At 68.7% G+C, this 57,542-nt stretch carries 45 protein-coding genes and 1 other RNA gene; 31 read left to right on the forward strand and 15 right to left on the reverse strand.

Features of this window, described 5'->3' with window-relative positions:
• Positions 1–601: 601 nt before the first annotated feature.
• Positions 602–1,099 carry a hypothetical protein gene (locus ABE488_RS14815; RefSeq protein WP_346444919.1) on the reverse strand — a complete coding sequence of 166 codons (498 nt, stop codon included), beginning with the start codon at positions 1,097–1,099 and terminating at the stop codon, positions 602–604.
• Positions 1,100–1,208: 109 nt separating this feature from the next.
• Positions 1,209–1,799, reverse strand: a complete 591-nt coding sequence (gene mntP, locus ABE488_RS14820; protein WP_346449193.1) for a manganese efflux pump MntP — start codon at positions 1,797–1,799, stop codon at positions 1,209–1,211.
• A 375-nt stretch (positions 1,800–2,174) separates the two neighbouring features.
• On the opposite strand from mntP, the gene ssrA reads away from it, so the two are divergent.
• Positions 2,175–2,527, forward strand: a transfer-messenger RNA (tmRNA) gene (gene ssrA / locus ABE488_RS14825).
• Positions 2,528–2,964: 437 nt separating this feature from the next.
• On the opposite strand, the gene ABE488_RS14830 is transcribed toward ssrA, so the two are convergent.
• A complete protein-coding gene (locus ABE488_RS14830; RefSeq protein ID WP_346444917.1) occupies positions 2,965–3,240 on the reverse strand; it encodes a hypothetical protein in 276 nt (91 codons plus the stop codon).
• A 245-nt stretch (positions 3,241–3,485) separates the two neighbouring features.
• On the opposite strand from ABE488_RS14830, the gene ABE488_RS14835 reads away from it, so the two are divergent.
• Entirely contained in the window at positions 3,486–5,681 is a 2,196-nt protein-coding gene (locus ABE488_RS14835; RefSeq protein WP_346449147.1) for a CHASE domain-containing protein, read from the forward strand.
• A 12-nt stretch (positions 5,682–5,693) separates the two neighbouring features.
• On the opposite strand, the gene smpB is transcribed toward ABE488_RS14835, so the two are convergent.
• The gene (gene smpB / locus ABE488_RS14840; protein WP_047135116.1) at positions 5,694–6,194 is read right to left on the reverse strand and encodes an SsrA-binding protein SmpB; all 501 of its coding nucleotides are present in this window, start codon (positions 6,192–6,194) and stop codon (positions 5,694–5,696) included.
• Between the two features lie 38 nt (positions 6,195–6,232).
• Here smpB and ABE488_RS14845 point away from each other — a divergent pair, with 38 nt between their 5' ends.
• Entirely contained in the window at positions 6,233–6,667 is a 435-nt protein-coding gene (locus tag ABE488_RS14845; RefSeq protein ID WP_346444914.1) for an SRPBCC family protein, read from the forward strand.
• Positions 6,664–6,942: an RnfH family protein gene (locus ABE488_RS14850; RefSeq protein ID WP_346444927.1), complete on the forward strand. Its 279-nt coding sequence runs from the start codon at positions 6,664–6,666 to the stop codon at positions 6,940–6,942. The genes ABE488_RS14845 and ABE488_RS14850 overlap by 4 nt, the downstream gene beginning before the upstream one ends.
• Before the next feature lie 8 nt (positions 6,943–6,950).
• On the opposite strand, the gene bamE is transcribed toward ABE488_RS14850, so the two are convergent.
• Positions 6,951–7,334: an outer membrane protein assembly factor BamE gene (gene bamE, locus ABE488_RS14855; RefSeq protein WP_346444912.1), complete on the reverse strand. Its 384-nt coding sequence runs from the start codon at positions 7,332–7,334 to the stop codon at positions 6,951–6,953.
• Positions 7,335–7,460: 126 nt separating this feature from the next.
• Between bamE and fur the strand changes: the two genes are divergently transcribed.
• A complete protein-coding gene (gene fur, locus ABE488_RS14860) occupies positions 7,461–7,865 on the forward strand; it encodes a ferric iron uptake transcriptional regulator (RefSeq protein WP_241946076.1) in 405 nt (134 codons plus the stop codon).
• Between the two features lie 124 nt (positions 7,866–7,989).
• Here fur and recN read toward each other — a convergent pair whose 3' ends face one another.
• A complete protein-coding gene (gene recN / locus ABE488_RS14865) occupies positions 7,990–9,657 on the reverse strand; it encodes a DNA repair protein RecN (RefSeq protein WP_346444910.1) in 1,668 nt (555 codons plus the stop codon).
• Positions 9,658–9,774: 117 nt separating this feature from the next.
• Between recN and hrcA the strand changes: the two genes are divergently transcribed.
• The 4 genes from hrcA (at position 9,775) to dnaJ (ending at position 14,787) form a co-directional block, all read left to right on the forward strand.
• A complete protein-coding gene (gene hrcA / locus ABE488_RS14870; RefSeq protein WP_346444908.1) occupies positions 9,775–10,860 on the forward strand; it encodes a heat-inducible transcriptional repressor HrcA in 1,086 nt (361 codons plus the stop codon).
• Positions 10,861–10,966: 106 nt separating this feature from the next.
• Entirely contained in the window at positions 10,967–11,497 is a 531-nt protein-coding gene (gene grpE, locus ABE488_RS14875) for a nucleotide exchange factor GrpE (RefSeq protein WP_346444906.1), read from the forward strand.
• A 122-nt stretch (positions 11,498–11,619) separates the two neighbouring features.
• A complete protein-coding gene (dnaK, locus tag ABE488_RS14880; RefSeq protein ID WP_346444904.1) occupies positions 11,620–13,545 on the forward strand; it encodes a molecular chaperone DnaK in 1,926 nt (641 codons plus the stop codon).
• A 114-nt stretch (positions 13,546–13,659) separates the two neighbouring features.
• Entirely contained in the window at positions 13,660–14,787 is a 1,128-nt protein-coding gene (gene dnaJ, locus ABE488_RS14885; protein WP_346449149.1) for a molecular chaperone DnaJ, read from the forward strand.
• A gap of 389 nt (positions 14,788–15,176) precedes the next feature.
• Here the strand turns inward: dnaJ and ABE488_RS14890 are convergent, their stop codons facing one another.
• A complete protein-coding gene (locus ABE488_RS14890; protein WP_346449150.1) occupies positions 15,177–15,587 on the reverse strand; it encodes an NmrA family NAD(P)-binding protein in 411 nt (136 codons plus the stop codon).
• Positions 15,588–16,694: 1,107 nt separating this feature from the next.
• Here ABE488_RS14890 and dapB point away from each other — a divergent pair.
• The 11 genes from dapB to ABE488_RS14945 all read left to right on the forward strand — a co-directional run bounded on the left by dapB (position 16,695) and on the right by ABE488_RS14945 (position 33,071).
• The gene (gene dapB / locus ABE488_RS14895) at positions 16,695–17,429 is read left to right on the forward strand and encodes a 4-hydroxy-tetrahydrodipicolinate reductase (protein WP_346444899.1); all 735 of its coding nucleotides are present in this window, start codon (positions 16,695–16,697) and stop codon (positions 17,427–17,429) included.
• Positions 17,430–17,560: 131 nt separating this feature from the next.
• Complete coding sequence (gene carA / locus ABE488_RS14900; protein WP_346449152.1) at positions 17,561–18,682, forward strand: glutamine-hydrolyzing carbamoyl-phosphate synthase small subunit; 1,122 nt, start codon at positions 17,561–17,563, stop codon at positions 18,680–18,682.
• Position 18,683: 1 nt separating this feature from the next.
• On the forward strand, positions 18,684–21,968 hold the full coding sequence (gene carB, locus ABE488_RS14905) for a carbamoyl-phosphate synthase large subunit (RefSeq protein ID WP_346449153.1): 3,285 nt from the start codon (positions 18,684–18,686) through the stop codon (positions 21,966–21,968).
• Positions 21,965–22,441 (forward strand): transcription elongation factor GreA, encoded by a 477-nt coding sequence (gene greA, locus ABE488_RS14910; protein WP_183426838.1) that lies wholly within the window; start codon positions 21,965–21,967, stop codon positions 22,439–22,441. Before carB ends, greA begins: the two co-directional genes overlap by 4 nt.
• A 4-nt stretch (positions 22,442–22,445) precedes the next feature.
• Positions 22,446–23,405 (forward strand): phosphoglycerate mutase, encoded by a 960-nt coding sequence (locus ABE488_RS14915; RefSeq protein ID WP_346449154.1) that lies wholly within the window; start codon positions 22,446–22,448, stop codon positions 23,403–23,405.
• Positions 23,402–25,129 carry a single-stranded-DNA-specific exonuclease RecJ gene (recJ, locus tag ABE488_RS14920; protein WP_346449156.1) on the forward strand — a complete coding sequence of 576 codons (1,728 nt, stop codon included), beginning with the start codon at positions 23,402–23,404 and terminating at the stop codon, positions 25,127–25,129. The genes ABE488_RS14915 and recJ overlap by 4 nt, the downstream gene beginning before the upstream one ends.
• Positions 25,130–25,441: 312 nt before the next feature.
• Positions 25,442–26,776, forward strand: coding sequence for a hypothetical protein (locus ABE488_RS14925; protein ID WP_346449158.1), 1,335 nt, complete (start codon positions 25,442–25,444; stop codon positions 26,774–26,776).
• A 93-nt stretch (positions 26,777–26,869) separates the two neighbouring features.
• A protein-coding gene (prfB, locus tag ABE488_RS14930; protein ID WP_346449160.1) for a peptide chain release factor 2 occupies positions 26,870–27,998 on the forward strand; the annotation gives its coding sequence in 2 pieces (ribosomal slippage) (positions 26,870–26,944 and positions 26,946–27,998; 1,128 coding nt in all).
• 230 nt (positions 27,999–28,228) lie between these two features.
• Positions 28,229–29,749: a lysine--tRNA ligase gene (gene lysS, locus ABE488_RS14935; RefSeq protein ID WP_346449162.1), complete on the forward strand. Its 1,521-nt coding sequence runs from the start codon at positions 28,229–28,231 to the stop codon at positions 29,747–29,749.
• 96 nt (positions 29,750–29,845) lie between these two features.
• Positions 29,846–30,937 carry a two-component system response regulator gene (locus ABE488_RS14940; protein WP_346444884.1) on the forward strand — a complete coding sequence of 364 codons (1,092 nt, stop codon included), beginning with the start codon at positions 29,846–29,848 and terminating at the stop codon, positions 30,935–30,937.
• A gap of 1 nt (position 30,938) precedes the next feature.
• The gene (locus ABE488_RS14945) at positions 30,939–33,071 is read left to right on the forward strand and encodes an ATP-binding protein (RefSeq protein WP_346449164.1); all 2,133 of its coding nucleotides are present in this window, start codon (positions 30,939–30,941) and stop codon (positions 33,069–33,071) included.
• 18 nt (positions 33,072–33,089) lie between these two features.
• Here the strand turns inward: ABE488_RS14945 and ABE488_RS14950 are convergent, their stop codons facing one another.
• The 4 genes from ABE488_RS14950 to ABE488_RS14965 all read right to left on the reverse strand — a co-directional run bounded on the left by ABE488_RS14950 (position 33,090) and on the right by ABE488_RS14965 (position 39,854).
• Positions 33,090–34,007 carry a crotonase/enoyl-CoA hydratase family protein gene (locus tag ABE488_RS14950; protein ID WP_346449166.1) on the reverse strand — a complete coding sequence of 306 codons (918 nt, stop codon included), beginning with the start codon at positions 34,005–34,007 and terminating at the stop codon, positions 33,090–33,092.
• A gap of 168 nt (positions 34,008–34,175) precedes the next feature.
• Positions 34,176–35,855, reverse strand: coding sequence for a long-chain fatty acid--CoA ligase (locus ABE488_RS14955; RefSeq protein ID WP_346449168.1), 1,680 nt, complete (start codon positions 35,853–35,855; stop codon positions 34,176–34,178).
• Between the two features lie 172 nt (positions 35,856–36,027).
• Positions 36,028–38,787, reverse strand: a complete 2,760-nt coding sequence (gene acnA, locus ABE488_RS14960; protein WP_346449170.1) for an aconitate hydratase AcnA — start codon at positions 38,785–38,787, stop codon at positions 36,028–36,030.
• A gap of 149 nt (positions 38,788–38,936) precedes the next feature.
• Positions 38,937–39,854 carry a LysR family transcriptional regulator gene (locus tag ABE488_RS14965; protein WP_346449172.1) on the reverse strand — a complete coding sequence of 306 codons (918 nt, stop codon included), beginning with the start codon at positions 39,852–39,854 and terminating at the stop codon, positions 38,937–38,939.
• 108 nt (positions 39,855–39,962) lie between these two features.
• On the opposite strand from ABE488_RS14965, the gene ABE488_RS14970 reads away from it, so the two are divergent.
• The 11 genes from ABE488_RS14970 to ABE488_RS15020 all read left to right on the forward strand — a co-directional run bounded on the left by ABE488_RS14970 (position 39,963) and on the right by ABE488_RS15020 (position 54,337).
• A complete protein-coding gene (locus ABE488_RS14970; RefSeq protein WP_346449174.1) occupies positions 39,963–41,072 on the forward strand; it encodes a 4-oxalomesaconate tautomerase in 1,110 nt (369 codons plus the stop codon).
• Between the two features lie 55 nt (positions 41,073–41,127).
• Positions 41,128–42,153, forward strand: coding sequence for an ABC transporter substrate-binding protein (locus ABE488_RS14975; protein ID WP_346449176.1), 1,026 nt, complete (start codon positions 41,128–41,130; stop codon positions 42,151–42,153).
• 56 nt (positions 42,154–42,209) lie between these two features.
• Positions 42,210–43,001: an ABC transporter ATP-binding protein gene (locus ABE488_RS14980; RefSeq protein ID WP_346444925.1), complete on the forward strand. Its 792-nt coding sequence runs from the start codon at positions 42,210–42,212 to the stop codon at positions 42,999–43,001.
• The gene (locus tag ABE488_RS14985) at positions 42,985–43,761 is read left to right on the forward strand and encodes an ABC transporter permease (RefSeq protein WP_346444869.1); all 777 of its coding nucleotides are present in this window, start codon (positions 42,985–42,987) and stop codon (positions 43,759–43,761) included. The genes ABE488_RS14980 and ABE488_RS14985 overlap by 17 nt, the downstream gene beginning before the upstream one ends.
• Before the next feature lie 216 nt (positions 43,762–43,977).
• Positions 43,978–45,414, forward strand: coding sequence for a porin (locus ABE488_RS14990; protein ID WP_346449178.1), 1,437 nt, complete (start codon positions 43,978–43,980; stop codon positions 45,412–45,414).
• A gap of 147 nt (positions 45,415–45,561) precedes the next feature.
• Positions 45,562–45,816: an AbrB/MazE/SpoVT family DNA-binding domain-containing protein gene (locus tag ABE488_RS14995; protein WP_346449180.1), complete on the forward strand. Its 255-nt coding sequence runs from the start codon at positions 45,562–45,564 to the stop codon at positions 45,814–45,816.
• Positions 45,813–46,214 carry a type II toxin-antitoxin system VapC family toxin gene (locus tag ABE488_RS15000; RefSeq protein ID WP_346444863.1) on the forward strand — a complete coding sequence of 134 codons (402 nt, stop codon included), beginning with the start codon at positions 45,813–45,815 and terminating at the stop codon, positions 46,212–46,214. Before ABE488_RS14995 ends, ABE488_RS15000 begins: the two co-directional genes overlap by 4 nt.
• 41 nt (positions 46,215–46,255) lie before the next feature.
• Positions 46,256–48,847 carry a bifunctional aconitate hydratase 2/2-methylisocitrate dehydratase gene (locus tag ABE488_RS15005; RefSeq protein ID WP_346449181.1) on the forward strand — a complete coding sequence of 864 codons (2,592 nt, stop codon included), beginning with the start codon at positions 46,256–46,258 and terminating at the stop codon, positions 48,845–48,847.
• A gap of 210 nt (positions 48,848–49,057) precedes the next feature.
• On the forward strand, positions 49,058–50,239 hold the full coding sequence (locus ABE488_RS15010; protein ID WP_346449183.1) for an OsmC family protein: 1,182 nt from the start codon (positions 49,058–49,060) through the stop codon (positions 50,237–50,239).
• A 130-nt stretch (positions 50,240–50,369) separates the two neighbouring features.
• On the forward strand, positions 50,370–53,363 hold the full coding sequence (locus ABE488_RS15015; protein ID WP_346449185.1) for a TonB-dependent receptor plug domain-containing protein: 2,994 nt from the start codon (positions 50,370–50,372) through the stop codon (positions 53,361–53,363).
• A gap of 5 nt (positions 53,364–53,368) precedes the next feature.
• A complete protein-coding gene (locus ABE488_RS15020; protein WP_346449187.1) occupies positions 53,369–54,337 on the forward strand; it encodes a DUF1684 domain-containing protein in 969 nt (322 codons plus the stop codon).
• Positions 54,338–54,442: 105 nt separating this feature from the next.
• Here ABE488_RS15020 and ABE488_RS15025 read toward each other — a convergent pair whose 3' ends face one another.
• From ABE488_RS15025 to ABE488_RS15040, 4 genes are all read right to left on the reverse strand, one after another.
• Positions 54,443–55,522: a chemotaxis response regulator protein-glutamate methylesterase gene (locus tag ABE488_RS15025; protein ID WP_346449189.1), complete on the reverse strand. Its 1,080-nt coding sequence runs from the start codon at positions 55,520–55,522 to the stop codon at positions 54,443–54,445.
• A complete protein-coding gene (gene cheD, locus ABE488_RS15030; protein WP_346444921.1) occupies positions 55,519–56,106 on the reverse strand; it encodes a chemoreceptor glutamine deamidase CheD in 588 nt (195 codons plus the stop codon). The genes ABE488_RS15025 and cheD overlap by 4 nt, the downstream gene beginning before the upstream one ends.
• A 2-nt stretch (positions 56,107–56,108) precedes the next feature.
• Positions 56,109–56,978 (reverse strand): CheR family methyltransferase, encoded by an 870-nt coding sequence (locus ABE488_RS15035; protein ID WP_346444853.1) that lies wholly within the window; start codon positions 56,976–56,978, stop codon positions 56,109–56,111.
• Positions 56,979–57,112: 134 nt separating this feature from the next.
• On the reverse strand, positions 57,113–57,542 hold a 430-nt coding region (locus ABE488_RS15040; RefSeq protein WP_346449191.1), incomplete at its 5' end, for a methyl-accepting chemotaxis protein.

Raw genomic sequence — 57,542 nt, forward strand, 5'->3', positions numbered from 1 at the left:
GATGAACGGGCGACCGCGCAAGACGCTCGGCTGGGCAACACCAGCCCAGGTGATGGAGAGGGAAATCATCGACTTCAAATCACGTGTTGCACTTGATTCTTGAGACCGCCCTGCCTTCTGGTGGCGAGTGGTCTAGCCAGGGCGACTGAGCGGCGCGGTGTTGGAGCAGCTCACCCGCAAGCTCCCACGCCAGCTTGATGTCAGCGGAGCGTTCTGAGGCCGGGAGGCGGCGAGCATTTTCGATGTGGCCAGCGAGAATCCGACTGGCGATTTGGGTTTGTGGGTCATGAGGCATGGGGAATCCGGAAATTAGAAGGAGTGACCCTTGCAGCGAAGCATCTCTGGAAGCTTTCGCAATGCCTGAAAACGAGCCCCAATTCACATTTGTGAGAATTAGTCAAAAACGCTCGACGTTTTGACACTTGGGCCGCCACATGACTGCATGCCAACCATCAAAACAGTCGCAACAGCCATGCAGCACGAGGCTCGCTATCATCACGGGACACAAAACAGGACACATCCTGATTTGAGTTCTGCATTGAGATCAGTGGGTTAGGTCAGAGTTGATCCGATCCCACTCTCTCCGCCAATCTTCCCGCCCTCAACTCAACGCCGACGCGTCCTCATACGGCAGATGCCGTGCACCCGCGGCCTGCAGCGCAGCCTCGGCACGCGCGAGCGCATCGCCTTCACCATCGATGACGATCAGGATGCGGCCTGCCTCGATCTCGTCCTCGAACGTGCGCCGCACCGGATCGGGCAGGGAGGCGCCGACCAGCGACGACGCCCAGGTGCCCACAGCCGCACCGCCCAGCGTGGTCAAGGCGACGCCAGCAAGCGTGAGACCCAGCGGGGGCACGGCGACCGCCACCAAGCCTGCGATCAGGCCCGTCGCGCCGCCCAGGCCGGCCCCGCGCATCGCGGCGTGCTTGAAGTCGGTGGGCGCCTCTTTCTGATGCTCGGGCACGCTTTCGAGTTCGATGTCCGACCGGGCAATCACCGAAATGGCATCGTCTTCGATGCCTGCGTCGCGCACCTCGCGGATGGCGGTCTGCGCGGCGGGCAGGGAATCGGTGCTGTAGACGCGGCGGACTTTCATCGAGGACGCTCCGGCTGGCGATCATTCGAGCTTCGGAGAGCCGTCGTGTGGCTGCCGTGAACCGGACGCCCCGGGCTCGCTGCCCGCGCGCAGGGATGACGCGGCGGGCCTATAACGCAGGCAGGCCGCCGCCACCGCCGAGGTGCTCATAGAGGATGGCCGCACCGATGCCGATCAGGATCAATCCGCCGATGATCTCGGCGCGCTTGCCGGCAAGCGCGCCCAGGACGCGTCCGAGCATGATGCCGGTGGTCACCATGACCAGCGTACAGATGCCGATGACGGTGGCCACCACGGCGATGTTGACGTCGAGGAAGGCCAGGCCCACGCCGACAGCCATCGCGTCGATGCTGGTGGCGAAGCCCGTTGCGGCAAGATTCCAGAAGCCGTGGCGCGCAGGTGGGTCGACGGCCTCGGTCTCGGCGTCCTTGCGCAGGCCGGCGCGGATCATGCGCGCGCCGAGCAGGCCCAGCAGCGCGAAGGCGATCCAGTGGTCCCAGGCGGTGACATAGGCGGCCGCAGCCAGGCCCAGAGCCCAGCCGATCACGGGCGTAAGCGCCTCGATCGTGCCGAAGATCACACCGGCGCGCAGCGCCTCGAGGAAGCGGGGGCGTCGCATCGCCGCCCCCTTGCCGACAGCGGCGGCGAAGGCGTCGGTCGACATGGCGAAACCGATCAGAAGGATAGAACTCAAGGACATCGTGAGCATCGATCGGGGCCGGGCAAGCGCGACGACGGCATGCCGGCACGCCCAACCCGCGTGATGCCGGTACACCGCTGGTCTCGCCAACCTGGACTGGTTGCACGCGCCACGATCGCAATGGACCGAGTGTGTTGACGCGGGCGCTTCCGCAGTGCGGAAGCCGGCTACTCCCCAAGGGGACGCGCATGCTAACAGCACAGATCGAACGATGCGACGTTATAGCCGATGACAATTCTCATAGTTGGAACGATTGCGTTGTGCGCGAGGCGGTCGGATTGGCCGATGAACTTGCCGTCGCGTATCGGCGCAGTGCGCTTGCATCGCAACACGGCGCCCCTATACTGCGTGCATCAGCGTAAGTTCTGATTTCCCGGGGGTGCCATGGCTTCGACGGGGGTCGCGAAATTACCTGGTGCATGCCGAGGGGGCAGCTTTCCTCGTAAATCCAGCGGCAAACTTTTAGTTGCCAACGACGACAACTACGCTCTCGCCGCTTAAGGCGTAAGCCCCGAACCCACTTGTGCCTGTGCTCGTGGATGTAGGGTCATCATCACAGGAACCAGCCGCGGCGGCCGCCTGTCTGCCGTGGTTGAACTGACAGGCTGGTCCCGGGATGCGCTTCGCGCACCGTGCTGTTCCGGGGCGAGATCCAACGGTGTGCTAAGCATGTAGTACCGGGGATGGAGTGCCTTCGGACGCGGGTTCGACTCCCGCCACCTCCACCAAAAATCGGTCTCCACAAGACCACAGAAGGCCGGGAAAACGCGTTGCGACGCGCTTCCCGGCCTTTTTTATCCGTATCGTTATCGATACTGGCTAGGCGATCCGTTCAGTAGCACTCTGCGAGCCCGTAAGTGATGGACCCGCCGCCAGAGTCGTATGTCTGTACCTCCTCGAATGTCGCGCCCGAGTAGCCTTCACTGACGCACAGTTGGACACCCTTTGCACGGGCATCGTTGCGGGCCTGCTCCCAAGTCGCCCCATGTCCCCAAACCTCATAGACCGCACTTGCTGAGACGGCGCCAACTGAAAACAACAGCGCGAATGCAGCTATTGTGCGGACAGACGATTTCTTCATTCCATTGCTCCTTCTCGGCCGACATGGCAAGCCCAATCCTAGTTCATTCGGCATGCATTGGGTTGCGCGTCGTGGCATGTCGGTCTAGGAGCCGCGCCGCCCACGCGCATCGAGCACGCCACGGGCTGCGCGGTCGGAGGAGACCCGCAGGTGGAGCGATTTGCAGCGATCGATGCCGGCCAGTGTCAACGCCAATTGGCCATTGGGCGCCCGATCGACCAGGCCGCTGTCGATGAGTCGGTCGACGAGCGATGAGGCGTCGGGATCCAATGGCTGCTGCAGGTCGATCCGGGTCAGGCATTCGAGCAGATCCGACTCCTGATCGCCGATGGCATCGATTTCGATGGAGAAGCGGTGCATTGAGGGCTCTTGAAGCCAGGGGCCGCGTCCAGCGCCCCTTGGGGCTGCCAGGCTAGCAGCCGGCGTGCGCCCGGTCGGTGCGGTTCCGCGCTCAGCGCGGTTGGGATCGGGGGGCCATGCAGCTGGCGTGTTCGGCCGGTCGGACAGTCCCGGGACCCCGGCCCTCCCCGGCAGTTTCCTGTCTACGCCGGGTTGTCTGGCCTAGGGGCGCTGCCTTCGCCTCGCCAGGCCGTTATCCTGTCGCGATGGCTGGATCTTCGCCTTTTCAACGCTTTAGCCCCGCGTCCCTGCGGGCGCGTCTGCGCCGTGGGTATGGGCTCGCGGGGTTGGTGCTGCTCGGCGCGCTGCTGATGGTGGCGCTGTATGCACGCAATGCGAGCGAGCGCGAGCGGCGCTTGGCCGAGGGCAGCTTCGTGGCCGAGGCCGAACGCCTGGCCGATGCGGTCCGCCAGCGCCTGCTGCAGTACGAACTGAGTATCCGGGGCGGGGTGGCGCTGCACAGTGCGGCGGCGGACATGCCGACCACGCGGCAGTGGCGCGGCTATGTCGAGGGCCTGGACATCGCCCGGCAGTTGCCGGGCATGGTGGGGCTGGGCTACGTCGCCTATGTGGACCCGCGTGGACTGGCCGAGCTGCAGCTGCGTCGCCGGGCGCAGGGCGAGGGCCTGTTCCTGGTCACGCCGCGCGGCGCACGCGATAAGTACGGCGCGATCGTCTATTTCGAACCCGAGAATCCGGGGTCGCGCACGATGATCGGCTATGACCAGTACAGTGAGCCGTTGCGTCGGGCGGCGATGGAGGCCGCCCGCGACAGCGGACAGGTCCGCCTGAGCGCGCCGATGCTGCTGCGTCCGATGGCCGCCGACGGCGGGCCGGGCGTGTTGATGTTCGGGCCGGTGTACCGGACTGCGCGGTTCCCGGAGACGCCGGCCGCGCGCGAGAACGCGCTGATCGGCTGGGTGTTCGCCTCCTTCCGGTCTGCGGATTTCATCGACCGGTCCGGCGTGAGCAGTGGTCTCCATACGGCGTTCCGCATCGTGGATGTGACCGATGGCGCAGAGGCGCCCGTGCTGCAGACGCGCAACTTCGACGCCGACCCCTCGGGGCGGGTGCTCCATTCACTGACCCAGACGGTGTATGGCCGTACCTGGCGTTACGACTTCCAGCACCTCGGGCCGTTGACGTCGGGCGGCATGCGCGAGCTCCAGACCACGCTGGTGACCGGGGTGCTGGCCTCGTTGCTGCTGTTCGCGGTGGTGCTGACGCTGGCCAGGACGCAGTCGCGTGCGGAATTCCTGGCACGTCGGCTCAGCGATTCCTACCGTCGCAGCGAGCAGCGATTCCGCAATGCGATGCGCTATTCGGCGACCGGCATGGTGTTGCTGGACCGCAATGGCACCATTGTCGAGACGAATCCGGCGATGGCGCAGATCGCGGGTCTGGAGCAGGCGGCGATGACCGGAACGCGGCTGAGTGAGTACTTTGTCGACGCGCAGGACCAGGTCACGCGGACCCAGGAGATGCAGGCGCTGCGCGAGGGGGTGCATCGCAGTACCCGGCGCCTGCGCCGGTGCGATGGCGATATCCGCCAGGTGCACCTGGCCTCGACATTGGTGCTGGGCGAGTCCGACAGCGAGGTCACGCGGTTGGTGCAGGTCGACGACGTGACCGAGCGTTTGCGCGCCGAGGCGCAGGTGCACGCGCTCAACCGCACGCTCGAATCGCGCGTGGAGCAGCGGACCCGGGAACTCACCCAGGCCAACCACGAACTCGAGTCGTTCGCCTATATCGTCTCGCACGACCTGCGTGCGCCGCTGCGCAGCATTGACGGCTTCGGGCGGATCCTGGCCGAGCGCTACGGCGGTGCGATCGATGCGCAGGGGCAGGACTACCTGGCGCGGGTGCGCAATGCGGCCGCGCGGATGGATGCGCTGATCGATGCGTTGCTGAAGATGTCGCGCATCAGCCGCGGCGAGTTCAAGCGCAGCCCGCTGGACTTGAGCCGTCTGGCGGAGGAGGTGGTGGCCGAATTGCGCCATGCCGAGCCGTCGCGCCAGGTCGAGGTCGTCATCGCGCCGGGGCTGACCGCCGAGGGCGATGTGGCATTGGTACGCAACCTCTTGCAGAACCTGCTCGGCAACGCGTGGAAGTTCACCGCCGATACCGCCGATGCCAGGATCGAGTTCGGCCGCGGCGCCGACGGGGCGTTCTTCGTGCGCGACAACGGCGCGGGGTTCAACGCGGACTACGCCGGCAAGCTATTCCGCCCGTTCCAGCGGCTGCACCGCGAGGACGAATATAAGGGGCACGGCGTGGGCTTGGCGTCGGTCAAGCGCATCGTCGAGCGCCATGGCGGCACGATCTCGGCCGAAGGTGCGCCGGGGCAGGGCGCGACGTTCCGTTTCACGCTGGCGCGCGCGACCGAGCCGTCACCGCGCTGAGGCATCGGCTGGTCAGGCGTCCTTGTTGTGCCGGCGCAGCAGCCGCTGCTTGTCGCGGGCCCAGTCACGCTCGCGCTCGGTCTCGCGCTTGTCGTGCTTCTGCTTGCCCTTGGCCAGCGCGATCTCGGCCTTGATCTTGTTGCCCTTCCAGTACAGCGCGGTCGGCACGACGGTGTAGCCGTCGCGTTGCACGCGGCCGACGAGCACATCGATCTCGCGCCGGTGCAACAGCAGCTTGCGCGTGCGATGGGCGTCGGCGACGACGTGCGTGGACGCCTGGATCAGTGGGGTGATCTGGGCGCCGAACAGGAACAGTTCGCCGTGGCGGATGACGGCGTAGCTCTCGCCGATGTTGGCGCGCCCGGCGCGGATGGCCTTGAGCTCCCAGCCCTGCAGCGCCAGGCCGGCCTCGTAGCGGTCCTCGAGATGGTATTCGTGGCGCGCGCGCTTGTTCAGCGCGATGGTGCCGGTGCTGTTTGCTTTATCCTTGGCCTTGCCGCTTTTCTTGCTCATTCCCGCATTGTCCTCGAAGCACGTCCTCCAGGCGAGTCATGCCCAAGATCGAACGTAGCGCCCTTGTCGGGCAACCGGCCGAGCGCATGTTCGCGCTGGTCAACGATATTGCCGCCTATCCGCGCCGCTTCGCCTGGTGCGATTCGGCGCAGGTCATTGAATCGGGTGAGGACCGCATCGTCGCCCGGCTGGATCTGGGCCTGGGTGCGTTGCGGACCTGGTTCACGACCGAGAACACGCTCTCGCCGCCCGATGCCATCGACATGCAGTTGCGGGACGGCCCGTTCAAGTCGCTGCACGGGCGCTGGACGTTCCGGGCGCTGGATTCCAGCTCGTGCAAGGTGTCGCTGTCGCTGGAGTTCGAGCCGAGCAGCCGCTTGATGCTGCCGGCGCTCACGCTGGGTTTCCGCGGGCTCGCCGATCGCATGGTCAACGACTTCATCCGGGTCGCCGAGCGCGAGCCGGCCGGCTGAGCGCGACGATGCGGATCGAGGTCGTCGACGCGCAGCCCCGTGCGCACCGCAGTTGGACGCTCACGCTACCCGACGGCGCCGATGTCGCGATGGCGCTGTCCGCGCTGCCAGATCCCGCGGTGCTGGACGGCATTGCCGGCTATGCGGTGTACGGCGTGCGCGTGGACACCCGTGCGCGTCTGGCGGACGGCGATCGGCTGGAGCTGCTGCGTGCATTGCAAGTGGATCCGAAAGAGGCACGCAGGCGCCGCGCGGCGAAGCGCGACGCAGACTGAGGCGTCCGTCAGCGGCGCTTGCCGCGCTCCTTGGGCAGGTTGCCGAACTTGCGCATCTCCGCGGCCAGCTCCTGGTCGCGGTTGGGGAAGTAGTCGCCTTCCCAGCGCGCGAGCTGGTCGTTCTCGAAGTAGACCGTGAAGTTCTTCACCTCGGTCTGACCACTGCGGCCGACCCGCTGGGTGGCGGTGTAGTCCCAGCGTTGGTGGTGGAACGGGTCTGCGATCGCGGGCGAGCCCAACAGCGCCTCGACCTGTGGCTTGCCCATGCCCACCTGCAACTGTTCGACCGCGGACTGCTCGATCAGGCTGCCCTGGTAAATCGGCTGCTTGTAGACCAGGGCGCAGCCGCTGGTGGCCAGGACGAGGGCCGAGACGAGAATGACTTTCTGCATGGCGGAGGGCACGGGCCGGGGCTGCGGAGACCGGGCCGATGATACACTGCGCCCACGCCGCCACCGCGATTCAGGCAGCCGGCGTTCAACCGCCAGTGAATGCCGGCCTGTACTCGGAGACACTTCATGGAATCGCTCGACCTGCGCAAGGCAGGACTGAAAGTCACTCACCCGCGCATGCGGATCCTGGACCTGCTGGAGCAGCGCACGCCGCGCCAGCACCTGACCGCCGAGGACATCTACCGGCAGTTGCTCGAGCAGGGCGACGAGATCGGACTGGCGACGGTGTATCGGGTGCTCACCCAGTTCGAGGCCGCCGGCCTGGTGCTCAAGCACAATTTCGAGGGCGGGCACGCGGTGTATGAACTCGACCGCGGCGGCCACCACGACCACATGGTGGACGTGGACACCGGCAAGATCATCGAGTTCGAAAGCGCCGAGATCGAGAAGCTGCAGCACGAGATCGCCGAGCGCTACGGCTACCATCTCGAGGACCACTCGCTGGTGCTGTACGTCCGCAAGAAGCGCTGAGACGTCCGAACCCGATTACCGCGCCACCGGCGATGGTCGGTGTTGGTGCCGCATGTCGCCGGTCGATGGCATGCCAGGTGTGCATGCGTTCTTGGGGCGGAACTTGGGGCGCAGGTCCGTCCCGTCAGACCATGCCCTGCAGCAGCTTGCGGGCGGCGGCGCGGGCTTCGCTGCTGACCTCGACGCCGCCGAGCATGCGCGCCAGTTCCTCGGTCCGGGCGTCGGCCTCGAGCAGGCTGACGCGGCTTTCGGTCGCGCCGCCGCTGGTGACCTTGTGGACCCGATAGTGCGCATGCCCCTTGGAGGCGACCTGGGGCAGGTGGGTCACGCACAGCACCTGGCGGCTCGCGCCCAGGGCGCGCAGCTTGTGGCCGACGATGTCGGCGACTGCGCCGCCGATGCCCGAGTCGACCTCGTCGAAGACCATCGTCGGCACCGCGTCGTGGCCCAGCGCCGCGACCTCGATCGCCAGCGAGATCCGCGACAGCTCGCCGCCCGAGGCCACCCGGCGCAGCGGCCGTGGTGGCTGGCCCGCGTTGGCCGAGACCATGAATTCGATGCGCTCGGCGCCCTGGGGGTCGGGCCGGTCGTGCTCGACCGGCTCGAATGCAATGTCGAACGTCCCGCCGCCCATGCCGAGCTCGTGGATCAGGGCGGTCGTCGCCTTCGATAGCGCCTTGCCGGCCTTGCGGCGGGCTGCGCCCAGGCGGTCGGCGGCGGTGCGCCAGCGCGCGAGTGCGGCGTCGATCTCGTCGTCCAGGCGCGCCAGACGTTCGCCGGCGCCGTCGAGCTGCTCGAGTTCGCTGGCCAGCCGCTGCCGGACCTCGCCCAGCTCCTCGGGTGTGACCCGGTGCTTGCGCGCCAGGTCGTGCAGCCGGCCCAGACGTTGCTCGAGCAACTCGAGCTCGGCCGGGTCGATATCGAGGTCGTCGCGGACCTGCCCGAGCAGGCGGGTGGCCTCGTCGAGCTGGATCGAGGCGGCGTCGAGCATCGCATCGACCTCGCCCAGACGGGGCTCATGGGCGCGCATGCGGCCCAGGTCGTGGCGCAGCGCGTGCAGGGCCTGCGGCAGGCCGACCGCATCCTCGCCGCTCATCCGCGCCAGCGCCGCGTCGCAGGTCTGGATCAGGCCCGCCGCGTTCGCATGGCGGCGGTGGGCAGCGTGCAGGTCGGCGATCGCCTCGGGCTCGAGCCGCTCGCCTTCCAGTTCGTCGAGCTGATGGCGCAGCCAGTCGCGGCGCTCGCCGACATCGCCGATACCGATCAGCGCCTCGCGCTCGCCCTGCAACGCGCGCCAGTCTTGGGCGGCGCCGCGGACCGCGGCCAGCAGGGTGCCATTGCCGGCCTGGGCATCGAGCAGCGCCAACTGGCTGCCGCGCGCCAGCAGCGCCTGGTGTTCATGTTGGCCGTGGATCTCGACCAGACGTCCGGCGAGCTCGGAGAGCTGGGCGATCGTCGCCGGGCGGCCGTTGATCCAGGCCCGCGAGCCGCCGTCGGCGCGCAGCGTGCGGCGCAACTGGCAGGTGGCGCCTTCGTCGAACTCGTTGTCGCGCAGCCAGCGCAGCGCCGGGGCGGCATCGTCCAGCGCGAACTCGGCGTGCAGCTCGGCGCGCTCGGCGCCGTGGCGGACGATGCCGCTGTCGGCGCGCTGGCCGGACAGGAAGCCCAGCGCATCGACCAGCAGCGACTTGCCGGCACCGGTCTCGCCGGAGATGACGGTCAACCCCGGTCCGAACTCAAGGTCGGTGGCGGTGGCGACGGCGAAGTTGCGGATGGCAAGGTGGGTGAGCATCGGTGGAATTGTGCCTTGGCAGCCTGCGGTCGTGTAGCGGCGGCTTGATAGCCCCTGCGCGTCTCATCGGCTAAGACCGCGCTTGCATCGGTGGCGGCGGCGCCGTATACCGCCCGCATGTCGTCCGATGTCCGCCATCCGCTGGATCCGCGCGCCCGCCAGCTGCTGCGCACGCTGATCGGGCGGCATATCCGCGACGGCGAGCCGGTCGGTTCGCAGACGCTCGCCCGGCATGCCGGGCTGGACGTGAGCCCGGCGACGATCCGCAACATCCTGGCCGACCTGGAGGAGGCCGGGCTGCTCAGCTCCCCGCACACCTCGGCCGGGCGCGTGCCCACCGCGCAGGGCTACCGGGTGTTCGTCGATTCGCTGCTCCAGGTCAAGCCGCTGCGCGAGCAGGAGCTGCTGCGCTTGCGCGGGGAGCTGACCGGGGCCGGCGGGCACCAGTCGCTGCTGGGCAGCGCCTCGGAACTGGTCTCGGCGATGACGCGCTTCGTCGGGGTGGTCTCGGTGCCGCGGCGCGAGCAACTGGCGTTCCGGCACATCGATTTCGTGCCGCTCGACGGTCAGCGGGTCATGGCGATCATCGTCTTCGCCGACCACGAAGTGCAGAACCGGATCTTCCAGACCCGGCGCAGCTTCGACGCCGCTGAGCTCGAGCGCGTGGCCAACTACCTCAACCAGCATTGCGCCGGCCGGCCGATGGCCGCGGTGCGGGCGACGCTGGTCGAAGAGCTGCGCCATGCCCGCGACGAGATGGAAGCGTTGCTCGCGCAGACGATGGAGCTGGCCGAGCAGGCCTTGGTGCCGGCCGACGAGGATATGGTGCTGGCCGGGCAGAACCGGCTGATCGGGGTGCAGGACCTCTCGGACCTGGACCGGCTACGCGAATTGTTCGAGGCGTTTTCCCGCAAGCGCGAGATCCTGCAGTTGCTCGAGCGCACCCTGCACGCGCCGGGCGTGCGCATCTTCATTGGCGAGGAAACCGGCCTGGCGCCGCTGGAGGGCGTGTCGCTGGTCACCGCGCCGTACGCGGCGGGCGGACGGACACTCGGCGTATTGGGGGTGATCGGCCCGACCCGCATGGCCTACGACCGGGTGATTCCGGTGGTGCAGGCGACCGCGGACTTGCTGGGCGCCGCGCTCGGTGCTCACCCGTCGGCGGGCGAGGGCGCCGCGGGCCGTACGCCCGACGCGGCCTGAGCCGCCAGGCGCGACGCGCCAAATTCCCCGGCCGTGGCTTGAAACCGCGGCGGCCAGCCCCATAGCTGGGCGGGTCGGCGGCCAGACGCCCGCCCCGGAACCGGACATGACCCAGGAACAGCACGAGACGCAGCACCCCGAAATCCACGAGTCCGACGACCAGGCCACGCCGGTCGAGGCCCAGCTGACCGAACAGGTCGAGCTGCTGAAGGCCGAACTCGAGCAGGTGCGCGCACAGAGCCTGCTCGAGCGCGCCGACCTGGAAAACCAGCGCAAGCGCCTGGCGCGCGAGATCGAGACCGCACGCCGGTTCGCCAATGAGCGCTTGCTCTCGTCGCTGGTGCCGGTGTTCGATGCGCTCGAGGCCGGCTTGGCGAGTGCGCCGGAGAATGATCCGCTGCGCGCCGGCGTCGAACTCACCCTGCGCGAACTGGTCAAGGCGACCGAGAGCAATGGCCTGCGCGTGGTCGCCCCGGCGGCCGGCGACGCCTTCGACCCCGAGCAGCACCAGGCGATGAGCATCGTCGAGGTGCCGGGCGTGCCGCCGGGCGCGGTCGCCCAGGTCTTCCAGAAGGGCTACCTGCTCAACGAGCGCCTGCTGCGCCCGGCGATGGTGGTGGTCGCCAAGGCCGACTGAGCGCGCGCCGCGCCATCGCGCGTCACACCGCTTGAACGCTGTGTTGCGCGCCCCCAGATACCCCGCATCGACGGCCACGCCGCCGTCCCCGCACAACGACATTTCCTAGAGGAAGCATTGCAATGGCAAAGATCATCGGCATCGATCTCGGCACGACCAACTCGTGCGTGGCGATCATGGACGGCGGCAAGGCCAAGGTCATCGAAAACAGCGAAGGCGACCGCACCACGCCGTCGATCGTCGCCTATACCAAGGACGGCGAGGTGCTGGTCGGCGCCTCCGCCAAGCGCCAGGCCGTCACCAACCCCCACAACACGTTCTTCGCGGTCAAGCGCCTGATCGGCCGCAAGTTCAAGGACGCCGAGGTCCAGAAGGACATCGGCCTGGTCCCCTACAAGATCCTCGAGCACGACAACGGCGATGCCTGGGTCGCGACCAGCGACGACAGGAAGCTGTCGGCGCAGGAAGTCTCGGCGCGCATCCTCGAGAAGATGAAGAAGACCGCCGAGGACTACCTGGGCGAGAAGGTCACCGAGGCGGTGATCACGGTGCCGGCGTACTTCAACGACAGCCAGCGCCAGGCGACCAAGGACGCCGGCCGTATCGCCGGCCTCGACGTCAAGCGCATCATCAACGAGCCGACCGCGGCCGCGCTGGCCTATGGCCTGGACAAGAGCGGCGGCGACCGCAAGGTCGCGGTCTACGACCTGGGCGGCGGCACGTTCGACGTGTCGATCATCGAGATCGCGGAAGTCGACGGCGAGAAGCAGTTCGAGGTGCTGGCCACCAACGGCGACACGTTCCTCGGCGGCGAGGACTTCGATGCCCGCGTCATCGATTATCTGGTCGAGGAGTTCCAGAAGGATCAGGGGATCGATCTGCGCAAGGATCCGCTGGCGCTGCAGCGCCTGAAGGATGCGGCCGAGCGCGCCAAGATCGAGCTGTCGTCGTCGCAGCAGACCGAGGTCAACCTGCCCTACGTCACCGCCGACGCCTCGGGTCCGAAGCACCTGAACATCAAGCTGACCCGCGCCAAGCTCGAAGCGCTGGTCGAGGACCTGATCAAGCGTTCGATCGAGCCCTGCCGCATCGCGCTCAACGATGCCGGCCTGCGCGCGTCCGACGTCAACGAGGTCATCCTCGTCGGCGGCCAGACCCGCATGCCCAAGGTGCAGCAGGCCGTTGCCGACTTCTTCGGCAAGGAGCCGCGCAAGGACGTGAACCCCGACGAGGCGGTCGCGATCGGTGCGGCGGTGCAGGGTGGCGTGCTGGCCGGCGACGTCAAGGACGTGCTGCTGCTCGACGTGACCCCGCTGAGCCTGGGCATCGAGACCCTGGGCGGCGTGTTCACCAAGATCATCGAAAAGAACACCACGATCCCGACCAAGGCTTCGCAGACCTTCTCCACCGCCGACGACAACCAGTCGGCCGTGACCGTGCACGTGCTGCAGGGCGAGCGCGAGCAGGCCCGCTTCAACAAGTCGCTGGCGCGCTTCGACCTGACCGGCATCGACCCGGCGCCGCGCGGCATGCCGCAGGTGGAGGTGTCGTTCGACATCGATGCCAACGGCATCCTGCACGTGTCGGCCAAGGACAAGAAGACCGGCAAGGAGCAGAAGGTCGAGATCAAAGCCGGTTCGGGCCTGTCGGATGACGAGATCCAGCGGATGGTCGCCGATGCCGAGGCGCACCGCGAGGACGACCGCAAGTTCCAGGAGTTGGTCGCCGCGCGCAACCAGGCCGATGCGCTGGTGCACGCGACCCGCAGCGCGATCAAGGACAACGGCGACAAGGTCCCCGGCGATGTGATCGGCAATGCCGAGGCTGCGATCGCCGAGGTCGAGACCGCGATGAAGGGCGACGACAAGGCGCAGATCGAGGCCAAGTCCAAGAAGCTCGAGGAAGTCTCTCAGCAGCTGTTCGCCGCCGCTGCCGCGGCCGGCCAGCAGGGCGGTGGCGATGTCGGCGGGCAGGGCGATGCGCCCAAGTCCGACGACGTGGTCGATGCCGAGTTCACCGAGGTCAAGGACGACGAGAAGAAGGCGTAATCGCTGGCGTCGTGATGCGTGATCGAAAGAAGCGGAGCTCGGCTCCGCTTCTTTCTCACGCGCTCACGCGCTGACGCTTCGCATCACCCATCACGCATTACGAATCACGGCCTCATGAGCAAACGCGACTACTACGACGTCCTTGGCGTCTCCCGCACCGCCAGCGAAGACGAGCTGAAGAAGGCGTATCGCCGCTGCGCGATGAAGCACCATCCCGACCGCAACCCGGGAGATGCCGCCGCCGAGGCTGCGTTCAAGGAGTGCAAGGAGGCCTACGAGGTGCTCTCGGATGGCGGCAAGCGCCGGATGTACGATCAGCACGGACATGCGGCGTTCGAGCACGGCATGGGCGGCGGCAATGCCGGGCCGGGGTTCGGGCCGGACATGGGCGATATTTTCGGCGACATCTTCGGCAACATCTTCGGCGGCGGCGGACGCAGCGGCCCGCGTCGCGGTGCCGACGTGGGCTATGTGATGGAGCTCGATCTCGAGGAGGCGGTCGCCGGTGTCGAGAAGCGCATCGAGCTGCCGACGTTGACCGGGTGCGACGACTGCAACGGGAGCGGCTCGGAGGACGGCAAGCGCGAGACCTGCTCGACCTGCGCCGGTCGCGGTCAGGTGCGCATGCAGCGCGGGCCCTTCACGATGCAGCAGGCCTGCCCGCATTGCGGCGGGCACGGCCAGGTCATCGCCAATCCCTGCAAGACGTGTCGCGGTGCCGGTCGGGTCGAAGACGAGAAGGTGCTGTCGGTGAAGATCCCTGCCGGCGTCGATTCGGGCGATCGCATTCGGCTGTCGGGCGAAGGCGAGGCCGGTCCGGCCGGTGCGCCGCCCGGCGACCTGTATGTGGAAGTGCGGGTGCGGCCGCACGACATCTTCGTGCGCGACGGCGACGACCTGCACTGCGAGGTGCCGATCCGCATCTCGCAGGCCGCGCTCGGCGACACGGTCCGCGTGCCCACGCTCGGGGGCGAGGCCGAGATCCGCATTCCGGCCGAGACCCAGACCGGCAAGGTGTTCCGCCTGCGCGACAAAGGGGTCAAGTCGGTGCGCAGCCGCTCGGTCGGCGATCTGTATTGCAAGATCTTCGTCGAAACGCCGGTCAATCTCACCGCCGACCAGCGCGATCTGCTGCAACGCTTCGAGGCGACGTTCACCACGGAGAACGCACGCCGGCATTCGCCCAAGTCGAGCACCTTCATGGACGGCGTCAAGGGGTTCTGGGAGCGCATGACGTCCTGATCGCGTCGCGCGCGCAGGACCGCCGCGCAGGACGTTGTCGAGTTGCGCGCGCCCCGCGCCTGATGGCCAGGCACGCAGCGAGACGCGTTCGGGATTGAGGGCGCGCATCAGATCGAGATCGACGCGGTCTGCGAGCGGGCCGTTCTCCAGACTCGCGGCCATGTGTGCCAGGTCGGCATTGGCCGCCAGGACCTCGTCCGGGAATCGCGCATAGGCGATGGGTCTGCCGGCAGCGTGCGAGAACGCCGCCTCCAACGCCCGACCTGTCGCCCGATCGCTGGCGATCTTCAACGTCTTGCCGGCGAATCTTGTCCTGTCGCCGAACAGGGCGGCGACGATCTTGCCGAGGTCCTGCATCGCGATGAGCTGGATCGGATGCGCGCGGTGGATCAGCGACACCCTCGCCCCTGGTCGAGCCCAGCGCCGGGGCGCACCAGCATGTCCAAGAGGATCGTCGGCCGCACGATGGTGGCCGCAAGGGGCAATGCGCGGATGTGGGCCTCGATCCGCGGTTTGGCGTCGAAGCGCGCCACCCCGGTCGGTACGTCGCCGACGCTCGCACCCGACGAGTAGACGAAGTGAGCGACCTCGTGCGCTGCCGCCAGATCGGCAACCTGCGGCCCATGCCGCACCTCGTTCTCGGCCGACAGATCGGCCGGCATCACACTGAAGACGCCATGCGCGCCCGCCATCGCCGATGCCAGGACATCGGCATCGTCCAGTGATCCGGGCACGAGATCGGCGCCAGCGTCCCGCAGCGCGATGGCGGCGGGACGGGAGGGAGCGCGCGAACGGGCCATGGCGTCTTCAGCAAGGCGCGGGCCGCCGACCCGCCTTGCCGTCCGGTTGCCGAGACGCCGACCGCCGCTGACGGCGTATCGCTCGGCGGGTCCTGCCGGCCCCAGTCTTTGCTGGCAACAGGCCATCGGGTCGCCGCATGATGCGCTGGTCTCAAGCGGGAGGCCGCTTGACGGTTGGGTGCGCGCTGACTAGCCCGATCGGTATCCACAGCCGATGTGGATGGCATGACGACAAACATGTGGATAAGCCGCGCCGACCCGCTTGCGATCGCGTGTGTTGTTGGCTGGTCATTTAATCGCCACATGCTGATCCACGGCCCAACGCAGGGCTTGCTTCGCGCAATCGGATCTGTCTGCACACCACGCGCATCGCCTGCGCGCCGGACGGCGTGTCCGCAGCTGCGCGATATGACGATCCAACGCACCGATCGATGGCATTGCAGACACGGGGTTGCGATCGAACCGAAGGCGGGGCGTGTGCCCCTCGCCCTCTTGACGACACCGCGATCGCGGCATCCAGAGCGGTCATCCACAAGCGATGTGGATCGTCTGGTCACAAAGATGTGGATAAGCATCGCGCGGCCGCTTTGCAGGCGGGGGGATTTTGGTTGGTGAAATTTTCGCCACCCAGGCGGGCCGCCGAAAAATCCGGGCTTGACCCGCGCAGCCGCGGATGCATCGCCTGTTGTCGCCTCGGGGTGGGCGAGCGTGGCGACGTGTTCGCGACTTGACGACCGCGCCAGGTCGCCTCCGGTCGCGGTCGTCCACAGCCGGTGTGGATGGCCTGGTCACAAAGATGTGGATAAGCGGCGGCGGCCCTCGATTGGCGCGGCGCGATGATGGTGGCGAAAAAATCGCCATGCATCGCCTGGGCAGGGCAAGCTCGGACTTGACCTGCGCAGCGGTTTGCGTCGGCAGCGCCTCAGGCCCCGCGCGAGGTGCAGCACCTGGCTTGTTGGTGGAACGCTCAGTCCCGGAAACGGTGCGTGGCCGTTTCCTCCCGGGACGGCCGACCGCACTGCCACCTCGACGCTAGAATGCGGACATGAGAACGCGCCCCGATCGTCTTGCCGTTTCGACCCCGCTGCTGTGTATGGCGGTGGCCCGATGAGCGCGCCTGTCCGGGTGCTGGTGCATGGCGCATCCGGCCGGATGGGGCAGGCCGTGCTGCGCTTGGCCGCGTCGTGTGACGAAGTGGCCGTCGTGGCGGCGGTGTCGGGCAGCGCGCCGCGCCAGCGGGTGATCGGCGGTGTGCCGTATTTCGGCGCCGCCGAGCTCGGTGGGGCGCCGACCTTCGATGTCGCCATCGACTTCAGCCTGCCGGCAGGCTTCGATGCGTTGCTGGCGCTGTGCGAGCGACGTGGTGCGGCGCTGGTCTCGGGCACCACCGGGCTGTCGGAGGCGCAGCGCGCCGCTCTGGACGCCGCCGCGGCACGGATCCCGGTGCTGTGGGCGTCGAACTTCAGCCTCGGGGTCGCGGTCCTGCAGGACCTGGTCGCGCGCGCGGCGGCGATGCTGCCGGGCTGGGACTGCGACATCGTCGAGTCGCATCACACGCGCAAGCTCGATGCGCCGTCGGGGACCGCGTTGACGCTGGGCGCGGCCGCCGAAGGGCAGGGCGCCCGCCCGCGCTACGCCTCGATCCGGGCCGGTGACATCGTCGGCGAGCACCTGGTGCAGTTCACGACCCGCGGCGAGCGCATCGAGCTCGTCCACCGGGCCGGCGATCGCGACATCTTCGCGGCCGGCGCGTTGCATGTGGCGGCGCGGCTGGCCGGGCGCGCGCCGCGCCGTTATGCGATCGCCGAGCTCCTCGGGGCAGGCGAGACGACCGCGACGTGACCGGTCGCGTTCGCCGCGCTGGCGCAGCGGGGCCGGCGTCGGTACAATTCTCGCTCGCCTGAACCTCTCGCCTCCGGACCGGCTGCCGCCGCTCTGGCGGTTTCCTGCAACCTGACGTAGGCGAAGACCACGTGACAGATTCCGCAATTCTCGTCCTTGAAGACGGCACCGTGTTCGAGGGCGTTTCCGTGGGCGCTCCTGGCCTGTCGGTCGGCGAAACGGTGTTCAACACCGCAATGACCGGCTACCAGGAAGTGCTCACCGATCCGTCGTATGCGCGCCAGCTGGTGACGCTGACCTATCCGCACATCGGCAATACCGGCTGCACCGACCAGGACGATGAGGCCAATCGGGTGTGGGCCGCCGGGCTGATCGTGCGCGACGTGCCGCGCCGTCCGAGCAACTGGCGTAGCCAGGTGGCGCTGCCCGAGTGGCTGCGCGCACGCGGCATCGTCGCGATCGCCGGCATCGACACCCGCAAGCTGACGCGTCTGCTGCGCGACCGCGGCGCGATGAACGGCGCGCTGATGGCCGGCGAGGTGAACGTGGAGCAGGCGCTCGAGGCCGCGCGCAAGTTCCCGGGCCTGAAGGGCATGGACCTGGCGAAGGTGGTCAGTACGGCCGAACGCTACGCGTGGTCGGATGGCCAGCTCGACCTGGACGCGAACGCGTTCGTGTCGGCGCCGCCGAAGTTCAAGGTCGTGGCCTACGACTACGGCGTCAAGCACAACATTCTGCGCATGCTCGCCGAGCGCGGCTGCGCGCTGACGGTGGTGCCGGCGCAGACGCCGGCCAGCGAGGTGCTCGCGCTGGCGCCCGACGGCGTGTTCCTGTCCAACGGCCCGGGCGATCCGGCACCGTGCGACTACGCAATCGAGGCGATCCGCACCTTCGTCGAGAAGAAGGTGCCGACCTTCGGCATCTGTCTGGGCCACCAGCTGCTGGCGCTCGCGGCCGGCGCGCAGACCATGAAGATGCCGCATGGCCATCATGGTGCGAACCATCCGGTGCAGGCCGTCGATGGCGGCCGGGTGATGATCACCTCGCAGAACCACGGCTTCGCGGTCGACGAATCGACGCTGCCGGCCAACGTGCGCGTGACCCACCGCTCGCTGTTCGACGGCACCAACCAGGGCATCGCGCTGACAGATGCGCCGGCCTTCTCGTTCCAGGGACATCCCGAGGCGTCGCCGGGGCCGCACGACGTGGCGCCGCTCTTCGACCAGTTCGTAGCGCTGATGGAGGCGCGTTGACATGCCCAAGCGTTCCGACATCAAGACCATCCTGATCATCGGCGCCGGGCCGATCGTCATCGGACAGGCCTGCGAGTTCGACTACTCCGGCGCCCAGGCCTGCAAGGCATTGCGCGAGGAGGGCTACCGCGTGGTGCTGGTGAACTCCAACCCGGCCACGATCATGACCGACCCGGAGACCGCGGACGCGGTCTACATCGAGCCGATCAACTTGCAGACGGTCGAGAAGATCATCGCCAAGGAAAAGCCCGACGCGCTGCTGCCGACGATGGGCGGGCAGACCGCGCTCAACTGCGCGCTCGACCTGGCCGACAACGGTGTGCTCGACAAGTACGGCGTGGAGCTGATCGGCGCCAAGCGCGAAGCCATCCGCATGGCCGAGGACCGCGAGCTGTTCCGGGTGGCGATGCAGGAGATCGGCCTGGAGTGCCCGAAGGCCGAGGTCGCGCGCACCTTCGAGCAGGCGATCGAGATCCAGGCCAAGGTCGGCTATCCGACGATCATCCGGCCCAGCTTCACGCTCGGCGGCTCGGGCGGCGGCATTGCCTACAACCGGGAGGAATTCGAGGAGATCATCAAGCGTGGCCTCGAACTGTCGCCGGTCGGCGAGGTGCTGGTCGAGGAATCGGTGCTGGGCTGGAAGGAGTTCGAGATGGAGGTGGTCCGCGACACCGCGGACAACTGCATCATCGTGTGCTCGATCGAGAACCTCGATCCGATGGGCGTGCACACCGGCGACAGCATCACCGTCGCGCCGGCGCAGACGCTCACCGACAAGGAGTACCAGCGCCTGCGCAACGCATCGATCGCAGTGCTGCGCAAGATCGGCGTCGACACCGGCGGCTCGAACGTGCAGTTCGGTATCAGCCCCACGACCGGTCGCGTGGTGGTGATCGAGATGAACCCGCGCGTGTCGCGCTCCTCGGCGCTCGCCTCCAAGGCGACCGGCTTCCCGATCGCCAAGGTCGCGGCCAAGCTGGCGGTCGGCTACACGCTCGACGAACTGAAGAACGAGATCACCGGCGGCAAGACGCCGGCCTCGTTTGAGCCGTCGATCGACTATGTCGTCACCAAGATCCCGCGTTTCGCGTTCGAGAAGTTTCCCACCGCCGATGCCCGGCTGACGACGCAGATGAAGTCGGTCGGCGAGGTCATGGCGATGGGCCGCACGTTCCAGGAGTCGATGCACAAGGCGCTGCGGGGTCTTGAGACCGGCAAGGTCGGCTTCGATCCGACCGGCCTGGACCTCAGTGACGAGGGCGACCTGGCGACGCTGCGCCGCGAAGTCCGCGAGCCGGGCCCCGAGCGCTTGTTCTACCTGGCCGACGCATTCCGCGCCGGCCTGTCGGTCGAGGACGTGCACGCGCTGTCGTACGTCGATCCGTGGTTCCTGGACCAGATCGAGGAGATCATCGCAACCGAACGCGAGGTCGCGGCGAACGGCATCGACGCGCTCGACCAGCGTCGGCTGCGCGCGCTCAAGCGCATGGGCTTTTCCGATGCGCGCCTGGCGCAGTTGCTGGGCACCGACGAGCAGGCCGTGCGCGCGCTGCGTCGCGCGTTCGGCGTGCGCCCGGTCTACAAGCGCGTCGACTCGTGCGCGGCCGAGTTCGCGACCGACACCGCCTATCTGTACTCCACCTACGAGGACGAGTGCGAGGCCAATCCCAGCGGCCGCGAGAAGATCATCGTGCTCGGCGGCGGGCCGAACCGGATCGGGCAGGGCATCGAGTTCGACTATTGCTGCGTCCATGCCGCCCTCGCACTGCGCGAGGACGGCTATGAGACGATCATGGTCAACTGCAATCCCGAGACCGTTTCCACCGACTACGACACCTCCGATCGTCTGTACTTCGAGCCGCTGACGCTCGAGGACGTGCTGGAGATCGTCGAGATCGAGAAGCCCAAGGGCGTGATCGTGCAGTACGGTGGGCAGACGCCGCTCAAGCTGGCGCGCGCGCTCGAGGCCAATGGCGTGCCGATCATCGGCACCTCGCCCGACTCGATCGACCTGGCCGAGGACCGCGAGCGGTTCCAGAAGCTGGTCGACGAGCTCGGCCTCAAGCAGCCGCCCAACCGCACCGCGCGCAATCCCGAGGAGGCGCTGGTGCTGGCGCGCGAGATCGGCTACCCGCTGGTCGTGCGGCCGAGCTACGTGCTCGGCGGCCGGGCGATGGAGGTCGTGCACGCCGATGCCGACCTGGCGCGCTACATGCGCGACGCGGTCAAGGTCTCGAACGATTCGCCGGTGCTGCTCGACCGCTTCCTCGACAATGCGGTCGAGGTCGACATCGATGTGATCGCCGATCGTGAAGGCAATGTGCTGATCGGCGGCGTCATGGAGCACATCGAGGAAGCTGGCGTGCACTCGGGCGACTCGTCGTGTTCACTGCCGCCGTACTCGCTGTCGAGCGACGTGCAGGCGCGCCTGCGCGAGCAGGTCGCGGCGCTGGCCCGCAAGCTGAAGGTCGTCGGCCTGATGAACACCCAGTTCGCGGTGCAGACCGACGATGCGGGCGTGGAGACGATCTTCCTGCTTGAGGTCAATCCGCGCGCCTCGCGCACGGTGCCGTTCGTGTCCAAGGCGATCGGGCTGCCGCTGGCCAAGATCTCGGCGCGCTGCATGGCCGGCAAGACATTGGCCGAGCAGGGGGCCACGACCGAGATCGTGCCGTCGTACTACTCGGTCAAGGAAGCGATCTTCCCGTTCGCCAAGTTCCAGAACGTCGACCCGATCCTCGGACCGGAGATGCGCTCGACCGGCGAGGTCATGGGCGTGGGCGAGAGCTTCGGCGCGGCGTTCGCGCGCGCGCAGGAGGCGGCCAGCATCCGCACCCCGCCCACCAGCGGCAAGGTCTTCGTCTCGGTGCGAGACCCGGACAAGAAGCGCGTACTGCCGGTCGCCCGTGATCTGGCGGCCAAGGGCTATGCGATCGTCGCCACCGCCGGCACCGCCAAGTGGCTGCGCGAGCACGACATCGCCTGCGAGCAGGTCAACAAAGTGGTCGAGGGCCGCCCGCACATCGTCGATCTGATCAAGAACGGCGAGATCGCGTACATCGTCAACACCACCGAAGGCAAGCAGGCGATCTCCGACTCGTTCTCGATCCGTCGCGAGGCGCTGCAGCACCGGGTCACGTACTCGACCACGGTGGCCGGCGCCCGCGCACTGCTGCACTCGCTGGACTATCGCGGCAGCGGCCCGGTGTGGGCCCTGCAGGACCTGCACGCGCGGCTCGACGGCGGCGCGTCGCCATCCAACCCAAGCACAGGAGGGACGCCATGAGGGCACCCATGACCACGCGCGGCGCGCAGCGCCTGCGCGAGGAACTCGAGGAGCTGAAGTCGGTCAAGCGGCCGGCGGTCATCGATGCGATCGCCGAGGCGCGCGCGCACGGCGACCTGAAGGAGAACGCCGAGTATCACGCCGCGCGCGAGCAGCAGAGCTTCATCGAGGGCCGGATCAAGCAGCTCGAGAGCGAGCTGTCGCATGCCGATGTCATCGATGTCGCCAAGCTCAATGCCGGCGACAAGGTGGTGTTCGGCGCGACGGTGGTGATCGCCGATGCGCAGACCGACGAAGAGAAGCGCTATCAGATCGTCGGCGACCTCGAAGCCGACATCAAGCAGGGCCTGATCGCGATTTCATCGCCGGTCGCACGTGCGTTGATCGGCAAGCACGAAGGCGACAGCATCAGTATCGACGCGCCTGGCGGTACCCGCGATTACGACATCGTCAGCGTCGAGTATCTCGGCTGACCCGATGACCTCGGCGACGTTCCTGCTGCCCGCCGCTGCGCGTTTCGGCGCGCAGCGCTGGCAGCCGGACATCGTGCGTGCGCTGGGCCGTGCCGATCGCAGCACGGCCGCGCCGGGCCGGCGGCCGCAGCTTGCGCGGCACGTCGATCTTCCCGGGGGCGGCTGGCCGCTGGCGGCGCTGTCGCGCCAGGTCGACGTCGGCGATGCGGGGGCGCCGGACAATGCCTGGCTGCGCGCTGACCCGGCCTGGCTGCAGCCCGACATCAACGGTGTGCGCCTGATGGGCCACGGCGATACGCTGGGGCTGGTGCAGGCCGATGTCGACGCGCTGCTGCCGGCACTGCAGCCGATATTCGCCGATGCTGGCTTCGCGCTCGACGCACCCGCACCGTCGCGCTGGTATCTGCGGCTGCCCCGGGAGACTGCGCTGCCGGTGTCCGTCGATCCGTCCGAGGCGCTGGGCACCGATCTGGCAGATCATGACGACGGCGGCGCCCAGGGGCGGCGCTGGCGGGCGTTGGCGAACGAGGCCCAGATCCTTCTGCACACCCATCCCTGGAATGCCGCGCGTGCGGCGGCCGGGCGACCGCCGGTCAATGCGCTGTGGTTCTGGGGCGGTGGCCCGCTGCCTGACGGCGCCGCAGTCGCCCGCAGCGCACAGGCCCGCGTGCTCACCGACGATGCGACGCTGTGCGCGCTCGCGGCGATCGCGACCGAGGTCGACCCACTGCCGTCCGCGTGGCCCGCGCTGCGCGAGGCCTTGCTGATCGACCTGGGCGGGCTGCGGGACCTGCGCCAGTTGCAGGCCGACTGGCTGCGGCCGGCACTCGCGGCGCTGGCCGGTGGCCGGCTGGACACGCTGGTCCTCGACCACGAGGACGGCTTGGTATTGACCTTGCGCCGCTGGCACCGCCTGCGCGTCTGGCGCCGTCCCCATGGGCCGGCCACGGCGGCGCAGCGATGACGCGTCCGCCACCGACGATCCGCCGTCGCGACAGCGCGCCTGGCGGCGACTGGCCGGAGACGGTGCCGGCGCTGCTGCGGCGCATCTACGCGGCGCGCGGCGCGCACGACCTGCAGGCCGCGCAGCCGCGTCTGGCCGGGCTGCTGCCGCCCGACGCGCTGTCGAACATCGATGCGGCGGCGGCGCTGCTCGCCGATGCGATCGCGCAGGGCAGGCGGATCCTGGTCGTTGGCGATTTCGATTGCGACGGTGCGACGGCGTGTGCGGTCGCGGTGCGCGGGCTGCGCATGCTCGGTGCGCGTGATGTCGTGCATGCTGTGCCCAACCGCATCGTCCACGGCTACGGGCTGTCGCCCGGGCTGGTCGATGCACTGGCGCCACTGGCGCCGGCGCTGCTGGTGACCGTCGACCATGGCATCGCCTGCCACGCCGGCGTCGCGGCAGCGAAAGCACGCGGCTGGCAGGTGCTGGTGACCGATCATCATCTGCCGGGCGAGGCGCTGCCGCCGGCCGATGCGATCGTCAATCCGAACCTGCCCGGCGACCGGTTCCAGAGCAAGGCACTGGCCGGCGTCGGCGTGATCTTCTATGTGCTGCTGGCGCTGCGTCGGCGCCTGCGCGAGGTTGGCGCCTTCGCAGGTGCGGCGCCGGACCTGTCGAGCCTGCTCGATCTGGTCGCGGTGGGCACGGTCGCCGATCTCGTGCCGTTGGACGTCAACAACCGGGCGCTGGTCGCAGCCGGGTTGCGCCGGCTGCGCAACGGCCAGGGCTGCCCCGGCCTGCAGGCCTTGATCGACGTGTCGGGGCGGCAGGCGGCGCGCCTGACCACCGGCGACATCGGCTTCGGCGTCGCGCCGCGGATCAATGCCGCCGGGCGCCTGGAGGACATGGCGATCGGCATCGAATGCCTGCTCACCGACGACGCGGCCCAGGCGCACACGCTGGCGGCGACGCTGCACGCGATCAACGCCGAGCGCCGCGCGGTGCAGCAGTCGATGCTCGATGATGCCGAGGCCGCGGTCGCCAGCCGGCCACCGGTCGATCCCGCGACGATCGGGGTCTGCCTGCATGATCCGCAATGGCATCCGGGCGTCGTCGGCCTGGTGGCCTCGAAGATGAAGGATGCGCTGCATCGGCCGGTGATCGCGTTTGCGCCGGCCGAGCCGGGCAGCGACCAGTTGCGCGGCTCGGCGCGCTCGATCCCGGGCCTGCATATCCGCGACGTGCTGGCCGCGGTCGATGTGGCGCAGCCGGGGCTGATCGAGCGCTTCGGCGGCCATGCGATGGCGGCGGGCCTGAGCCTGCGGCTGGAGGCGTTGCCGGCGTTCGAGCGCGCCTTCGGGCAGGCGGTCGCGGGGATGCTCGATCCGGCGCTGCTGCGGGCGGAGATCGTCACCGACGGTGCGCTCGGGCCCGGCGAATTCGACATCGTGCACGCCGCGCACCTGCGCGACGCCGGCCCCTGGGGGCAGGGCTTCCCCGAGCCGTTGTTCGACGGCGAGTTCGCGGTTGTGGACTGGCGGGTGGTCGGAGGGCGGCACCTCAAGCTCAGCCTGCGGCTCGATGGCCGTCCGGCCACCGTCGATGCGATCCATTTCGGCGCCTGGCGCGAGGTCGCACCGGCGCCGCGCGAGCGCATCGTCTACCGGCTCGCGCCCGATGACTACCGCGGCGGCGATGCGGTGCAGTTGCTGGTCGAGCACCGGGAGCCGATCGCGGGCTGAGGAGACGGCATCGGCGGCGGACGTGACCTGCGCACGTCGGAGCACGCCTGTCGCCTCAAGCCCCCAAAAACCGGGGTCAGAGTGCAATTTCGCGGGACGAAATTGCACTCTGACCCCGGTTTTGGATCCCGGTTTTGGTTTGGCGAGGGGCTGGATGGCCCCATCTTCACAGTGGAGCGTCCATCGGCTGCGGGGAATTGGCCGCCTTCCGCCCCCGGCGATCCGTGATCCCTTTTTCTCTGAACGGGTGCGAGAATGCGCCGCCGCGTCCGCGATTGCGCAGGACGCCTCTATTGTCGAAGGGAGATTCGCTTGAAAACCGTCCATACGCTTTCGCTGGCGATCGCGCTCGCTATCGCGCCCGCCTGGGTGCAGGCCCAGGCCAACGACCCCGCGCCGCTGTCGATCGGCGGCGAAGTGCGCGGCGAGATCACCAGCCGCTCCAGTCTCAATCACCAGGATGGCTCGCGTAGCCAGCTCTACCGCGTGGACCTGCGCGAGGGCGAGGTCGCGACGTTCAAGGTCACCGGTGCGCTGCGCGCGCGGCTGGCGGCCTTCCTGGACAACGAGCTGATCGCGTCGTCGAACGACCGTGGCGAGACCTCGTCGCTGACGATCCGCGCCCGGCGTGCGGGCCGTTACACCATCGCCGTCAGCGGCACCGATGCCTCGTCGTATGGCCCCTACACGCTGATCTCCTCGCGTGTGGATACCTACAACGGCCAAGCGCTTCGCGTCGGTGCGACCATCGGCGACTGGACCGATGGCGAGCGCGAGTTGCCGCTGCAGATCGACCGCGACGGGATCTACACGATCGACATGATGTCCGACGACTTCGATGCGGTCCTGGCGCTGGACGGGCCCGGCGTCTCGGTCACCAACGACGACGGCGGCGAGGGCAGCAATGCGCGTCTGACGCTGCGCCTGGCGCCGGGTCGCTATCGCCTGACCGCCAAGCGGTACGGCAGCGACGGCGCCAGCGGCGCCTACCGCATCAGCGTCACCGCCTCGACCTTCGAGACCGGGGACCTGCGCGAAGGCGGTGAGCTCGCGGTCGGGTCGACGGTCACGGGGCTGTACGCCGGTCGCCCGCACACCTACCGCTTCACGCTGCCCGAGCGTCGGGTGGTCCGTCTGGACATGCGCAGCGACGAGATCGACCCGCTGATGCGGCTGTCCGGCCAGGGCGTGCAAAAGGAGGACGACGACGGCGGCGAGCGCCTCAATGCGCGCATCGGCATGCTGCTCGAAGCCGGTACCTACACGCTCCAGGCCGACAGCGCGACGCCTGGCGCAGGCCCCTACACCCTGTCGCTCACCGCGACCGCGGTGCCTGAGGGGGCTGGCGGTGGCACGCTGACGATCGCCCGCCCGGCCGAGACCGCGCTGCTGCCCGGCATGACCGACCGCTGGTCGTTCGAGGTCCGCAGCGCCGGCGACTACGCGATCGAGATGCGTTCCAGCCAGATCGACAGCTACCTGTCGCTGACCAAGGACGGCAACGAGGTGGCGAGCGACGACGACGGTGCCGGTGGGCTCGATGCCCGGATCGTCCAGCGGCTCCAGCCCGGCCGCTACGTGGTCGAGGCCTCGGCGATCGATGGCGACGCCGGTGGTCCGTATCGCATCCTGCTCGAGCGCCGTTGAGGCGACATCCCGGCCGGTGCTGTGCGCCGGCCGGGACTGCCGGGTGCGCGGCTTGCTAGAATCCCCGGCTCTTTACGCGAGTCCCACCGCACCATGATCGAACTCAATCCTGTTCGCCAGCGCATCGCCGACCTTCGCGGTCGGCTGGATGCGCTGAGGGGGTATCTTTGACTACGACGCCCGCCGCGAGCGTCTAGAAGAAGTCGAGCGCGAGCTCGAAGACCCGACTGTCTGGAACGATCCCGAGCGCGCGCAGGCCCTGGGCCGCGAGCGCGCCATGCTCGACAAGATCGTCAACGGCATCCGTGACCTGACCGAGGGCCTGGACGGGGCGGCCGAATTGCTGGAACTGGCCGAGTCGGAGAACGACGAGGACACCGCGCAGGCGGTCGTCGCCGATATCGAAGGGTACGCCGGCCAAGTCGACAAGCTGGAGTTCCAGCGCATGTTCTCCGGCGAGATGGACTCGGCCGCCGCGTTCGTCGACATCCAGGCAGGTGCCGGCGGCACCGAAGCCCAGGACTGGGCCGAGATGCTGCTGCGCATGTACCTGCGCTGGGCCGAGAGCCGCGGCTGGAAAGCCGAGCTGATGGAAGTCTCGGGCGGCGAAGTGGCGGGCATCAAGTCGGCGACGTTCCGGGTCGAGGGCGACTTCGCCTACGGCTGGCTCAAGACCGAGATCGGCGTGCACCGGCTGGTGCGCAAATCGCCGTTCGACTCCGACAACCGCCGGCACACCTCGTTCACCTCAGTGTTCGTGTCCCCGGAGGTCGACGACAAGATCGACATCGAGATCAACCCGGCTGACCTGCGGACGGATGTCTACCGTTCGTCCGGTGCCGGCGGCCAGCACGTCAACAAGACCGAGTCGGCGGTGCGCATCACCCACGTGCCGACCAATACCGTCGTCGCTTGCCAGACCGAACGCAGCCAGCATGCCAACCGCGACCGCGCGATGAAGATGCTCGCCGCCAAGCTCTACGAGCTGGAGCTGCAGAAGCGCAATGCCGAGAAGGATGCGCTGGAAGCGACCAAGTCCGACATCGGCTGGGGCAGCCAGATCCGCAACTACGTGCTCGACCAGAGCCGCATCAAGGATCTGCGCACAGGCGTGGAGCGCAGCGACACCCAGAAGGTGCTCGATGGCGACCTGGACGAGTTCGTCGAGGCGGCGCTCAAGTCCGGCCTGGAGGCGGGGGCCAAGCGCGTGGATGCCAACTGAGTGCTTTGGCCTGCTGCGGATCGGCGCCGATCACCGCCGGTCCGGCCGCAGGTGCGCTGCACCGCGGGGCGTGCGCCCGGCGCAGCGAGGCGTCGACGCAGCGTCCAGGCGGTCCACGTGCAGAGCGTCCCGCGTCTGCGGACATGACCCCACCCCGCCGGGCGCCGTCCTGTCCTGATCCGTTCCTGCCGCGCTGACCCGCGGCCTACACCTGATTTTCCGAGACCCTCATGAGCCAGCAGCCCGACAGCCCCCAGCCCGCCGACGACAACGCCCTGATCGCCGAGCGTCGCGGCAAACTGGCCGCGCTGCGCGGGCAGGGCGTGGCGTTTCCCAATGACTTCCGCCGCCGCGATGAGGCCGGCGCGCTGCAGGCGCGGTATGCCGATGCCGAGCGGTGGACGGGCGAGGCACTGGACGCCGAAGGCGCACCGGTCGCGGTGGCCGGCCGCCTGATGGCCAAGCGGGTCATGGGCAAGGCCGCGTTCGCGCAGATCCAGGACGTGAGCGGCCGGATCCAGCTGTTCCTGCAATCGACGACGCTGGGCGAGCGCTATGACGCGTTCAAGGGCTGGGACGTGGGCGACATCGTCGCGGCCGAAGGCACGCTGATGCGCACCAAGACCGGCGAGCTGTCGATCAAGGCCGACAGCTTGCGCCTGCTGACCAAGTCGCTGCGGCCGTTGCCCGACAAGTGGCACGGACTGTCGGATGTCGAGCAGCGCTATCGCCAGCGCTACGTCGATCTGATCGTCTCGCCCGAGGCGCGCGCGGTGTTCGTCAAGCGTTCGCGCATCGTCGCGGCGATCCGCCAGTGGCTCGATGCGCGCGACTTCCTCGAGGTCGAGACGCCGATGATGCATTACCTGGCCGGCGGCGCGGCGGCCAAGCCGTTCACGACGCATCACAATGCGCTGGACCTGGACCTCTACCTGCGCGTGGCGCCCGAGCTCTACCTCAAGCGCCTGGTCGTGGGCGGATTCGAGCGCGTCTACGAGATCAACCGCAACTTCCGCAACGAGGGCGTGTCCACGCGGCACAACCCCGAGTTCACGATGCTCGAGCTCTACGAGGCCTATGTCGCCTACGAGGAGGTCATGGATCTGACCGAGGCGTTGATCCGCGACGTGGCGGTGCAGGCGGTCGGCACGACCGCGCTGGAATGGGACGGTCATGCGATCGACGTCGGCCCGGCCTTCCGCCGCTGGAAGCTCGAGGAGGCGGTGCGCGAACTCAATCCGCAGATCAGTGTTGCCGACTGCCGCGACCGCGAGGCGCTGGCCGCGCATTGCGTGCGCCTGGGCGTGCACGTCAAGCCGGGCTATGGCTGGGGCAAGCTGCTGCTGGAGATCTTCGAAAAGACCGTCGAGACCGGCCTGATCCAGCCGACCTTCATCACCCATTACCCGGTCGAGGTCTCGCCGCTGGCGCGCGAATCGGACACCGAAGCCGGCATCACCGACCGCTTCGAGCTGTTCATCGGCGGCAAGGAGATCGCCAACGGCTTTTCCGAGTTGAACGATCCCGAGGACCAGGCCGCGCGCTTCCGGGCCCAGGTCGACGCCCGCGCGGGCGGCGACGACGAGGCGATGCACTTTGATGCCGACTACATCCGCGCGCTCGAGGTCGGCCTGCCGCCGACCGGCGGCCTGGGGATCGGCATCGACCGGCTGGTCATGCTGTTGACCGGGTCCTCGTCGATCCGCGACGTGCTGTTGTTCCCGTACATGCGCCCGCAGACCGAGGCCTGAGGCCGGCCCGGATGCCTCCGCCGGCGGCGCCTCGATGCGTCGCTGAATAGGATTCCCCCCGTTCCTGGCAGGGCGCGCTAAGATCGCTCAAGCGCGATGCCACCGGTATCTGCGCATCGCCAGAAGGGGCCTGCGTTGAACATCGTGATCGTCGACGACCAGACGTCCGCGCGAACCATGTTGCGGCACATCCTCGAGGACATCAGCCCCGAGCTCGATGTCTTCGACTTCGAGGATCCGGAGCAGGCGCTGGGCTGGTGCGACAGCCACCGCGCCGATCTGCTGCTGCTCGACTACCGGATGCCGGGCATGGACGGGCTGGAGTTCGCCCGCCGCTTCCGCAAGCTGCCCCCGCACCGGGATGTGCCGGTCGTGCTGGTCACCGTGGTCGGTGACGAGCCGATCCGCCAGGCGGCGCTCGATGCCGGCGTCATCGATTTCCTGGTCAAGCCGGTGCGCCCGCGCGAACTGCGCGCCCGCTGCCGCAACCTGCTGCAGCTGCGCCAGCAGGCCGAGTCGGTCAAGCAGCGGGCCTTGTCGCTCGAGCAGCGCCTGCTGCGCAGCATGCACGAGGTCGAGGAGCGCGAGCGCGAGACGCTGACCCGGCTGGCGCGCGCGATCGCCTATCGCGATGCCAGCACCAGCGCCAATCTCGAGCGCGTGGCCGCGGTCGCCGGCATGGTCGCCGAGGCGATGGGGCTGTTCGAGGACGAGGTGCGGATGATCGAACTGGCCGCGCCGCTGCACGACATCGGCAAGATCGCGATGCCCGATGCGATCTTGATGAAGCCCGGGCCGCTGGACGAGGCCGAACTGGAGGTGATGCGCCAGCATCCGCGCATCGGTTACGAGCTGCTGAGCGACAGCCACAACCGGTTCGTCCAGCTCAGCGCGACCATCGCGTTGCGCCATCAGGAGCGTTTCGACGGCAGCGGCTACCCGGATGGGCTGTCGGGCGAGCAGATCCCGCTGGAGGCGCGGATCGTCGCAGTGGCCGATGTGTTCGACGCGCTGGTGTCGCGTCGCCCGTACAAGCGCGCCTGGTCGATGGACGAGGCGCTCGAGTACATCGGGCACAACAGTGGACGCGCGTTCGATCCGCGCTGCGTGGAGGCGCTGCTGTCGAACCGGGCGCGGCTGGAGGAGATCTGCGCACGCCTGGACCGGACCGCCACCCGGCTGCAATGACGTGAGTCGCGTCGTCCGCTGGATCGGCAGCCGCCTGGCAGGGCGGCCCGACAGCGAGCATGGCCAGGCGGCCGTGCGCCTGGTCATGCTCTGCGTGATCTATGCCTACCTGCAGCTGGTGGTGGGTCGCCATGCCGATGTCGAGCGCGAGCTGCGCCTGTCGGAGGCCTACCTGGCGGTCGAGGTCGCGGTCGCGTTGGGCATCGCCGGTTGGCTGCTGTGGCGCCCCGGTGTCTCGCACCCGCGCCGGGTGCTCGGCATGCTGGCCGACTACAGCCTGATGGGGGTGGGCCTGTACCTGCTCGGCGACCTGCTGGCCTGGCTGTACGTGGTGATCATGTGGGTCACGGTCGGCAACGGCCTGCGATTCGGGCCGCGTTACCTGTACGCAGCGATCGGCTTTGCGGTGACCACGTTCGCGATCGCGATCGCGTCCACCCCGTACTGGTACCAGCACAACCTGCCGTTGGCGCTGGGCCTGCTCGCCGGGCTGGTCGCCGTACCGCTCTATCTGAGCTCGCTGCTGCGCGCGCTCACCGACGCCACGGCCGCCGCGCGGGCCGCGAGCGAAGCCAAGAGCCGGTTCCTGGCCAACATGAGCCACGAGTTCCGCACGCCGCTCAACGGCATCGTGGGCATGTCGGAACTGCTGGTCACGACCCCGCTGAGCGCGGAGCAGCGCGAGAGCGCGCTGGTCATCCAGACTTCGGCCAAGGCCTTGCAGGCGCTGGTCGACGACGTGCTGGACCTGTTCAAGATCGAAGCCGGCAAGTTCCAGCGCAACGACGCCGCGTTCGCGCTCTCCGACCTGGTGCACGGCATCGAGGTCATGCTGGGGCCGAGCGCGCAGTCCAAGGGGCTGGCGCTGACCTCGTCGATCGCCGTCGACGTGCCGGCCACGCTGCATGGCGACAGTAACCGCCTGCGGCAGATCCTGGTCAATCTGCTGTCGAACGCGATCAAGTTCACCGAGCGCGGCGAGGTCACACTCGCGATCTCCATGGTCGAGGCCGGTCCGGAGCGGGTGCGGGTTCGGTTCTCGGTCCGCGACACCGGCATCGGCATCGCGCCCGATGCGCTGATCCGCATCTTCGATGCCTTCGAGCAGGTCGATTCCGGGCTCGGGCGACGCTACGGGGGCACGGGCCTGGGGACCACGATCGCCAAGGGCCTCGCCGAGCAGATGGACGGCAGCATCCAGGCCGAAAGCCAGCCGGGGCAGGGCTCGCATTTCTGGGTGGAGCTGCCGTTCGGCCGCGTCGCCGGCCAAGCGCCGTCGCGCAGGGTGGGCGACGGCAACGTGATCGCGTTCGCCGATCCTTTCGTGCGCCATCGGGCCCGGGTCGCGCCGCTGCGCGTGCTGGTCGCCGACGACCAGTCGGCCAATCTGATGGTGCTGCGCCGCCTGCTCGAGCGCGCGGGCCATCGCCCGCTGCTGGTGGACGATGGCGAAGCGGTGCTCGATGCGCTCGAGCGCGAGCGTTTCGACGCGGTGATCACCGATCTGCACATGCCCGGTGCCGATGGCCTGGATATCCTCCGGCAGACCCGCGTCATCGAGGCGGGCAGCGGCCGGCGCACACCGTTCATCGTGCTGACCGCCGATGCCACCGCCGAGGCGCAGGAGAATTGTCGACGCGCGGGCGCGTTCGCCTACCTCACCAAGCCGGTGGTCATCGAGCGGCTGCTCGAAACGCTGGCCGAGATCGCGCCGGGCGTGGAGGCGGGACGACGCACGTCCGACCTGCGGCCGCGGGTGGATCGGTTGTCGACGCCGGTCATCGACGAGATGCGGGAGATGGGGTTCGACGAGGCGTTCATTCGGCGCTTCGTGTCCGAATGCGCGCGCGACGCGCGCAAATGCCTGGTCGACCTGGCGGGCGCATCGAATGCGGGGCGATGGGACGAGGTCCGCGACCTGTGCCATGCGCTCAAGGGCACGGCCGCCAACCTCGGCGCCGCCGAGCTCGAGGCGCAGGCGGCGCGCGGCATGCGGATGCCGTCCGACCGTCTGGCCATCGAATGGCGGCTGCTGCTACAAGGGCTGGACCGGGCGCTCGACCAGGCGCTGGAGGCGCTGCGGGTGCGCGGCGACCTGCCGCGGGCCGACCTGCCCGGGTCAGACGCCGTCTGACCCGGGGGGCGGAGGCGCTCAGCCGCCGACGGCGGTGCGTTCGACCTCGGCCGAAGCGGGCTGCAGGCGTTGCTGCGCGCGGACCAGGCGCTCCATCGTCCGCAGGTGCCGCACCTCGAGTTGCAGAGCGGTATCGACCCAGATGTCGGTGATGCGGACCAGTTCGGCGAGCGGGATCGGATGGGCGCCGTCGCGGACGCGGTGCAACGCCAGCCGCGCAGTGGCGATCCGTCGCTGCTTGCGGATCTGCTCGTGGACCGCATGCACGCCTTCCCCAGGCTCGACCAGCACATCGACCAGGCCGAGCCGGTGCAGGTCCTCGCTGCTGTACATGGTGCCGCCGAGCATCATCGCCTCGGCGACCTGCGGGCTCACCCGCTGGACCAGCAGCGAGTAGGCGCCCATGCCCGGGAACAGGCCGAACAACACCTCCGGAAAGCCCATCTGAACGCCGCGCTCGGCGACGATGGTGCGGCAGGCCAGGGCGAGCTCCAGGCCGCCGCCCAGCGCATCGCCCTGGACGAGCGCGATGGTGTGGGCGTTGGGATGCAACCGGGTCTGCAGCAGGTGGATATTGTCCACGCACTGGCGGGCGTAGCGGGTCAGCGCCGCGCGGTCGCGCTGTCGGATCAGTTCGACGAACAACTGCAGGTCGCCGCCGAGGTTGTACACGGGGGCATCGGAGGCCACAACGATGTGCGACAGGTGCGCCGGGGCGAGCCTGGCGCGCTCGGAGATCTGCTCGATGCTCGCCTGGGCGAACAGCCGCAGTTCGCGCAGCAGGCCGAGCGAGAAGCAGGGCCGGTAGTCAGGCTGGGGACTGGCCGGCTGCGCATGCATGAAGCACCAGTGCGCGTCGTTGGAGGCGTCGTGGTGCTGGCGGAGGAAGGACGGCGCAGCAGCGCCTTCGCGACGAATGGACTCGATGGTTTGCATTGAAAAATCCCCTGAAACGGGGTCCGAACCGTCGGGCGCCGGCGCAGACCCGCGTGGATGCTGAATCGCCCGATCCGCGCTCTATGCGCGCATCGGGCCGTCAGGGCAATGGCTTCAATGGCTTGCAGACACTTTGCGACGAATATCGTGTCGAAAGTGTGATCGCGGTCACGCCTCGGGGGCAGCTTCGCGCAGTTCGCGGCGCAGGATCTTGCCCACGTTGGTCTTCGGCAGCTCGTTGCGGAATTCGACGATCCGCGGGTGCTTGTAGCCGGTCAGGTGCTCGCGGGCGTGGGCCTTGACCTGGTCGGCGGTGAGGCTGGGGTCCTTGCGCACGATGACGACCTTGACCACCTCGCCCGAGCGCTCGTCGGGCACACCGATCGCCGCGACCTCGAGCACGCCCGGCATCATCGCGATCACGTCCTCGATCTCGTTGGGATAGACATTGAACCCCGAGACCAGAATCATGTCCTTCTTGCGGTCGACGATGTAGAAGTAGCCGCCGGCATCCATCCGCGCCATGTCGCCGGTGTGCAACCAGCCTTCGCCATCGATGGCCTCGGTGGTGTCGTCCGGGCGTTGCCAGTAGCCCTTCATCACCTGGGGGCCGCGGATGCACAGCTCACCGACCTCGTCGACCGGCAACTGCGCGCCGTTCTCGTCCTTGATGCAGGCCTCGGTGGAGGGCACCGGCAGGCCGATCGAGCCGTTGTAGTCGGCCAGCGTCATCGGGTTGATACAGGCTGCCGGCGAGGTCTCGGTCAGGCCGTAGGCTTCCACCAGCGTGGTCCCGGTCACGGCCTTCCAGCGCTCGGCCACCGCGCGCTGGACGGCCATGCCGCCGCCCAGGCTCAGGTGCAGCCGCGAGAAGTCGACCTGATCGAAACCGGGGGTGTTGAGCAGGCCGTTGAACAGCGTATTGACGCCGGTGATGGCGGTCATGCGGATGCCCTTGAGCTCCTTGACGAAGCCGGGCATGTCGCGCGGATTGGTGATCAGGTGGTTGTGGCCGCCGAACTCCATGAACACCAGGCAGTTCGCGGTCAGTGCGAAGATGTGATAGAGCGGCAACGCGGTGACGATCAGTTCCTCGCCGCGCTTGGCGTCGGTGCCCAGCCAGGCCGCCGCCTGCTGCATGTTGGCGACCATGTTGCGATGGGTGAGCATCGCCCCCTTGGCCACGCCGGTCGTGCCGCCGGTGTACTGCAGAAACGCGATGTCCTCGTGCGCGATCGCGACTTCGGGCAGCGTGTGCTTGCGGCCGCGGGCGAGGGCCTCGCGGAAGCGGATCGCGCCGTGGATGGTGTAGTCGGGCACCATCTTCTTGACGTGCTTGACCACCAGATTGACGATCGCACCCTTCGGAAAGCCGAGCAGGTCGCCCAGGCCCGTGGTCACGACCTGCTGGATGCGGGTATCGGCGATGACGTCCTGGACTGTCTTGCCGAAGTTGTCCATGACCAGGATCGCCGCGGCGCCGGAGTCGACCAATTGGTGGCGCAGCTCGCGGGCGGTGTACATCGGATTGGTGTTCACCACCGTCAGCCCGGCGCGCAGAATGCCGAAGATGGCGATCGGGTACTGCAGGCAGTTGGGCATCATGACCGCGACGCGGTCGCCCTTCTTGAGCTTGAGCTCGCCCAGCAGGTAGGCCGCGAACTGCTGACTGTAGGTGTCGAGTTCGCCGTAGGTGAGCGTCTTGCCCATGTTGGAGAACGCAGGCTTGTCGCGGTACTTCGCGATCGCCTCGTCGAGGACCGCCGGAACGGAGGGGTACTCGTTGGGATCGATTTCGGCGGGGATGCCCGCAGGGTAGTTCGCCAGCCACGGGCGTTGGTCGGTCATTCGGTCTTCTCCCTGATGAAGGCCGTCACTCGAAGCGGTGAGCGTACCTGCGCAATCGCGTTCGATTGGAGCACAGGCTTTCTGGGGGAGGCAAGGCGCGGCGCGGCAGCTGCGCCGCGCACGCGCAACGCCCGCCGCGTTGCGGCGGGCGGGGCTTGGGCCGGGGCCGGACTCAGGCGGCCTTCTTCGCGGCGAGTTGGCGCAGCACGTAGTGCAGCAGGCCACCGTGGCGGAAGTACTCCACTTCCTTCGGGGTCAGCAGCAGCACGTGGACCTGGAAACGGACCTCGCGCCCGTCAGCCTTGGTCGCCACCACCTGGGCGCGCTTGGCGCGGCCATCGTCGAGGCCGGTGATGTCGATCGTCTCGGTGCCGTCCAGTCCCAGCGTCTGCGCATTCTCGCCGTCCTGGAACCGGCACGGCAGCACGCCCATGCCGACGAGGTTGGAGCGGTGGATGCGCTCGAAGCTTTCGGCGATCACCGCCTTGACGCCGAGCAGGTTGGTGCCCTTGGCCGCCCAGTCGCGCGACGAACCGGTGCCGTACTCCTTGCCGGCGAACGCCACCAGCGGGACGCCGTCGGCGCGGTACTTCATCGCCGCGTCGTAGATCGCCAGTTTCTCCGGCTCGCCCTTGCCGAAGTACAGCGTGTTGCCGCCTTCCTCGCCACCGAAGAACAGGTTCTTGATGCGGATGTTGGCGAAGGTGCCGCGGACCATCACGTCGTCATTGCCGCGGCGTGAACCGTAGCTGTTGAAGTCCGCTGGCTGGACGCCGCGCGACTGCAGGAAGCGGCCGGCAGGCGAGTCCTTCTTGATGTTGCCGGCAGGCGAGATGTGGTCGGTGGTGATCGAGTCGCCGAACAGGCCCATCACGCGCGCGCCGTGGATGTCGTCGATGCTGCCCACGTCCATCGTCATGCCCGCGAAGTAGGGGGGGTTCTTGATGTACGTCGAGGCTTCGTCCCAGGCATACAACTCGCCGTCGGGCGACTCGATGGTGTTCCAGCGGGTGTCGCCCTTGAACACGTCGGCGTAGTTCTTGGCGAACATCTCCGGCCCGATCGTGCGTGCGATGAAGTCGCCGATCTCCTTGTTCGACGGCCAGATGTCGCGCAGGTAGACCGGATTGCCGTCCGGGTCCTTGCCCAGGGGGTCGTGGGTCAGGTCGATGTCGACGGTGCCGGCGATCGCGTAGGCGACCACCAGCGGTGGCGAGGCGAGGTAGTTCATCTTGACCTCGCCGTGGATGCGGCCCTCGAAGTTGCGGTTGCCAGACAGCACCGCCGCGACCGCGAGGTCGTTCTCGGCGATGCCCTTGGACACCGCATCGGGCAGCGGCCCGGAGTTGCCGATGCAGGTCGTGCAGCCGTAGCCGACGACGTAGAAGCCGAGCTTCTGCAGGTCGTCCATCAGGCCGGCCTTTTCGAGGTAGTCGGTGACCACCAGCGAGCCGGGGCCCAACGAGGTCTTGACCCACGGGGCCGCCTTCAGGCCCTTGGCCGCCGCATTGCGCGCGAGCAGGCCGGCACCGAGCATCACCGCCGGGTTGGAGGTGTTGGTGCAGGAGGTGATCGCGGCGATGACCACCGAGCCGTCGGTGAGCTCGTGCTCGCCGTCGTCGAGGGTGATTTTCGAAACCGGCCGGGCGGCCAGGCGCTCGGCCTGTGGCTGGCCGCCGCCTTCCTTTTCGAAGCGGTCGATCTGCGCGTCGTTGGCTGCATCGCGGCGCGCGGTCAGCGCACCGACGTTGTCGGCGAAGTTCTGCTGCACATCCTCCAGCAGCACACGGTCCTGCGGACGCTTGGGGCCGGCGAGCGACGGCCGCACGTCGCCCATGTCCAGCGTCAGCACGCTGCTGTACTCGGCTTCGGGCGCGCCCGGCTCGTGCCAGAGCTGCTGCGCCTTGGCGTAGGCCTCGACCAGGGCGATCTGCGCTTCGCTGCGGCCCGACAGCCGCAGGTAGGTCAGCGACTCGGCGTCGATCGGGAAGATGCCGCAGGTCGCGCCGTACTCGGGCGCCATGTTGCCGATCGTGGCGCGGTCGGCCAGCGGCAGATGCTGCAGCCCGTCGCCGAAGAACTCGACGAACTTGCCGACCACGCCGTGCTTGCGCAGCATCTGGGTGACGGTCAACACCAGGTCGGTCGCGGTCGCACCCTCGGGCAGCCGGCCGGTCAGCTTGAAGCCCACGACCTGCGGAATCAGCATCGACGAGGGCTGGCCGAGCATCGCGGCCTCGGCCTCGATGCCGCCCACGCCCCAGCCCAGCACGCCGATGCCGTTGATCATCGTGGTGTGCGAGTCGGTGCCGAACACGGTATCGGGGTAGGCCCACAGGGTGCCGTCCTCGCGCTCGGCGGTCATGACCACGCGGGCCAGGTGCTCGAGGTTGACCTGGTGGACGATGCCAGTGTTGGGCGGCACAACCTTGAAGTTGTCGAACGCCTTCTGGCCCCAGCGCAGGAACCCGTAGCGCTCCTTGTTGCGCTCGAACTCGATCTTGCCATTGAGATCGAGCGCGTCGGGCCGGCCGAACACGTCGACCTGCACCGAGTGGTCGATGACCAGTTCGGACGGGATCAGCGGGTTGATCTGTTCGGGGCGCCCGCCCAGACGCACGACTGCATCGCGCATCGCCGCCAGGTCGACCACGCACGGCACGCCGGTGAAGTCCTGCAGCACCACGCGCGCGGGCATGAAGGCGATCTCGGTGTCGGGCTCGGCCTTGGCCTGCCAGTTCGCGACCGCTTCGATATGCCGCGCGGTCACCGTCTCGCCGTCCTCGTGGCGCAACAGGTTCTCGAGCAGGATCTTCATCGAATAGGGCAGGCGGGCGATGTCGAACTTCGCCGCCAGCGCCGGGAGGCTGGCATAGGCGTAGCGCCGGCCGCCGACGTCGAGATCGGCGCGCGTGGAAAAGGAATCGGTCATGCGGAAGGCTCCTGTCGCGGTTGCTGGCGGTGACCCAGCCGGGCTGGTCGTGGCGTGCTGACGTGCGGTTCGGCGCCGGGGCCGGTGCCTTGGATGGAACGTCACCGTGTCGATCCGGTCAGTCTAGACCGCACGGCGTGGCGGGCGTGTCATCGCCGCGGGGCCGTGGCCGGGTCCTGCCAGGTGCTCTTGAGCATCTGCAGGAACCGTTCGGCCGCCGGCGACAGCATCGCGCCGCGCCGCCGCACGATACCGATCGTACGTGACACCACGGGGGGCGCGATCTCGCGGGTCACCAGGATGGAGTGTTCCTCCTGCGGCGTGGCCATTCGTGGCAGGACCGAGATCCCGACACCGGCTTCCACCAAACCCAGAGAGGTGGACAGGTGGGTCACTTCGTAGAACCAGCTCAACTTGAGGTTCTCACGCGCGAGCGCGCCATCGAGCAGCGTGCGATTGCCGCTGGTGCGATGCACGGTGATCAGCGGATGGTGGGCGATATCGTGCCAAGTCACGCGGCGCTTCTTCGCCAGCGGATGGTCGCGGCGGCAGGCGAGTACGAAGGGATCCTCGACCAGCACGTCGAATTCCAGTTCGGGGTCGGATGCGCCCATGAAGTTCACCCCGAACTCGACCTCGCCGCGCTCGACCGCCTGCAGGCCCTCGGTGGCGGGAATGTCGAGGATCCGGAAGCGGACGTTGGGGTGGTCCTCGTGGAAGCGGGCGATGACGCTGGGCAGGAAGTAGAACGCGGCGGTCGGCAGGCAGGCGATCGTGACCTGGCTGCCGCGGCCGTCGTCGACGCCGCGCGAGGAGAACAGCGAGCCGTCGAACTCTTCGATCATCCGGCGCACCAGCGGCAGCAGGTTCTGCCCGACTGCGGTCGGGGCCACGCTGCGCGTGGTGCGCTCGAGCAGCGGTGCGCCGACGGCATGCTCGAGCTTCTGGATGCGCCGGCTCAGCGCCGGCTGCGAGACGTGGAGCGCCTCGGCGGCGCGATGGAAGCTGCGGGTATCGGCCACGAGCAGGAAGGCGCGCAGGTCGAGGATTTCGCAATTGATGCTCATATCGGATCAATCTTCCAAAAGAAAGCAATTCACAGATCAATTCGGCCCATGACAAGATCGGAACGAATCGAATTATTGATTCGATATAGATATCAATCTGGCCGACCCATGTCCAACGATCTCTACAGCCTGCCGTGCGTCCTGATGCGGGGTGGTACCTCCAAGGGGCCGTTCTTCCTGGCCTCCGACCTGCCGGGCGATCCGGCCCAGCGCGACCGGCTGCTGCTGGACCTGATGGGCGCCGGGCATCCGCTGCAGATCGATGGTATCGGCGGCGGCAACGCGCTGAGCAGCAAGGTCGCGATCGTCGGCCCGGCCAGTCGCGCCGATGCGGACATCGACTACCTGTTCGCGCAGGTCCGGCCGGACCAGATGGTGGTCGACACCACGCCCAACTGCGGCAACATGCTGGCCGCGGTCGGTCCGTTCGCGATCGAATCGGGCATGGTCGCCGCCTCCGATCCCCAGACGCTGGTGCGTATCCACAACGTCAACACCGGCAAGGTGGTGCTGGCGACGGTGCAGACGCCCCAAGGCCGGGTCAGTTATCGCGGCGACACCGCGATCGCCGGCGCACCGGGCACCGCGGCGCCGATCTCGCTGGCGTTCCTCGATGCGGCCGGCGCGCGGACTGGCAAACTGCTGCCCACCGGCGAGGCCAGCGAATGGATCGATGGTGTCGAGGTGAGCTGCATCGACTGCGCCATGCCGATGGTGATGCTGGCCGGATCGGCGCTTGGCGTGACCGGTGAGGAGAGCGTGTCCGCACTCAACGCCGACACCGCGATGCTGGCGCGCCTGGAGCGGATCCGGATCGAAGCGGGGCGCCGGATGGGCATCGCCGATGCCGCCGACCGGGTGATCCCCAAGCCGGTCCTGCTGCTGCCGCCGCGCGCCGGGGGCACGCTCCAGGTGCGGTACTTCATGCCGCACCAGTGCCACAGCGCGCTTGCGATCACCGGCGCGGTCGGGATCTCGACGGCGTGCGTGACGCCGGGCACCCTGGCACAACGCATGGCCGGCCCGCTGGCGCTGCCCGCCGACGTTGCGCTCGAACACCCCAGCGGCCGGCTGGACGTGGCGCTGCACAGACCCGGCACGGATGCCCCGATCGTCGCCAGTGTCGTCAGGACGGCACGACGCCTGTTCGAAGGCCGCGTGTTCGCCAGTGCGGACCCGCGGAAGGACGCTGTTGCGCCATGGAGTTCGGCTGCATGACCTGAACCTGCCGGGCGCCGCCCGGACCGCACCATCACTATCCTGGGAGGGATCGATGTACAAGCGTTTCATTCTCGCCGCATGCGCGGCGGCGCTCGTCTGCCTGGCCGGCTGTACCGGCCGCGGCGGCGAGGGCACCGAGTCCGTCCGCATCAGCGTCGGCTCCTACAACCTCAACAACCTGCCGTTCTTCATCGCCGACGCCAATGGCTATTTCGATGAGGTCGGGCTGGACGTACGCACCGAGAACTTCGCCCAGGGCGGGTCCAAGGTCCTGCAGGCGCTGGTCGCCGGGTCCACCGATGTCGCGGTGGGCTTCTACGACCACACGATCCAGATGCAGGCCAAGCACAAGAACGTGGTCGGTTTCGTGCTGCTGTCGCGCAACTCCGGTCTGGTGCTGGCGGGCCGTCCGGACAGCACGTTCGATCCGGCCAATCCGGCTTCGATCCGCGGCATGAACGTGGGGATCACTGCGCCGGGGTCGTCGTCGGACTTCTTCGTCCGGCATTTCCTGGCCCAGCACGGCATCCCGGTCGACGACATCTCGATCATCGGCGTCGGCTCGGGCGCCGCCGCGGTCGCCGCGCTCGACCAGGGCAAGGTGGACCTGCTGGTCAACTACGATCCGGCGGCGACGCTGATCGCCGAACGGGGCGTGGGCAAGATCATCCTCGACGCGCGCAGCGACGCGGGCGCCCGCGCGGTCTACGGCGGCATCTACCCCACATCGGTGATGTATGCCGACCAGGCCTTCCTCGACAAGCGCCCCGAAGTGGCCGAGAAGATCGTCCGCGCGCAGCAGAAGGCGCTGGCGTTCATCGCCGACCATTCGGCCGAAGAGATCGTCGCCGCACTGCCTGACAAGTACGTGTCGGGCGACCGCGAGATCTACGCCAAGGCGGTCGAGGCCGCGCGTGCGATCTTCACCCGCGACGGTCGTTTCAATCCCGAGGATCTGCAGACGCCGCTGACGGTGCTGCGCGAGTTCAACGCCGACGTCGCCAACGCCGACATCGATCTCGAAAAGACCTACACCAACGCCTTCGTCGACCGCGCTCTCGCGGATCCGGCCCAGTAACGCCAGGAGGTTCCATGGCTGTCGCCAGTGTTGCCCGACTGCGGGAAGTCGATCCGATGCCGATCCAGAGCCGCCCGACCGTGGCGATCGACAATATCACCATGTCCTTCGGCGAGTTCACCGCCGTGCGCGATGTCGACGTGCAGGTCGCCGACGGCGAGTTTCTCGCCATCGTTGGCCCGACCGGCTGCGGCAAGAGCACGATCCTCAACGCGGTCGCCGGCCTGCTGACACCGTCGGCGGGCACCATCCACATCGATGGCAAGCCGGTGCGCGGCGTGCAGGAGAGCGTGGGCTACCTGTTCCAGCAGGACGCCCTGCTGCCCTGGAAGACCGCGCTGCAGAACGTCGAGCTGGGCTTGCGTTTTCGCGGCGTGGCCCAGGACGAGCGCGAGCACAAGGCCCGCGCCTGGCTGGCCAAGGTCGGTCTGTCGGGGTTCGAGCACCGCTACCCGCACCAGCTCTCGGGCGGCCAGCGCAAGCGCGTGCAGATGGCGCAGGCGCTGATCGTCGAGCCGAAGGTCATCCTGATGGACGAGCCGTTCTCCGCGCTCGACATCCACACCCGGCACCTGATGCAGAACGAGCTGCTGCGGCTGTGGCAGGAGGACCGGCGCGCGGTGATGCTGATCACCCACGACCTGGAAGAGGCGATCGCGCTGGGCGACCGTGTGGTGGTGCTGTCCTCGGGCCCGTCGAGCCGCGTGGTCGAGAGTTTTCCGGTGCAACTGGAGCGACCGCGCAACGTGGCCGAGATCAAGCTCGACCAGCGTTTCACCGACCTGTACCGCGATATCTGGGCCTGCCTGCGCGGCGAAGTGGAGAAGAGCTATGCACGCCAAGACTGACCGTTTGATCCAGGTGATGCTCGTCGTCGTCGTCTTCGGCGGCTGGCAGGCCGGCGTGTCGGCGAAGGTCATCGACCCGTTCTTTTTTCCCGCGCCGTTCGACATTGCGCGGCAGATGTTCACCTGGCTGGCCGATACCAGCTTCTACACCCATGTCTACATCACCCTGACCGAGACTGCGCTGGGCTACATCATCGGCACCGCCCTCGGTGTCGCCGGCGGCGTGTGGCTGGGCCTGAGCCGGCGTGCAGCGCGGATCCTCGACCCGTTCATCAAGGGCTTCAACGCCATCCCCCGCGTGGTGCTGGCGCCGATCTTCGTGCTGTGGCTGGGCCTGGGGCTGTGGTCGAAGGTCGCACTCGCGGTCACGCTGGTGTTCTTCATCACGTTCTTCAACGCAATGCAGGGCGTGCGCGAGGTCAACCCGGTGGTGCTGGCCAATGCCCGGATCCTGGGCGCCAGCCGTGGCGCGCTGCTGCGTCATGTGTACTTCCCGGCCGCGGCGAGCTGGATCCTGTCGTCGTTGCGCACTTCGGTGGGCTTTGCGGTGGTCGGTGCGATCATCGGCGAGTATCTCGGCGCGTCGGCCGGCCTGGGCTACCTGATCGCGCAGGCCGAGGGCAACTTCAATGCCGTCGGTGTGTTCGCGGGCATCATTCTGCTGGCCGCGTTCGTGCTGATCATCGACGCGGTGCTCGACGTCGCCGAGAACCGCCTGATCACCTGGCGTCCGAACGCCTCGCGCGAAGCCACCAGCTGAGACTCGCCGCCTGGCGCGACGCGCCGGGCGGCCCATCGACACCCGTTCCCCACGTCCGGGTGCGCCGCGCCGGTCGCCGCGTTCGCGGCACCGGCGCCTCTTCCCGTCCGTCCTGTCTGCCGCCGTCGCGGCAGGCCCGCCTGCGGCCGTCCGCCGGCGCCGGTCGGCACTCGCCGTCCGGTCGCCGTCTGGCCCGCCGCGCCCGGAGATCGCCCGATGCCTTCCATGTTCCGCCCCCGTCCCACGCTGCTGGCCACGGCCGTCGGCCTGCTGTTCGCCCCCTCGGCCGCGTCCGCGCAGACGGCGCCGGCCGCGCTGGAGGATCTCGTCCGCCAGCAGGCCGAGCAGATCCGCCGGCTCGAGGCGCGTTTGTCCGCGTTGGAAGCGGGCCCCGCGTCCGGCGTGGCCGCCGCGCCGCCCGCGGTCGACGTCAGGGCCACGTCCGACACCGAGGCCGTGCTGGCCGAACGCGTGGCGAAGATCGAAGCCGCGCAGGCCAAGGCACCGGCGGTGAGCTGGTCGAAGGGCGCGCCGCAGTTCGCCAGCGCCGACGGCCAGATCACGTTCCGGCCGCGCGGTCGGGTGTTCGTCGACACCTCCAGCACACACGGCTCCGGTTTCGATGCCCGCAACATCACCGGCACCGAGATCCGGTCGGTCCGCATGGGCTTTGAGGGCAGCTACGGTGCGCTCGGTTATGCGGTCGAGGGCGACTTCGCCGACAACAGCGTGGCCTGGAAGTCGGCGTACGTGACCATCGGCCATACGCTGTTCGGTCGGCAGGCCGAGCTGACGGTCGGCAACCGCCTCAACGACCGCGGCATCGACGGCGCCAGCGGCACCGGCAATACCCCGTTCCCGGACCGCAACGTCGTCGGCACGCAGATCGTGCCGCAGCGCGGGCTGTTCGGCGTGGGATTGACCGAACGCGTCTACGGCGAGGACTGGCACGCAAGCCTGTCGATCGCCGGCAACGACCTCAACAACGTCGGTAACAGCAACGACTCGATGACGCTGGCTGGCCGCGCGCACTGGAATCCGGTGAAGGGGGCGGGCGGGCTGCTGCATCTGGGAGCGTGGGGGTTCTACGAGGACATCGCGCCGGGCAGCAGTGGGGTGTTCCGCAGCTCGGCGATCGCCGGGCATCTCAACGATCTGGTCAAGATCGCGCCCGGCGCATTGGCCGGCGCCGATCACGGGCAAGGCTACGGGCTGGAACTGCTCGGGGTGCGCGGGCCGTTCTGGGGGTACGGCGAGTGGGGACGGCGCGAGGTCGCGGGATTCGGTGGGGCGGGGCGCTTCGACGTGGCGCACGAGGCCTGGGCGCTGTCGGCCGGCTGGTTCCTGTCGGGCGCCAGCCCGGCGTTCGCGGCCCGCACCGGCACCTGGAGCCGCGTCAAGGTCGCACAGCCGGTGACCGCCGGTGGGCCGGGCGCGTGGGAGCTCAAGGCGCGCTACGAGAACGTCGACTACCGCGAGTTGCCGGCCGGCGGCACCGGCGACGCGCTGACGGTCGGCGTGAACTGGTACCTCAACGATTTCAGCCGGGTCATGCTCGACGCGATCCGCTGGGAGACCGACAACCGCAGCGGCGAGTACCAGGGCCAGGACCGCGGCACGACGCTCAACGCCCGCTTCCAGCTGGCGTTCTGAGGCGTCTCCCGCAAGATGCCGAACGGGCCGGGGGCGTTTGCACCCGGCCCGTTTGCGTTGGGGCGATGCATGCGCCCCGGCCGGGCAACGCTGGAGTATGCGCAGTCAAGTATGTATAATTCGCGCATACTTTCCAGGAGGCCCGCCATGGAAGCCACCGTCGCCGAGCGCGGCCAGATCACCTTGCCCAAGCCGGTGCGCGATGCGCTGGGCCTGAGCAAGGGCACGATCCTGAAGGTCGAGCTGGAAGGCAGCCGGATCGTGCTGCGCAAGAGCGTCGACGATGCCGTGTCGCGCGCGCGGGGCCGCTTCAAGCTTGAAGGCTTCGGCGACACCGATGCGGCGATGCGTGCGGTCCGCGGCCAGGACGCCGACACCGCCGATGGAGACGCCACGCCGTGATCGCCGTCGACGCCCCGGTGCTGGTGGACCTGCTGGCCGACGGCCCGCATGCCGATGCGGCCGAGGCCTGTCTGCGCCAGTACCTGAGCGCCGGTCCAGTGGTGGTCTGCGACGTGGCGCTGGCCGAAATCTGCGGCGCGTTGCGCGACGGCGCCGAGACCATGGCCGTGCTCGAGGACATGGGCGTGCGCTTCTCGGCGATCGAGGCCAAGTCGGCGCTGCGTGCCGGCGAGATGCAGCGTCGCTCTTGGCAGCGGGGCGACACCTTGGGCCGCGCGGCGCGCGATTTCCTGGTCGGCGCGCACGCGCTGTTGCAGTGCAATGGTCTGATCACGCGCGATGATGCGTTTTTCCGCACGTATTTCAAGGGTCTCAAGCTGATCGTACCGTCGGCCTGAGACCGGTTATCCCGGTACCGCAAGACTCTGGAGTTGCCCGCATGTTGGAAGCCTACCGCCACCACGTTGCCGAGCGCGAAGCGCTGGGCATCCCGCCGCTGCCGCTCAATGCGCAGCAGACCGCCGAGGTCATCGAGCTGCTCAAGGACCCGCCGGCCGGCGAGGCCGAGTTCCTGTTGGACCTGCTCACGCACCGCGTGCCGGCCGGCGTCGACGATGCCGCCAAGGTCAAGGCCTCGTACCTGGCCGCGATTGCGCTGGGCACCGAACACAACCCGCTGATCGACCGCGCGCGCGCGACCGAGCTCTTGGGCACCATGCTCGGCGGCTACAACGTGCATCCGCTGGTCGAACTGCTCGACGACGACACCGTTGGCACGATCGCTGCCGATGGCCTCAAGCACACGTTGCTGGTGTTCGATGCCTTCCACGATGTCGAGGAGAAGGCCAAGGCCGGCAACGCCAACGCCCAGGCCGTGCTGCGCAGCTGGGCCGAGGCCGAGTGGTTCACCAGCCGGCCCGAAGTGCCGGCGTCGATGACGCTGACGGTGTTCAAGGTGCCGGGCGAGACCAACACCGACGACCTGTCGCCGGCCCCCGACGCGACCACGCGTCCCGACATCCCGATGCACGCGTTGGCGATGCTCAAGAACAAGCGCGACGACGCGCCGTTCGTGCCGGAAGAAGACGGCAAGCGCGGTCCGATCCAGGTCATTGCCGACCTCAAGCACAAGGGCCACCTGGTCGCCTACGTGGGCGACGTGGTCGGCACCGGGTCCTCGCGCAAGTCGGCGACCAACAGCGTGCTGTGGTGGACCGGCGACGACATCCCCTATATCCCCAACAAGCGCGCCGGCGGCGTGTGCCTGGGCGCGAAGATCGCGCCGATCTTCTACAACACCATGGAAGACGCCGGTGCGCTGCCGATCGAGCTCGACGTCTCGCAGATGGAGATGGGGGATGTGATCGAGCTGCGCCCCTATGAGGGCCGTGCGCTGAAGAACGGCGAGACGATCGCCGAGTTCGAGGTCAAGTCCCGGGTGCTGTTCGACGAGGTGCGCGCCGGCGGCCGCATTCCGCTGATCGTCGGCCGCGGGCTGACCGCGAAGGCGCGCGAATCGCTGGGCTTAGCCCCGACCGATCTGTTCCGTCTGCCGCAGCAGCCGGCCGACAATGGCAAGGGCTTTTCGTTGGCGCAGAAGATGGTCGGCCGCGCGATCGGCCTGCCCGAAGGGCAGGGCGTGCGTCCGGGCACGTACTGCGAACCGAAGATGACCTCGGTCGGCTCGCAGGACACCACCGGTCCGATGACCCGCGACGAGCTCAAGGACCTGGCGTGCCTGGGCTTCTCGGCCGACCTGGTGATGCAGTCGTTCTGCCACACCGCGGCATACCCGAAGCCGGTCGACGTCAAGACCCATCACACGCTGCCGGAGTTCATCTCCACCCGCGGCGGCATCTCGCTGCGTCCCGGCGACGGCGTGATCCACAGCTGGCTCAACCGCATGCTGCTGCCCGATACCGTCGGTACCGGTGGTGACTCGCACACGCGCTTCCCGGTCGGCATCTCGTTCCCGGCCGGCAGCGGCCTGGTCGCGTTCGCCGCGGCCACCGGCGTGATGCCGCTGGACATGCCCGAGTCGGTGCTGGTGCGCTTCAAGGGCGCGATGCAGCCGGGCGTGACGCTGCGCGACCTGGTCAATGCGATTCCGCTCTACGCGATCAAGGCCGGACTGCTGACGGTGGCCAAGCAGGGCAAGAAGAACATTTTCTCCGGTCGCATTCTCGAGATCGAAGGCCTGCCCGATCTCAAGGTCGAGCAGGCGTTCGAGCTGTCGGACGCGTCCGCCGAGCGGTCGGCCGCCGGGTGCACGGTGCACCTCAACGAGGAACCGATCATCGAGTACATCAACAGCAACATCGCGTTGCTGCGCTGGATGATCAGCGAGGGCTACCAGGATCCGCGTTCGATCCAGCGCCGCATCGAGAAGATGGAGGCGTGGCTGGCCGACCCGCAACTGCTCAAGGGCGACGACGATGCCGAGTACGCAGCGGTCATCGAGATCGACCTGGCCGATATCCAAGAGCCGATCCTGGCCTGCCCGAACGATCCGGACGACGTGAAGTTCCTGTCGGAGGTCGCCGGGGTCGAGATCGACGAGGTGTTCATCGGTTCGTGCATGACCAACATCGGCCACTTCCGCGCGGCGTCGAAGCTGCTGGAAGGCAAGCGCGATATCCCGACCAAGCTGTGGGTGGCGCCGCCGACCAAGATGGACGCCGCCGAGCTGACCAAGGAAGGCCACTACGGCACCTTCGGCGCGGCGGGTGCGCGCATGGAGATGCCGGGCTGCTCGCTGTGCATGGGCAACCAGGCGCAGGTGCGCGAGGGCGCAACCGTGTTCTCGACCTCGACCCGCAACTTCCCCAACCGCCTGGGCCGCAACTCGAACGTGTATCTGGGTTCGGCGGAGCTGGCGGCGATCTGCTCGCGCCTGGGCCGGATCCCGACCCGTGCCGAGTACATGGCCGAGGTCGGTGTGCTGGACGCGTCGGCCACCGAGATCTATCGGTACATGAACTTCGACCGGATCACCGAGTACGTCGACGCCGGCCGCAAGACCGCCGCCTGATTCCCAACCTCGGCCCGTTCCTCCAGCGCCGCGCCCGTGTACACGGGCGCGGCGTTTTTTCATGCGCGCGCCATCCCTGGGCGCCGCGGCGCAGCAGCGCGGTCGCGGTCAATCGCAGGCCGGACTCAGGACATGCCGAATCGTTGTTTTCGTGCGGCGCAGCATCGTGAAAGAGTGCAAGCCACTTCGTTGCCGCAGGAACGCTTGCCCATGTCCATCGCGCGTCTCGTCTCTCCGTCCTGGGCCGTCGCCGCGGGCCTGTGCATCGTGCTGCTGGCGGCGGCGCCGCGCGCCTTGGCAAGTGATGCGAGCGGCTCGCCGCTGCGCGCGTACCTGAGCGCCAAGCGTGCGGCGATCCAGGCCCTGCAGGCGCAGGACGCCGCGCCCACCGCGCTGCATGGCAAGGTCGTCGCCGAGAGCCGGTCGGGCGTCCGCCGCCTGCGCCTGGGGCCGACCGGTGAGTATCAGTCTATCAGCGACAGCGGTCGCGACTATGCCGGCTACGACCTGGGCGCGGGATCCTGGGATTCCCTGGTCGGCACGCTGGCCAGTGCGGTGGCCGATGAGTACATCGTGCAGGCCGCGGCGCAGAACGTTCCGATCGATGCGCTGGACGTGGTGTTCACGAGCGTGCCCGAGCGCAAGAGCGAGACTCTGGCCTATCCGAACAACCTGTCCTACGTGGCCTACATCGACTCGCCGGCCGACGCCGCGCAGCTCGAATCGCTCCGCCAGGCCGTCCATGCGCAGTCGGCGGCGATCGACCTGGTGACCCGCCCGCAGCAGGTCGGCCATGCCGAGGTGCGCTACACGCGCTCGCCGGCGCAGCGCGAAGCCGGGCTGCCGCCCGGCCTGCGCGATTTCATCACCGAAGAGAAGCGGCCCGCCGTGCTGGGCAAGCGTGCCCAGGCGGCGGACCGGACCGCGCCGCCGCGCGCCCTGGTCGCGCGTGCGCACGTCGAGCCGCATACCGGCCTGCGCCGGGTGTTCCTGGGCGAGGACGGCGACCACCAGCAACTGCACGACAGCGCGCCGGACCTGCTGGGGTACGGGCTTGCGCCGACCGTGGAGGAACACCTGCTGGGCGTGACCGCGACCTGCCTGACGCACATCTTCGAAGTGCAGGCCGCCACCCGCAATGTGCTGCTCGACACCCTGGAACTGACCGTGGACGGCGAGCTCGGGCCGCGTTTCGGTGCGAACGTCAGCACGCCGGCGCGGTTTCGCAACCTCCGCTACACCGCGACCATCGCATCGCCTGCATCCGCGCAGGACATCGACGCCCTGCGCCAGGCGGTCGAGGCGACCTGTCCGCTCTACAACCTGGTCAAGGATGCGCAGACGCTGGACGGCAGCATCGTGCGCGGCGCGTTCGTGCACACGCCGCGCTAGCTAGCGTTCCCGAGCGGTGTGCGCCGCGCGCCATCAGAACCAGAGCATTCGACGCGCCCGGATCGCGCACGCACGAGCGTGTTTGATCCGCCGAGCGGCGTCGTCCTTCCATCGAACCACGGGGTCCCCGATGCACCGTTGCGCCCGCGCCCATCCTGTCCCGACGGTCGCCGCCCGCGGCGCGCGCGTGCCCGCGCCGACGCGCGGCCGCCTGGCACTGGCGTTGTGCGCGCTGCTGTCGACGAGCGTGCAGGCCGACGACGCGGCGTCCGCACCTACTGCGCGCTTGCTCGACAAGGTCTCGGTGCTCGGCTCGCGGATCGTCGGTGGCGGCGCCGCCGCGGCGCTGCCGGTGGCGACGGTGGACCGGGCCCAGATCCAGGCCACGGGCGCGACCAACGGCAACGAACTGTTCCGCAGTCTGCCGCAGTTCGGCGACGTCGCCGTGACCGAGAAGGGCACCACCAACGCCGGGCGCAATTCCAATGTCGCGCGTGGCGACGTAGGGGCCATCAATCTGCGCAACCTCGGCGCCAAGTACACCTTGCTGCTGATCAACGGCCGCCGCACCGTGCAGCATCCGATCAGCAACAGCGGGGACAACACCACCTACAACGCCAATGCGATCCCGACCTTCGGCCTGGAGCGCATCGATCTGCTGCTCGACGGGGCGGCGTCCATCTATGGCGCCGATGCGATCGCCGGCGTCACCGACCTGATCACGCCGACCAACCTGGAGGACGGCGGCGGCATCACGCTGCGCTACGGCGCGGTCCAGGACGGCCACCGCGAGGACGTGTCGCTCGAGGGCTACGTCGGCCGCGATTTCGCCGGCGGCCGCGGCAATGTATCGGTGCTCTATGGGCTGTCCACCCGCACCGCGCAGCACAATTCAGACGCCTGGTTCACCGCGACCGACGGCCGCCGCGTGCTGGCCGACGGCACCCGCGTCCCCGATCCCGACGGCACCACCGGCTTCACCACCCGCACGCCTTGGGGCCATTTCGACACCTACGTCGATGGGCGGCGGACCGGCAGCTGGCACATCGACCCGGCCACCGGCGCCCTGGCGCCGGGTCAGGTGCCGACCCGCTACCACTACGACGCCGGCGCTGAGCCGGGCATCACGACCGCGCCTGCGATCGACAAGGGCAACGTCTTCGCCACGGCACGGTTCGACCTGGACGACCGCCGTCAGCTGTTCGGCGAACTCGGCTACTACCGCGCGCAATCGCAATCCTGGGTCAGCAGCGAGGCGGGGTTCGGCGGCGACGGCTTCCTGCTGCACATCCGGCCCGATGCCTACTGGGTGCCCGACGCCCTGCGGGGGGCGGACGCGATCCGGCTGCTCAACTACCAGTTCGCCGATTCGGGCATCCGCCGGGTCCGTGTCGACAACTCGCAATCGCGAGCGCTGCTCGGCCTGCGCGGCTGGACCGATTCGGGCTGGAACTGGGAAACCGCGCTGCTGTATTCCCGGGCGCGCAGCACCGATCGACAGCAGGGCGGGTTCACCGATGCCTTCATCGACGCGGTGAACCGCACCGATGCCAGCGCCTACAACCCGTTCAGCGGTGGCGACCCGGCCAGCATCCGGGTCGGGGATGCCACGCCCTACGACACCTCCGCGTTCATCGGCGAGGCGACCCGCGAGGGAACGGCCGAACTGGCGTTGTGGGACTTCAAGCTCGACCGGCCCGACCTGCTGTCCTGGTATGCCGGCGACATCGGCCTGGCGGCGGGCGTGGAGTACCGCTACGAAAGTCGCTTCGACGATCGCGACCGGAGCATCGATGGCAGCACATCGTACGTGGACTGGTACACCGGGACCGTCGCCCAGAGCAATTTCTTCACCCACAGTCCCCGGCCCGACGTGCGCGGCAGCCGCAGTGTGAAGTCGGCGCTGATCGAGCTGGCGGTGCCGCTGGTCGCACCGACCCACGGCATCCCGTTCGTGCGTTCGCTGGACCTGCAGATCGCGGGGCGTTATGAGGACTACAGCGATGCCGGCGATGTGGCCAAACCGAAGATCGCCGCGGCGTGGGGCGTCAACGACAGCCTGCTGCTGCGCGGCTCGATCAGCGGCGGCTTCCGCGCCCCCGGCCTGGAACTGGTGAACGCGCCGCCGACCTACGGTTTCGGCTTCAACAACGACGCCGTGCGTTGCCACGCGCTGGTGGTCAAGGGCACGCATCCCAACGACACCGCCTGCCTGAACGCCTACAGCAACGGATCGCAGGTCAAGCCGTCGGTCAGCGCCGTCACGGCCTACGGCGACGACGTCGCACCGGAGACGACTCGGCAATCGTCGTGGGGCGCGGTGTTCGAGCCGCGGTTCCTGCCGCCTGGGCTGGGCCATCTGCGTCTGAGCGCGGACGCCTGGCGGATCGAAGTGGAGAATCCGATCGGCACCATGGGCGAGGAGGTGCTCTACGACGCGTATCTGCGCGTCGTCGAGGGCCGCAGCAACCCGAACGTGGTCCGCGCCCCGGTGACCGCCGAGGACATCGCGCTGTTCGAGGGCTCGGGCATCGCGCCGGCCGGTGTCGTGACCCATGTGTACGACACCTATCGCAACCGGCAACCGCTGACCGCGTCCGGGGTGGACTACCGCCTGGCCTGGCGGTTGCGCGAGACGGCGTGGGGCGACTTCGCGTTGCTGCTCGACGTCAGCCGCCTCAAGGCCTACACCCAGCACAAGCCGATCGAAGTGCAGCAGGTGGCCGAGGCCATCGAGAGCGGCGCGCTGGACATCGTCGCCGCGAACCTGGGCGCGGCCAACGAAGTGGGCATCAATGGCGCGAAGCCGGAATGGCGCGGCAGCGCGACGCTGCTGTGGCAGCATGCCGGCTGGACGGTGCGGCTGCGCGACGACTACATCGGCAGCGTGACCGCCGGTGCGTATGCCGATCGCAGCCCGTTCGTCGTACCGTCCACCCAGCGCTGGGCCTTGTCGGTGGCGCACGCTTTCACCCGCGGGCCGCTCGCCGGCACGACGGTGGACGTGGGCGCACGCAATCTGTTCGACAAGGCGCCGCCGCTGAACGCCGCCGGCCACTATCTGACGGCCCTGCACGAATCCTACGGCCGCTATCTGCATCTGGGCATTTCAAGGACCTGGTGACCACCATGAGAACGCGTCCGCTCGCACTCGCGGCCCTGCTGCTCCCGGCGCTCGTCGCCTGCGACCGCCCGGACGATCCTGGCATGGCGCCGACCGCCTCGGTGGACACCGCGCCCGAGTTTCGCCAGGCGCATGCGGCGTGGGTGCGCGAACGTGCCGACGCGTTGAACAAGCCCGATGGCTGGACGCGCCTCATCGGCCTGCATTGGGTCGAGGCCGACAGACAGCGCATCGGCGGCGGCGCGCAGGACGACATCCGCCTGGCCATCGCTCCGCCGCACCTGGGCGAACTGGAGCGGCGGGCCGATGGCATCTACTTCACCGCTGACCAGGACGCGATGGTCACCGTCGATGGCCGCCCCCTGCAGGGCGAGGTGGCGCTGCAGCCTGAAGGCCGGGACGGCGGGACCCAGCTGGGATACGACGAGGGCAAGGGCCGGATCTCGCTGATCCGCCGCGGCGATCGGCTCGGCCTGCGGGTGCGGCACGCCGATGCGCCGGCGCGCCGGCAGTTCGCCGGTCTGGACTTCTTCGAGCCCGATCCGGCCTGGCGGGTGCAGGCCCGGTTCGTGGCCCACCCGCCGGGCACGACCCTGCCGATCGCCAACATCATCGGCGACATCCACGACACGCCCAATCCGGGCTATGTGGAATTCGACAAGGATGGACACCGTTGGCGGCTGGAGGCGCTGGGCGATCCACAGCAGGGCCTGAGTCTCAACTTCCAGGATCGGACCAGTGGGCGGGACACCTACGCGGTCGGCCGCTATCTGCAGACCGGCCCCGTCGCCGACGATGCGACCGTCGTCGTCGACTTCAACCGCGCCTACAACCCGCCGTGCGCGTACACCGCCTACGCCACCTGTCCCTTGCCGCCGCCGGGCAATCGCCTCGCGCAGCGCGATGCCAACGGCCAGATGGTCCGGCTGGCGGTGCTGGCCGGCGAAAAGGCCTATGCCGGCGCGCCGCATTGAGCCGGCGTTGATCCCGCGCCGGGGGGGCGCGCAGCGATCTTGGGCGCATTGCGGCGTGGGGCCGGGCGTCATGCCCGCAGGGCGAGCGCTGCGGTGCCGGCGGTGTCAGTCGACCGTCTCGTGCCGGGTCAATGCGAGCAGGCGCTGGGCGATGCGGTCCAGGGGCAGGCATTCCTGCGCGGCGCCCAGCTTCCAGGCCGCGCCCGGCATTCCCCAGACGACGCTGCTGGCCTCGTCCTGCACCAGCGTCGCAGCACCGGCCTCGCGCAGTTCGAGCAACCCGCGGGCGCCGTCATCGCCCATACCGGTGAGGATCGCCGCGACCGCGTTGGCGCCGGCCGCCTGCGCGACCGAGCGGAACAGCACGTCGACCGCGGGCCGGTGTCGGTTGACCGGCGGGCCAGGGTCGAGCCGGCAGCGCCAGCGGGCGCCATCGCGCAGCACCCGCAGGTGGTGGTCGCCCGGCGGCAGGTAGACATGCCCGGGCAGGATCGTCTCACCGTCGCGTGCCTCGCGCACCAGCATTGCGCAATGGCGGTCCAGGCGCTCGGCGAATGGCGCACTGAAGCTGGCAGGAATGTGCTGGGTCAGCACGATCGCCGGCGCATCGGGCGGCATCGCCTCGAGCACGACCCGGATCGCCTCGGTGCCGCCAGCGGACGCGCCGATCGCGATCAGTCGGTCGGTCGTGCGGTAGCGCAGCGCGACCGGCGTGGCGGTGGGCTCGGCCGGTGCGGCGGGACCGACCGCCGCACGCGATACCGGACGCGGCGCGGTGCGGACCTGGGCGCGCGCAGCCGCCTTGACCTTCGCGGTGATCTCCTGGGCGTAGGCCTCCAGCCCGTGAGCAACGTTGAGCCGCGGCTTGGCGACGAAGTCCACCGCGCCCAGTGCCAGCGCCTGCAAGGTGATGTCGGCGCCGCGTTCGGTCAGCGAGGACACCATCACCACCGGCATCGGTCGCAAGCGCATCAGGTTGTCGAGGAACACCAGGCCGTCCATGCGCGGCATCTCGACATCGAGCGTCAGCACATCGGGATGCAGGCGCTTGATCTTCTCGCGAGCCAGCAGCGGGTCGGCCGCGCTGCCCACGACTTCGATCTGCGGATCGGACGACAGCACCTCGGTCAGCAACTGGCGCACGACCGCCGAGTCGTCGACGATGAGCACGCGGACCGGCGTCATTCGAACAGCTCCACATCGCCAGCGACCGGCGCACGCGCCAGGCGGGCACGGACGGCCGATTCGGTGGCCGCCACTTCGGCGCCGTGCGCGTGCGGCAGGCGGTAGACCATCACCTTGCCGGTCTGCGGGAAGAACCACACCTTGCGCGGATGGATGCCCTGCAGGTCCTCGGCCACGACCGGGATGTGCTCCGCGTCCAGGTAGCCGCGCACGAACTCGGCGTTGCGGGTGCCCACCGGGTTGTTGGTGAAGCCCTTGAGCACGTTGGCGCCGCCGAACACCTTGGCCTCGAGGCGACGGCGGCTGGCGCCGCGCTTGAGCAGCTCGTTGATCAGCACCTCCATCGCATAGCTGCCGTAGCGCGCCGGCGCCCCGTCACCATTGCCACCATCGGGCAGCAGGAAGTGGTTCATGCCGCCCAGGTGCAGCAGCGGGTCGCGGATGCACGCGGCCACGCACGAGCCGAGCACGGTGACCAGCGCCGTGCCGTCGTCCACCACCAGGTATTGGGTGGGCAGCAGCTTGGCCGCCGGCACCTGGAACTGCGGGTCCCGGTAGCGCATCACCGCATCGCTGGGCGGCATGCTCACGGGGCGGTTGCCGCGAAGTGGCGCCGGTACAGCGTGCGGCCGCAGGGCTGGATCAGGTCGGCGGCGTGCAGGTAGTTCTCCGAATGCCCGGTATAGAGCAGGCTCTCGGCGTCCATATGCGTGACCAGCCGCGACAGGATGGCGCGCTGGGTCGGCTTGTCGAAGTAGATCATCACATTGCGGCAGAAGATCGCATCGAACGGGCCGCCGACATCGTAGCGGCCGGCCAGCAGGTTCAGCGGGCGGAACTCGATCAGCGCCTGCAGTGCCGGATGCACCCGGCACTTGCCGGCGTTGGGCCCGGTGCCGCGCTGGAAGAAGCGGCGCCGCAGGTCCGCGTCGAGCGCGGCGACGCGTTCGATCGGATAGACGCCCTGGCGCGCGGTCGCCAGGACCTGGGTGTCGATATCGGTCGCCACAATGCGCACCGGCGGCTGCAGCGTGTCGAAGGCCTCGCAGGCGGTGATGGCCATCGAGTACGGCTCTTCGCCGGTCGAGGCCGCGCACGACCACAGCACCAGCGGCTTGCGGCCCGATCCGGCCCGTTGCAGTTGGGTGCCCAGGGTCTCGAAATGATGCGGTTCGCGGAAGAACGCGGTCAGATTGGTGGTCAGCGCGTTGGTGAACGCCTGCCATTCCTCGCCGTCGGGATCGCCTTCCAGCAGCGCCAGGTAATCGCCGAAGTCGTCGAGTCCGAGCGCACGCAGCCGCCGCGACAGTCGGCCGTAGACCATGTCGCGCTTGCTGGCGACCAGCGCGATCCCCGCACGGTCGTGGATCAGCTGGCACACGCGGCGGAAATCGCGGTCGGCGAACACGAACTGGCGTGCATCGCCTGGAGGATGGGGCAGGGAAGCGGCACTCATGGCGACTGGCGCGTCAGAAAGACTCGATGGGGTTATCGGCGCAGCGCCGACGAAGTTGATCGCGATCGGTGCCACCACGCACGAGGCCCGGCGCAGGGCCGGGCCTTGTGCGTGTCACGTGTCGGCGGCGTCGATCAGAACTCCGCCCAGTCGGCCTCGGCCAGGGCGGGCGCGGCGGGGGCGCGTGTCGCCGGACGCGGCGCGGCCGGTGCCGGCTTGCGGGGCGACGGCGGGGAGGACCGCGTCGCCTGCACCGCGGGTGCGGCCACGGCCTGTCCTTCGATCCGCAGCATCGAGATCGCGTCGGCCAGGCCTGTCGCCTGCTCCTCCATCGCACGCGCGGCGGCCGAGGCTTCTTCAACCAGCGCGGCGTTCTGCTGGGTGGTCTCGTCCATCTGCACGATGGTCTGGTTGACCTGCTCGATGCCGGCGGCCTGTTCCTGCGAGGCGGCCGAGATCTCGGCCATGATGTCGGTCACGCGCTGCACGGATGCAACCATCTCGGCCATGGTCCGACCGGCCTGGCCCGCGAGTGCGGCGCCGCTGGCGACCTTGCCGGTGGAG

The sequence above is a fragment of the Luteimonas sp. TWI662 genome (assembly GCF_039673825.1).
GTDB lineage: Bacteria > Pseudomonadota > Gammaproteobacteria > Xanthomonadales > Xanthomonadaceae > Luteimonas.

Excerpts from the sequence above, each read along its gene's own strand:
- ABE488_RS14815 (WP_346444919.1), bottom strand. The coding sequence starts at position 1,099 with ATGAAAGTCCGCCGCGTCTACAGCACCGATTCCCTGCCCGCCGCGCAG.
- mntP (WP_346449193.1), bottom strand. The coding sequence starts at position 1,799 with ATGTCCTTGAGTTCTATCCTTCTGATCGGTTTCGCCATGTCGACCGAC.
- ABE488_RS14830 (WP_346444917.1), bottom strand. The coding sequence starts at position 3,240 with ATGCACCGCTTCTCCATCGAAATCGATGCCATCGGCGATCAGGAGTCG.
- ABE488_RS14835 (WP_346449147.1), top strand. The coding sequence starts at position 3,486 with ATGGCTGGATCTTCGCCTTTTCAACGCTTTAGCCCCGCGTCCCTGCGG.
- smpB (WP_047135116.1), bottom strand. The coding sequence starts at position 6,194 with ATGAGCAAGAAAAGCGGCAAGGCCAAGGATAAAGCAAACAGCACCGGC.
- ABE488_RS14845 (WP_346444914.1), top strand. The coding sequence starts at position 6,233 with ATGCCCAAGATCGAACGTAGCGCCCTTGTCGGGCAACCGGCCGAGCGC.
- bamE (WP_346444912.1), bottom strand. The coding sequence starts at position 7,334 with ATGCAGAAAGTCATTCTCGTCTCGGCCCTCGTCCTGGCCACCAGCGGC.
- fur (WP_241946076.1), top strand. The coding sequence starts at position 7,461 with ATGGAATCGCTCGACCTGCGCAAGGCAGGACTGAAAGTCACTCACCCG.
- recN (WP_346444910.1), bottom strand. The coding sequence starts at position 9,657 with ATGCTCACCCACCTTGCCATCCGCAACTTCGCCGTCGCCACCGCCACC.
- hrcA (WP_346444908.1), top strand. The coding sequence starts at position 9,775 with ATGTCGTCCGATGTCCGCCATCCGCTGGATCCGCGCGCCCGCCAGCTG.
- grpE (WP_346444906.1), top strand. The coding sequence starts at position 10,967 with ATGACCCAGGAACAGCACGAGACGCAGCACCCCGAAATCCACGAGTCC.
- dnaK (WP_346444904.1), top strand. The coding sequence starts at position 11,620 with ATGGCAAAGATCATCGGCATCGATCTCGGCACGACCAACTCGTGCGTG.
- dnaJ (WP_346449149.1), top strand. The coding sequence starts at position 13,660 with ATGAGCAAACGCGACTACTACGACGTCCTTGGCGTCTCCCGCACCGCC.
- ABE488_RS14890 (WP_346449150.1), bottom strand. The coding sequence starts at position 15,587 with ATGGCCCGTTCGCGCGCTCCCTCCCGTCCCGCCGCCATCGCGCTGCGG.
- dapB (WP_346444899.1), top strand. The coding sequence starts at position 16,695 with ATGAGCGCGCCTGTCCGGGTGCTGGTGCATGGCGCATCCGGCCGGATG.
- carB (WP_346449153.1), top strand. The coding sequence starts at position 18,684 with ATGCCCAAGCGTTCCGACATCAAGACCATCCTGATCATCGGCGCCGGG.
- greA (WP_183426838.1), top strand. The coding sequence starts at position 21,965 with ATGAGGGCACCCATGACCACGCGCGGCGCGCAGCGCCTGCGCGAGGAA.
- ABE488_RS14915 (WP_346449154.1), top strand. The coding sequence starts at position 22,446 with ATGACCTCGGCGACGTTCCTGCTGCCCGCCGCTGCGCGTTTCGGCGCG.
- recJ (WP_346449156.1), top strand. The coding sequence starts at position 23,402 with ATGACGCGTCCGCCACCGACGATCCGCCGTCGCGACAGCGCGCCTGGC.
- lysS (WP_346449162.1), top strand. The coding sequence starts at position 28,229 with ATGAGCCAGCAGCCCGACAGCCCCCAGCCCGCCGACGACAACGCCCTG.
- ABE488_RS14940 (WP_346444884.1), top strand. The coding sequence starts at position 29,846 with ATGCCACCGGTATCTGCGCATCGCCAGAAGGGGCCTGCGTTGAACATC.
- ABE488_RS14950 (WP_346449166.1), bottom strand. The coding sequence starts at position 34,007 with ATGCAAACCATCGAGTCCATTCGTCGCGAAGGCGCTGCTGCGCCGTCC.
- ABE488_RS14955 (WP_346449168.1), bottom strand. The coding sequence starts at position 35,855 with ATGACCGACCAACGCCCGTGGCTGGCGAACTACCCTGCGGGCATCCCC.
- acnA (WP_346449170.1), bottom strand. The coding sequence starts at position 38,787 with ATGACCGATTCCTTTTCCACGCGCGCCGATCTCGACGTCGGCGGCCGG.
- ABE488_RS14965 (WP_346449172.1), bottom strand. The coding sequence starts at position 39,854 with ATGAGCATCAATTGCGAAATCCTCGACCTGCGCGCCTTCCTGCTCGTG.
- ABE488_RS14970 (WP_346449174.1), top strand. The coding sequence starts at position 39,963 with ATGTCCAACGATCTCTACAGCCTGCCGTGCGTCCTGATGCGGGGTGGT.
- ABE488_RS14975 (WP_346449176.1), top strand. The coding sequence starts at position 41,128 with ATGTACAAGCGTTTCATTCTCGCCGCATGCGCGGCGGCGCTCGTCTGC.
- ABE488_RS14980 (WP_346444925.1), top strand. The coding sequence starts at position 42,210 with ATGCCGATCCAGAGCCGCCCGACCGTGGCGATCGACAATATCACCATG.
- ABE488_RS14985 (WP_346444869.1), top strand. The coding sequence starts at position 42,985 with ATGCACGCCAAGACTGACCGTTTGATCCAGGTGATGCTCGTCGTCGTC.
- ABE488_RS14990 (WP_346449178.1), top strand. The coding sequence starts at position 43,978 with ATGCCTTCCATGTTCCGCCCCCGTCCCACGCTGCTGGCCACGGCCGTC.
- ABE488_RS14995 (WP_346449180.1), top strand. The coding sequence starts at position 45,562 with ATGGAAGCCACCGTCGCCGAGCGCGGCCAGATCACCTTGCCCAAGCCG.
- ABE488_RS15005 (WP_346449181.1), top strand. The coding sequence starts at position 46,256 with ATGTTGGAAGCCTACCGCCACCACGTTGCCGAGCGCGAAGCGCTGGGC.
- ABE488_RS15010 (WP_346449183.1), top strand. The coding sequence starts at position 49,058 with ATGTCCATCGCGCGTCTCGTCTCTCCGTCCTGGGCCGTCGCCGCGGGC.
- ABE488_RS15015 (WP_346449185.1), top strand. The coding sequence starts at position 50,370 with ATGCACCGTTGCGCCCGCGCCCATCCTGTCCCGACGGTCGCCGCCCGC.
- ABE488_RS15020 (WP_346449187.1), top strand. The coding sequence starts at position 53,369 with ATGAGAACGCGTCCGCTCGCACTCGCGGCCCTGCTGCTCCCGGCGCTC.
- ABE488_RS15025 (WP_346449189.1), bottom strand. The coding sequence starts at position 55,522 with ATGACGCCGGTCCGCGTGCTCATCGTCGACGACTCGGCGGTCGTGCGC.
- cheD (WP_346444921.1), bottom strand. The coding sequence starts at position 56,106 with ATGCCGCCCAGCGATGCGGTGATGCGCTACCGGGACCCGCAGTTCCAG.
- ABE488_RS15035 (WP_346444853.1), bottom strand. The coding sequence starts at position 56,978 with ATGAGTGCCGCTTCCCTGCCCCATCCTCCAGGCGATGCACGCCAGTTC.